This is a genomic window from Azotobacter beijerinckii, assembly GCF_900110885.1.
GTDB lineage: Bacteria > Pseudomonadota > Gammaproteobacteria > Pseudomonadales > Pseudomonadaceae > Azotobacter > Azotobacter beijerinckii.
Genome location: NZ_FOFJ01000024.1, coordinates 1 through 55,091 on the forward strand (window position 1 = coordinate 1; position 55,091 = coordinate 55,091).

At 65.3% G+C, this 55,091-nt stretch carries 56 protein-coding genes and 2 pseudogenes (1 of these 58 running past the window's edge); 32 read left to right on the forward strand and 26 right to left on the reverse strand.

What is annotated here, in order from left to right; translation table 11 throughout:
• The 8 genes and pseudogenes from tnpB to BMY22_RS13140 form a co-directional block, all read right to left on the reverse strand.
• The coding region (tnpB, locus tag BMY22_RS13105) for an IS66 family insertion sequence element accessory protein TnpB (protein ID WP_139204230.1) at positions 1-246 on the reverse strand (246 nt) is incomplete at its 3' end.
• Between the two features lie 85 nt (positions 247-331).
• Positions 332-523: pseudogene (locus tag BMY22_RS13110) on the reverse strand (transposase); the annotation flags it as partial.
• Between the two features lie 277 nt (positions 524-800).
• Positions 801-1,760 (reverse strand): peptide ABC transporter ATP-binding protein, encoded by a 960-nt coding sequence (locus BMY22_RS13115; RefSeq protein ID WP_090622680.1) that lies wholly within the window; start codon positions 1,758-1,760, stop codon positions 801-803.
• A complete protein-coding gene (locus tag BMY22_RS13120; RefSeq protein WP_090622681.1) occupies positions 1,757-2,725 on the reverse strand; it encodes an ABC transporter ATP-binding protein in 969 nt (322 codons plus the stop codon). The genes BMY22_RS13115 and BMY22_RS13120 overlap by 4 nt, the downstream gene beginning before the upstream one ends.
• 10 nt (positions 2,726-2,735) lie before the next feature.
• Entirely contained in the window at positions 2,736-3,638 is a 903-nt protein-coding gene (locus tag BMY22_RS13125; protein ID WP_090622684.1) for an ABC transporter permease subunit, read from the reverse strand.
• 10 nt (positions 3,639-3,648) lie between these two features.
• Positions 3,649-4,659, reverse strand: coding sequence for an ABC transporter permease subunit (locus tag BMY22_RS13130; RefSeq protein WP_090622685.1), 1,011 nt, complete (start codon positions 4,657-4,659; stop codon positions 3,649-3,651).
• Between the two features lie 9 nt (positions 4,660-4,668).
• Positions 4,669-6,279, reverse strand: coding sequence for an ABC transporter substrate-binding protein (locus BMY22_RS13135; protein ID WP_090622688.1), 1,611 nt, complete (start codon positions 6,277-6,279; stop codon positions 4,669-4,671).
• 56 nt (positions 6,280-6,335) lie between these two features.
• Positions 6,336-7,049: an SIMPL domain-containing protein gene (locus BMY22_RS13140; RefSeq protein WP_090622690.1), complete on the reverse strand. Its 714-nt coding sequence runs from the start codon at positions 7,047-7,049 to the stop codon at positions 6,336-6,338.
• Positions 7,050-7,213: 164 nt separating this feature from the next.
• Between BMY22_RS13140 and BMY22_RS13145 the strand changes: the two genes are divergently transcribed.
• The 3 genes from BMY22_RS13145 (at position 7,214) to BMY22_RS13155 (ending at position 10,102) form a co-directional block, all read left to right on the forward strand.
• A complete protein-coding gene (locus BMY22_RS13145) occupies positions 7,214-8,476 on the forward strand; it encodes an ATP-binding protein (protein ID WP_090622692.1) in 1,263 nt (420 codons plus the stop codon).
• Complete coding sequence (locus BMY22_RS13150) at positions 8,469-9,029, forward strand: response regulator transcription factor (protein ID WP_090622694.1); 561 nt, start codon at positions 8,469-8,471, stop codon at positions 9,027-9,029. Before BMY22_RS13145 ends, BMY22_RS13150 begins: the two co-directional genes overlap by 8 nt.
• Before the next feature lie 131 nt (positions 9,030-9,160).
• Complete coding sequence (locus BMY22_RS13155; RefSeq protein ID WP_090622696.1) at positions 9,161-10,102, forward strand: AEC family transporter; 942 nt, start codon at positions 9,161-9,163, stop codon at positions 10,100-10,102.
• A gap of 15 nt (positions 10,103-10,117) precedes the next feature.
• Here BMY22_RS13155 and BMY22_RS13160 read toward each other — a convergent pair.
• From BMY22_RS13160 to gatC, 5 genes and pseudogenes are all read right to left on the reverse strand, one after another.
• Positions 10,118-11,194 (reverse strand): annotated as a pseudogene (locus BMY22_RS13160) (calcium/sodium antiporter); the annotation flags it as partial.
• Positions 11,195-11,213: 19 nt separating this feature from the next.
• Entirely contained in the window at positions 11,214-11,585 is a 372-nt protein-coding gene (locus BMY22_RS13165) for a septal ring lytic transglycosylase RlpA family protein (RefSeq protein WP_090622698.1), read from the reverse strand.
• A gap of 52 nt (positions 11,586-11,637) precedes the next feature.
• Complete coding sequence (gene gatB / locus BMY22_RS13170; protein WP_090622699.1) at positions 11,638-13,086, reverse strand: Asp-tRNA(Asn)/Glu-tRNA(Gln) amidotransferase subunit GatB; 1,449 nt, start codon at positions 13,084-13,086, stop codon at positions 11,638-11,640.
• A gap of 11 nt (positions 13,087-13,097) precedes the next feature.
• Complete coding sequence (gatA, locus tag BMY22_RS13175; RefSeq protein WP_208599281.1) at positions 13,098-14,552, reverse strand: Asp-tRNA(Asn)/Glu-tRNA(Gln) amidotransferase subunit GatA; 1,455 nt, start codon at positions 14,550-14,552, stop codon at positions 13,098-13,100.
• Positions 14,549-14,836: an Asp-tRNA(Asn)/Glu-tRNA(Gln) amidotransferase subunit GatC gene (gene gatC / locus BMY22_RS13180; RefSeq protein WP_090622702.1), complete on the reverse strand. Its 288-nt coding sequence runs from the start codon at positions 14,834-14,836 to the stop codon at positions 14,549-14,551. The genes gatA and gatC overlap by 4 nt, the downstream gene beginning before the upstream one ends.
• Before the next feature lie 206 nt (positions 14,837-15,042).
• Between gatC and BMY22_RS13185 the strand changes: the two genes are divergently transcribed.
• The 8 genes from BMY22_RS13185 (at position 15,043) to tldD (ending at position 26,031) form a co-directional block, all read left to right on the forward strand.
• Complete coding sequence (locus BMY22_RS13185) at positions 15,043-16,080, forward strand: rod shape-determining protein (protein ID WP_090622704.1); 1,038 nt, start codon at positions 15,043-15,045, stop codon at positions 16,078-16,080.
• Positions 16,081-16,228: 148 nt separating this feature from the next.
• Positions 16,229-17,185 carry a rod shape-determining protein MreC gene (gene mreC, locus BMY22_RS13190; RefSeq protein ID WP_244158867.1) on the forward strand — a complete coding sequence of 319 codons (957 nt, stop codon included), beginning with the start codon at positions 16,229-16,231 and terminating at the stop codon, positions 17,183-17,185.
• A complete protein-coding gene (gene mreD / locus BMY22_RS13195; RefSeq protein ID WP_090622708.1) occupies positions 17,185-17,664 on the forward strand; it encodes a rod shape-determining protein MreD in 480 nt (159 codons plus the stop codon). The genes mreC and mreD overlap by 1 nt, the downstream gene beginning before the upstream one ends.
• A gap of 54 nt (positions 17,665-17,718) precedes the next feature.
• On the forward strand, positions 17,719-18,315 hold the full coding sequence (locus BMY22_RS13200; protein WP_090622710.1) for a Maf family protein: 597 nt from the start codon (positions 17,719-17,721) through the stop codon (positions 18,313-18,315).
• Positions 18,316-18,361: 46 nt separating this feature from the next.
• The gene (gene rng, locus BMY22_RS13205; RefSeq protein ID WP_090622713.1) at positions 18,362-19,819 is read left to right on the forward strand and encodes a ribonuclease G; all 1,458 of its coding nucleotides are present in this window, start codon (positions 18,362-18,364) and stop codon (positions 19,817-19,819) included.
• Positions 19,820-19,828: 9 nt separating this feature from the next.
• Complete coding sequence (locus BMY22_RS13210) at positions 19,829-23,665, forward strand: YhdP family protein (protein ID WP_090622714.1); 3,837 nt, start codon at positions 19,829-19,831, stop codon at positions 23,663-23,665.
• Positions 23,666-23,737: 72 nt separating this feature from the next.
• Positions 23,738-24,586 (forward strand): carbon-nitrogen hydrolase family protein, encoded by an 849-nt coding sequence (locus BMY22_RS13215; protein ID WP_090622716.1) that lies wholly within the window; start codon positions 23,738-23,740, stop codon positions 24,584-24,586.
• 2 nt (positions 24,587-24,588) lie between these two features.
• Positions 24,589-26,031: a metalloprotease TldD gene (gene tldD / locus BMY22_RS13220; RefSeq protein WP_090622718.1), complete on the forward strand. Its 1,443-nt coding sequence runs from the start codon at positions 24,589-24,591 to the stop codon at positions 26,029-26,031.
• 55 nt (positions 26,032-26,086) lie between these two features.
• Here the strand turns inward: tldD and yjgA are convergent, their stop codons facing one another.
• The gene (yjgA, locus tag BMY22_RS13225) at positions 26,087-26,605 is read right to left on the reverse strand and encodes a ribosome biogenesis factor YjgA (RefSeq protein ID WP_090622720.1); all 519 of its coding nucleotides are present in this window, start codon (positions 26,603-26,605) and stop codon (positions 26,087-26,089) included.
• A gap of 77 nt (positions 26,606-26,682) precedes the next feature.
• On the opposite strand from yjgA, the gene pmbA reads away from it, so the two are divergent.
• Positions 26,683-28,029 (forward strand): metalloprotease PmbA, encoded by a 1,347-nt coding sequence (gene pmbA / locus BMY22_RS13230; RefSeq protein WP_090622722.1) that lies wholly within the window; start codon positions 26,683-26,685, stop codon positions 28,027-28,029.
• Positions 28,030-28,075: 46 nt separating this feature from the next.
• Here the strand turns inward: pmbA and BMY22_RS13235 are convergent, their stop codons facing one another.
• The 10 genes from BMY22_RS13235 to BMY22_RS13280 form a co-directional block, all read right to left on the reverse strand.
• Positions 28,076-28,348, reverse strand: coding sequence for an HPr family phosphocarrier protein (locus BMY22_RS13235; protein ID WP_090622725.1), 273 nt, complete (start codon positions 28,346-28,348; stop codon positions 28,076-28,078).
• Positions 28,349-28,363: 15 nt separating this feature from the next.
• The gene (rapZ, locus tag BMY22_RS13240) at positions 28,364-29,221 is read right to left on the reverse strand and encodes an RNase adapter RapZ (protein WP_090622727.1); all 858 of its coding nucleotides are present in this window, start codon (positions 29,219-29,221) and stop codon (positions 28,364-28,366) included.
• Between the two features lie 96 nt (positions 29,222-29,317).
• The gene (ptsN, locus tag BMY22_RS13245) at positions 29,318-29,782 is read right to left on the reverse strand and encodes a PTS IIA-like nitrogen regulatory protein PtsN (RefSeq protein ID WP_090622729.1); all 465 of its coding nucleotides are present in this window, start codon (positions 29,780-29,782) and stop codon (positions 29,318-29,320) included.
• 10 nt (positions 29,783-29,792) lie between these two features.
• The gene (gene hpf, locus BMY22_RS13250; RefSeq protein ID WP_090622732.1) at positions 29,793-30,101 is read right to left on the reverse strand and encodes a ribosome hibernation-promoting factor, HPF/YfiA family; all 309 of its coding nucleotides are present in this window, start codon (positions 30,099-30,101) and stop codon (positions 29,793-29,795) included.
• Positions 30,102-30,189: 88 nt separating this feature from the next.
• Positions 30,190-31,698: an RNA polymerase factor sigma-54 gene (locus tag BMY22_RS13255; protein WP_090622735.1), complete on the reverse strand. Its 1,509-nt coding sequence runs from the start codon at positions 31,696-31,698 to the stop codon at positions 30,190-30,192.
• A gap of 130 nt (positions 31,699-31,828) precedes the next feature.
• Positions 31,829-32,554: an LPS export ABC transporter ATP-binding protein gene (lptB, locus tag BMY22_RS13260; protein WP_090622736.1), complete on the reverse strand. Its 726-nt coding sequence runs from the start codon at positions 32,552-32,554 to the stop codon at positions 31,829-31,831.
• Complete coding sequence (gene lptA / locus BMY22_RS13265; protein WP_090622739.1) at positions 32,554-33,111, reverse strand: lipopolysaccharide transport periplasmic protein LptA; 558 nt, start codon at positions 33,109-33,111, stop codon at positions 32,554-32,556. The genes lptB and lptA overlap by 1 nt, the downstream gene beginning before the upstream one ends.
• Positions 33,098-33,670 carry an LPS export ABC transporter periplasmic protein LptC gene (gene lptC / locus BMY22_RS13270; RefSeq protein ID WP_090622800.1) on the reverse strand — a complete coding sequence of 191 codons (573 nt, stop codon included), beginning with the start codon at positions 33,668-33,670 and terminating at the stop codon, positions 33,098-33,100. Before lptC ends, lptA begins: the two co-directional genes overlap by 14 nt.
• A gap of 5 nt (positions 33,671-33,675) precedes the next feature.
• Positions 33,676-34,200, reverse strand: coding sequence for a KdsC family phosphatase (locus BMY22_RS13275; RefSeq protein ID WP_090622741.1), 525 nt, complete (start codon positions 34,198-34,200; stop codon positions 33,676-33,678).
• Position 34,201: 1 nt separating this feature from the next.
• On the reverse strand, positions 34,202-35,176 hold the full coding sequence (locus tag BMY22_RS13280; RefSeq protein ID WP_090622803.1) for a KpsF/GutQ family sugar-phosphate isomerase: 975 nt from the start codon (positions 35,174-35,176) through the stop codon (positions 34,202-34,204).
• A 225-nt stretch (positions 35,177-35,401) separates the two neighbouring features.
• Here BMY22_RS13280 and BMY22_RS13285 point away from each other — a divergent pair, with 225 nt between their 5' ends.
• The 10 genes from BMY22_RS13285 (at position 35,402) to hisC (ending at position 43,447) form a co-directional block, all read left to right on the forward strand.
• Positions 35,402-36,211, forward strand: a complete 810-nt coding sequence (locus tag BMY22_RS13285) for an ATP-binding cassette domain-containing protein (protein WP_090622743.1) — start codon at positions 35,402-35,404, stop codon at positions 36,209-36,211.
• Positions 36,211-37,008 (forward strand): lipid asymmetry maintenance ABC transporter permease subunit MlaE, encoded by a 798-nt coding sequence (mlaE, locus tag BMY22_RS13290; RefSeq protein ID WP_090622745.1) that lies wholly within the window; start codon positions 36,211-36,213, stop codon positions 37,006-37,008. Before BMY22_RS13285 ends, mlaE begins: the two co-directional genes overlap by 1 nt.
• On the forward strand, positions 37,008-37,484 hold the full coding sequence (gene mlaD / locus BMY22_RS13295) for an outer membrane lipid asymmetry maintenance protein MlaD (protein WP_090622747.1): 477 nt from the start codon (positions 37,008-37,010) through the stop codon (positions 37,482-37,484). The genes mlaE and mlaD overlap by 1 nt, the downstream gene beginning before the upstream one ends.
• Before the next feature lie 23 nt (positions 37,485-37,507).
• Positions 37,508-38,155: an MlaC/ttg2D family ABC transporter substrate-binding protein gene (locus tag BMY22_RS13300; RefSeq protein ID WP_090622749.1), complete on the forward strand. Its 648-nt coding sequence runs from the start codon at positions 37,508-37,510 to the stop codon at positions 38,153-38,155.
• Entirely contained in the window at positions 38,152-38,460 is a 309-nt protein-coding gene (locus tag BMY22_RS13305) for an STAS domain-containing protein (RefSeq protein ID WP_090622752.1), read from the forward strand. Before BMY22_RS13300 ends, BMY22_RS13305 begins: the two co-directional genes overlap by 4 nt.
• 176 nt (positions 38,461-38,636) lie before the next feature.
• Positions 38,637-38,876 (forward strand): BolA family protein, encoded by a 240-nt coding sequence (locus BMY22_RS13310; protein ID WP_090622804.1) that lies wholly within the window; start codon positions 38,637-38,639, stop codon positions 38,874-38,876.
• Between the two features lie 20 nt (positions 38,877-38,896).
• The gene (gene murA / locus BMY22_RS13315; protein ID WP_090622754.1) at positions 38,897-40,162 is read left to right on the forward strand and encodes a UDP-N-acetylglucosamine 1-carboxyvinyltransferase; all 1,266 of its coding nucleotides are present in this window, start codon (positions 38,897-38,899) and stop codon (positions 40,160-40,162) included.
• Between the two features lie 65 nt (positions 40,163-40,227).
• The gene (gene hisG, locus BMY22_RS13320) at positions 40,228-40,863 is read left to right on the forward strand and encodes an ATP phosphoribosyltransferase (protein ID WP_090622757.1); all 636 of its coding nucleotides are present in this window, start codon (positions 40,228-40,230) and stop codon (positions 40,861-40,863) included.
• 107 nt (positions 40,864-40,970) lie between these two features.
• Positions 40,971-42,281, forward strand: a complete 1,311-nt coding sequence (gene hisD / locus BMY22_RS13325) for a histidinol dehydrogenase (RefSeq protein ID WP_090622759.1) — start codon at positions 40,971-40,973, stop codon at positions 42,279-42,281.
• 110 nt (positions 42,282-42,391) lie between these two features.
• Positions 42,392-43,447, forward strand: coding sequence for a histidinol-phosphate transaminase (gene hisC / locus BMY22_RS13330; RefSeq protein ID WP_090622761.1), 1,056 nt, complete (start codon positions 42,392-42,394; stop codon positions 43,445-43,447).
• 11 nt (positions 43,448-43,458) lie between these two features.
• Here hisC and algW read toward each other — a convergent pair whose 3' ends face one another.
• Positions 43,459-44,628 carry a Do family serine endopeptidase AlgW gene (gene algW / locus BMY22_RS13335; protein ID WP_090622763.1) on the reverse strand — a complete coding sequence of 390 codons (1,170 nt, stop codon included), beginning with the start codon at positions 44,626-44,628 and terminating at the stop codon, positions 43,459-43,461.
• 114 nt (positions 44,629-44,742) lie between these two features.
• On the opposite strand from algW, the gene BMY22_RS13340 reads away from it, so the two are divergent.
• The 3 genes from BMY22_RS13340 to cysN all read left to right on the forward strand — a co-directional run bounded on the left by BMY22_RS13340 (position 44,743) and on the right by cysN (position 48,478).
• Entirely contained in the window at positions 44,743-45,501 is a 759-nt protein-coding gene (locus tag BMY22_RS13340) for a Nif3-like dinuclear metal center hexameric protein (RefSeq protein WP_090622765.1), read from the forward strand.
• Positions 45,502-45,646: 145 nt separating this feature from the next.
• Positions 45,647-46,564, forward strand: a complete 918-nt coding sequence (gene cysD, locus BMY22_RS13345) for a sulfate adenylyltransferase subunit CysD (protein ID WP_090622767.1) — start codon at positions 45,647-45,649, stop codon at positions 46,562-46,564.
• A gap of 12 nt (positions 46,565-46,576) precedes the next feature.
• Positions 46,577-48,478 (forward strand): sulfate adenylyltransferase subunit CysN, encoded by a 1,902-nt coding sequence (gene cysN / locus BMY22_RS13350; RefSeq protein ID WP_090622770.1) that lies wholly within the window; start codon positions 46,577-46,579, stop codon positions 48,476-48,478.
• 61 nt (positions 48,479-48,539) lie between these two features.
• Here the strand turns inward: cysN and BMY22_RS13355 are convergent, their stop codons facing one another.
• Entirely contained in the window at positions 48,540-48,980 is a 441-nt protein-coding gene (locus tag BMY22_RS13355; RefSeq protein ID WP_090622771.1) for a Z-ring associated ZapG family protein, read from the reverse strand.
• A 245-nt stretch (positions 48,981-49,225) separates the two neighbouring features.
• Here BMY22_RS13355 and BMY22_RS13360 point away from each other — a divergent pair, with 245 nt between their 5' ends.
• The 7 genes from BMY22_RS13360 to petA form a co-directional block, all read left to right on the forward strand.
• Positions 49,226-49,858 carry an alpha/beta hydrolase gene (locus BMY22_RS13360; RefSeq protein WP_090622774.1) on the forward strand — a complete coding sequence of 211 codons (633 nt, stop codon included), beginning with the start codon at positions 49,226-49,228 and terminating at the stop codon, positions 49,856-49,858.
• A 20-nt stretch (positions 49,859-49,878) separates the two neighbouring features.
• Complete coding sequence (locus BMY22_RS13365; RefSeq protein WP_090622776.1) at positions 49,879-51,240, forward strand: tryptophan--tRNA ligase; 1,362 nt, start codon at positions 49,879-49,881, stop codon at positions 51,238-51,240.
• Between the two features lie 162 nt (positions 51,241-51,402).
• Positions 51,403-52,527: a cell division protein ZapE gene (zapE, locus tag BMY22_RS13370; RefSeq protein WP_090622778.1), complete on the forward strand. Its 1,125-nt coding sequence runs from the start codon at positions 51,403-51,405 to the stop codon at positions 52,525-52,527.
• Positions 52,528-52,622: 95 nt separating this feature from the next.
• Positions 52,623-53,330 (forward strand): deoxyribonuclease V, encoded by a 708-nt coding sequence (nfi, locus tag BMY22_RS13375; RefSeq protein WP_090622780.1) that lies wholly within the window; start codon positions 52,623-52,625, stop codon positions 53,328-53,330.
• 312 nt (positions 53,331-53,642) lie between these two features.
• Entirely contained in the window at positions 53,643-54,071 is a 429-nt protein-coding gene (gene rplM, locus BMY22_RS13380) for a 50S ribosomal protein L13 (protein WP_090622783.1), read from the forward strand.
• Positions 54,072-54,086: 15 nt separating this feature from the next.
• Complete coding sequence (rpsI, locus tag BMY22_RS13385; protein WP_090622784.1) at positions 54,087-54,479, forward strand: 30S ribosomal protein S9; 393 nt, start codon at positions 54,087-54,089, stop codon at positions 54,477-54,479.
• Between the two features lie 249 nt (positions 54,480-54,728).
• On the forward strand, positions 54,729-55,091 hold the 5' portion of the coding sequence (petA, locus tag BMY22_RS13390) for a ubiquinol-cytochrome c reductase iron-sulfur subunit (RefSeq protein ID WP_090622787.1). Its footprint extends 231 nt past the window's final position; the window shows 363 of its 594 coding nt (coding positions 1-363); it begins with the start codon at positions 54,729-54,731; the stop codon falls past the right edge of the window.

Below are 55,091 nucleotides of genomic sequence, written 5' to 3' on the forward strand. Positions count from 1 at the left end.
ATCCGGCTTGGTCTTGAACCGCTCGGCCTCCAGGCGCTTGAGCCACAGACAGAAGCCGTTGCGATGCCAGTACAGAATTTTCACTTGGTTGCGTGTGCGATTGAGGAAGACGAACAACACAGGGTCGAACACCGCGACCTTGATATCCAACTCGACCAGGGCTGCCAAGCCATTGATGGATTTACGGAAATCGACCGGCTTGGGGTAGAGGTAAACAGCTTTGACGTTGGGGGCGGGACGCATCATGCGGGGCAAGTTCCAGAAGGAATCGGGAGCTCAGCATCAGATCTCAGGGCGCGGTTTCGAAGGTAGGGTTTATGGAGCGGTTACGCTGCTCCGGCGTCATCGCCTTCGATTTCGGCGTCTTGCCGTCACGTTCGAGCCGGAGCTGTTCGACCCAGCGGCGCATGGCCGTCGGTCCGACACCCATCGCCGTGCAGGCCTCGGTCACGCTGTAGTGGCGATCAAGCACGAGGGCTGCTGCTTCGTGCCTGAACTCAGTGGAGAAAGATCGTTTTGCCATGTTCTGTTACCTCGCTGTGTGGCGGTAGCGATACCGCCCTATCGGGGTGTCCAGAATCATTAGGCCATTACAAGGGAAGTCTGGCCGCGAAGCGGTCAGACCCGGATGTCGGGTGTCCTTCTTCTTTGGTTCCTTTCTTCTTGGGCAAGCAAGAAGAAAGGAACTCGCCGTGCAGGGCGAAACCTGTCGGTCGCGCCGAGGAAAGCGCGACGTCATGACAGCGGAAAAGGGGCCGGCACTCCCGGCATGCCGGCGGGTTACGCTGCGCTAACCCGCCCTACACGAACCGCTCCGCATAATGACAAGCCACCTCCCGCCCATCCACCTCCCGCAGCGCCGGCACTTCCCCCCGGCAGCGCTCCGTCGCATACGGGCAGCGCGGATGGAACACGCAGCCGGCCGGCGGTTCGAGCGGGTTGGGCGGCTCGCCGGCGAGGCGGACGCGCTGGCGGCCCGGCTCGGGATGCAGGCTCGGCGTGGCGGCGAGCAGGGCCTGGGTGTAGGGATGCAGCGGCTTGCGGTAGATCCGCTCGGCGGGGCCGAGCTCCATGGGCCGGCCGAGGTACATCACCAGCAGGCGGTCGGCGACGTGGCGGACTACCGCCAGGTTGTGGGAGATGAACACATAGGCGGTGCCGAATTGCTGCTGCAGTTCCAGGAACAGATTGAGCACCTGGGCCTGTACCGACACGTCGAGCGCCGAGGTCGGTTCGTCGGCGACCAGCAGCTTGGGGCGCAGGATCATCGCTCGGGCGATGGCGATGCGCTGGCGCTGGCCGCCGGAGAACATGTGCGGGTAGCGAGCATAGTGCTCGGCGCGCAGGCCGACCTGTTCGAGCATCGCCAGCACCCGGGCGCGGCGTTCGGCGCCGGAGAGGGCGGTGTTGATGGCCAGCGGCTCGGCCAGCTGGTCGCCGATCCGCCGGCGCGGGTTGAGCGAGGCGTAGGGGTTCTGGAAGACCATCTGCACGTCACGGCGCAGCTGCCGGTGATCGGCGCCGGCGGTGTCCTGCCCGGCGATCTGCAGCGAGCCGGCGGTCGGCGCCTCGATCAGGGTCAGGGCGCGGGCCAGGGTCGACTTGCCGCAGCCGGATTCGCCGACCACCGCCAGGGTCTCGCCGGCCTCAAGCGCGAAGGACAGGCCGTTCAGCGCCTGGACGGTGGCGGCGGGGCGGAACAGGCCGCGGGAGACGCGGTAATGGCGGGTCAGCTCGCGGGCGATCAGTACCGGGCTCATGGGGTTTCCTGGTTGCGCGGGTGGAAGCAGCGCGCCCGGCTCTGCCGTTTGGCGTCCAGCGGCGGGCGGCGGGCGCGGCAGTCGTCCTGCACGTAGGCGCAGCGCGGCGCCAGCAGGCAGCCGGCGGGACGGTCGTGGCGGCCGGGGACGCTGCCCGGCAGGCCACGCAGCGGGCGGCGCGCGGTGCCAGCCTCGGGCAGCGCGGCGAGCAGCGCCTCGGTGTAGGGATGGGCCGGCGCGTCGAACAGGCCGGGCAGGGCGCCGACCTCGACCGCCTGGCCGGCGTACATCACGCAGACCCGGCGGGCGCATTCGGCGACCACGGCGAGGTCGTGGCTGATCAGCAGCAGGGCCATGCCGCGCTCGCGCTGCAGGTTCAGCAGCAGTTCGAGGATCTGCGCCTGGATGGTCACGTCGAGGGCGGTGGTCGGCTCGTCGGCGATCAACAGACGCGGCTCGGCAGCGATTGCCAGGGCGATGGCCACCCGCTGGGCCATGCCGCCGGAGAGCTGGTGCGGGTAGGCGTCCAGACGGCTGGCAGCGGCCGGGATCTCCACCTGTTCGAGCAGGTCAAGGGCGCGCCGGCGGGCGGCGGCGCCGCGCAGGCCGAGGTGCTGGCGCAGCACTTCCTCGAGCTGGAAGCCGACCCGGTAGCTCGGGTCGAGGGCGGCCAGCGGGTCCTGGAAGACCATCGCCAGCTCCTTGCCGAGCAGTCGGCGCCGCTGGCGCTCGCCGAGGGCGAGCAGGTCGTGGCCGGCGAAGTGCAGGCGGTCGGCAGCGACCCGGCCGGGCGGGTCGACCAGACCGAGCAGGGCGAGCATGGCCTGCGACTTGCCGGAGCCGGACTCGCCGACGATCGCCAGCACCTCGCCGGTTTCCAGGCGCAGGTCGAGGCCGTCGACCACCGGCGGGGCGTCGGCGGGCCCGTAGCGCACGCTGAGGTTGTCGATTTCCAGCAGGCTCATGGCGCGTTCCTCAGTCCGGGTTCTTCAGCTTCGGGTCCAGCGCGTCGCGCAGGCCGTCGCCCAGCAGGTTGATCGCCAGCACGCTGCCGAGGATGGCTAGGCCCGGCAGGGTCACCACCCACCAGGCGCGCTCGATGTAGTCGCGCGCCGAGGCCAGCATGCTGCCCCATTCCGGAGTCGGCGGCTGCACGCCGAGGCCGAGAAAACCCAGCGCGGCGGCATCCAGGATGGCCGCGGAAAAGCCCAGGGTGGCCTGGACGATCAGGGGCGCCAGGCAGTTCGGCAACACCGCGACGAACATCAGGCGCAGCCGCCCGGCACCGGCCAGCCGCGCGGCGGTGACGTAGTCGCGGTGGATCTCGCCGAGCACCGCGGCGCGGGTCAGGCGCACATAGGCGGGCAGCGAGACGATGGCAATCGCCAGCACGGTGTTGAGCAGCCCCGGGCCGAGCACGGCGACCACCGCCACCGCCAGCAGCAGGGCGGGCAGCGCCAGCATGACGTCCATCAGGCGCATGATCGACGGACCCAGAAGGCGCGGGAAGAAACCGGCGCAGAGGCCGAGCAGCACGCCGGGCGCGAGCGACAGCGCCACCGAGGCCAGGCCGATCAGCAGTGACAGGCGCGCGCCGTGGATCAGCCGCGAGAGCAGGTCGCGGCCCAGCTCGTCGGTGCCGAGCGGAAAGCGCATCTCGCCGCCCTCCAGCCAGGCCGGCGGGGCGAGCAGGAAGTCGCGGTGCTGGACGGCGGGATCGAAGGGGGCGAGCCAGGGGGCCAGCAGCGCGCAGACGACGAGCAGGGCGAGCAGCAGCAGGGCGGCGAGGGCGCCGCGGTTGCGCGCGAAGGCCCGGCAGAACTCGCGCAAGGGCGAGGGCCAGGCCGGTTCGGCGGCAAGGGGGGCGGGTGTGTTCATCGCTATCTCCTCATTGCCGGTGACGGATGCGCGGATTGGCCAGGCCATAGAGGATGTCCACGACGACGTTGACCAGGACGACCAGCGCGGCGATCAAGAGGATGCCGTTCTGCACCACCGGGTAGTCGCGGGCGCCGATCGCCTCGATCAGCCACTTGCCGATGCCCGGCCAAGAGAACAGGGTTTCGGTGAGCACCGCGCCGGAGAGCAGCGAGCCGACCTGCAGGCCGAATACCGTGAGCACCGGGACTAGGGCGTTGCGCAGGGCGTGCACGAAGACCAGCCGCGCCGGCGACAGGCCGCGGGCGCGGGCGGCGCGCAGGTAGTCCTCGCGCAGCACCTCGAGCATCGCCGAGCGGGTCATCCGGGCGATCACCGCCAGCGGGATGGTGCCGAGCACGATGGCTGGCAGGATCAGGTGGCGCAGGGCGTCGAGGAAGGCACCCCGCTCGTCGCTGAGCAGGGTATCGATGAGCATGAAGCCGGTCACCGGCTCCACGTCGTAGAGCAGGTCGAGGCGCCCGGAGACCGGCGTCCAGCCGAGCTGCACGGAGAAGAACATGATCAGGATCAGCGCCCACCAGAAGATCGGCATCGAGTAGCCGGTCAGCGCCAGGCCCATGGTGCCGTGGTCGAGCGGCGTGCCGCGTTTCAGGGCGGCGACCACCCCGGCGAGCAGGCCGAGGACGCTGGCCAGCAGCAGGGCGGCGCCGGCCAGCTCGACGGTGGCGGGGAACAGGCTGGCGAACTCGCTCCAGACGCTTTCGTGGGTGCGCAGCGACTGGCCGAGGTCGCCCCGCGCCAGTTGGCCGAGGTAGCTCAGGTACTGCTCGTGCAGCGGCCGGTCGAGGCCGAGGCGGTGCATCGCTTCTGCGTGGGCCTGCGGGTCGAGGCGGCGTTCGCCCATCATCACCTCCACCGGGTCGCCGGGAATCAGGCGGATCAGCGCGAAGGTCAGCAGGGTCACGCCGAGGAAGGTGGGAATCAGCAGGCCGAGACGGCGGGCGAGAAAGGACAGCATGCGCGCGGCTCACTCCGGGTCGCTGGCCGGGGTGCGACGCACGCCGGCGAAGTTGTTGGTGCCCAGCGGGCTGATCACGAAGCCCTCGATGTCGCGACGCACGGCGGCGAACTCGCGGGGATGGGCGAGGGGAATCCACGGCGCCTGTTCGTGGAAGATCGCCAGGGCCCGGCGGTAGAGCGCGGCGCGCTGCGCCTGGTCGGTGGCGCGGCGAGCCTCGCGCAGCAGGGCGTCGAATGGCTCGTTGCACCAGCCGGCCTGGTTCTCGCCGGAGGCGGCGGCGACGCAGGACAGGTTGGGGGTGAGGAAGTTGTCCGGGTCGCCGTTGTCGCCGGCCCAGCCCATGAACACCAAGTCGTGTTCGCCGTTCTTCGCCCGCTTGATCAACTCGCCCCATTCCAGCACGCGGATTTCCGCCTGGATGCCGACGGCGGCCAGGTCGGCCTGCAGCAGCTGGGCGCCGATGGCGGGGTTGGGGTTGGTCGGCCCGCCGCCGGCGCGGGTCCAGATGCTCAGCTTCAGGCCCTGGGCGTGCCCGGCCTCGGCCAGCAGGGCGCGGGCCCGCGCCGGATCGTGCGGCCAGCCGGCGAGCGCCGGGTCCGAACCCCACAGGCTCGGCGGGTAGGGCGCCACCGCCGGGCTGGCGCCGCCTTCGCCGAACTGGGCGCGCAGGTAGGCGGCCTTGTCGACGGCGAGGTTGAGCGCCTGGCGCACCCGCACGTCGTCCAGCGGCGGGTGGCGGGTATTGATGCCGATGTAAGCGATCAGCAGCGGCTCGTCCTCCAGCACGGCGATGCGCGGGTCCCGGCGCAGGCCGGGCAGGTCCACCGGGCGCGGGTAGAGGGCGATCTGGCAGTCGCCGGCCTTGAGCTTCTGCACCCGCACGTTGGGCTCGGGGGTGATGGCGAAGATCAGCCGCTCGATGGCCGGCGCGCCGTCCCAGTAGTCCGGGTTGCGCCGAAAGCGCACCTGGGCGTCCTTCTCGTAGCGCTCGAAGACGAAGGGGCCGGTGCCCAGCGGCTGGCTGTTGAGGCGCTCCGGGGTGCCGGTCGCCAGCAGCCGGTCGGCGTATTCGGCGGAGTAGATGGAGGCGAAACCCATCGCCAGGTTGGCCAGGAAGGGCGCCTCGGGATAGCGCAGGACGAAGCGCACGCGATGGTCGTCGAGCCGGTCGATGCGCCGGATCAGCTCGCCGACGGCCATCGACTCGGCATAGGGGAAGCCGCGCGGCGACAGCCGGTGCCAGGGGTGCTGGGGGTCGATCTGGCGCCGGAAGCTCCAGATCACGTCGTCGGCGTTGAATTCCCGGCTCGGGACGAACCAGGAGGTGCGCTGGAAGCGCACGCCGCGGCGCAGCTGGAAAGTGTATTCGAGACCGTCGGCGGACACTTCCCAGCGCTCGGCGAGGGCGGGGAGCAGCTCGGTGCCGCCGGGGGCGAAGCGCAGCAGGCGGTCGAACACCGTCTCCGCCGAGGCGTCGGCGCTGGCCGCGGCGGTGTATTGGACGACGTCGAAGCCTTCCGGGCTGGCTTCGGTGCACACCACCAGGCTGCTCGGCGCAGCCTGGACGGCGCCGGCGAGCAGGCCGGCAAGGAGGAGGGCGGTGGGGCGTCGGGGCATGGGCGATCCGGTCGGCGGGCTCTGGCGCCACTCTACAGCACCGGGCGCCGGTCCATTCAGGGCATCTGCACCTCGATCACGCCGTCGGCGCTGACGCTCACCTGGCTGCTGCCGGCCTCGATTTCCTGCGCCGGCACGCCCGCTTCGCGATCCATGCTCTTCATCGCCATCGCGGCGCGCGGAAACGGCGGCGGGGTGATTCCGGCGCTGTTCAGGTTCAGGCTGACCAGCTTGTAGCCGCTACCGCCGAGCACCCGGGTGGCGAGCTTGGCGCGTTCGCCGAAGGCCTTCACGGCTTCCTGCAGCAGTTCGTCCTCGCCCTTCTGGCGCGTCGCGTCGGCGATGGCAAAGCGCATGTCGCCGATCTTCAGCTCGCCGAGCAGCTCGGCGCTCAGCTGGGAGAGGGCGGCGAAGTCGGCGCTCTCCAGGCGCAGCTCGGCGCGCTCGCGCCAGGCGACGATCCGGCGCCCCTGGTCGTCGTAGACCGGATAACTGTTGCGGCTGCCGAGGCTGACCGTCACCCCCGCCACCTGACGGGCTCGCTCCACCGCGGCGTTCAGGCTGCGGGTGATGTCGCTGGCCAACTGACCCGAGTCCTTGTGCTGGGCTTCGCTGTAGAGGGTCACCCGCATCAGGTCGTGGGCAACCTCCCGGCTCGCTTCGGCCCGCAGGCTGACCTGGTTGTAGCGGGGGGCGTCCTCGGCCAGTGCCGGCAGGCTGGCCAGGACGGCAAAGGCGAGGGGCATGGCGAGGCGGAAAAGGCTGGGCATGGGGAAATCCTTGTGTGGGCCGTGATCGTGTCCGTTGGACGGTTGGAGTCAGACTCTAGCTGCGTAGCCCAGTTTCTGCAGCTTCGCCTGCGTCCCGTTGCCGCATTCGGGCCGGTCGCCGGCGGGCTTTTGGGTATACTGGCCGGGCGCATCCGAGGAATACCATGCTCGCACCCGTTCAAATGCTGTCGGCCAGCCGCCAGAACCTCCGTCGGCTCATCCTGATCCGCGTCCTCGTGCTGGCCGCCCAGGCCGGTTCGGTCGGCCTGGCCTATCTCACCGACCTGATGCCGCTGCCGTGGCTGGCGCTGTCCGGCACCCTCAGCCTGTCCGCCATGCTCTGCCTGGGTGCCGCTCTGCGCCTGCAGATGCAATGGCCGGTGACCGATCTGGAGTATGCCGGGCACCTGGCCTGCGACCTGATCATCCACAGCCTGCTGCTGTATTTCACCGGCGGCCCGACCAACCCCTTCGTCTCCTATTACCTGGTGCCGCTGACCATCGCCGCGGCGACCCTGCCCAAGCTGCATACGGTGATGCTCGCGGGCCTGGCGCTGGTCGCCTACACCCTGCTGGTCGGCTGGTACAACCCGACCGATCTGCCACCGGAGCATCGCGTCACCCTGCTGATCTACGGCATGTGGCTGAGCTTTGCCCTGGCGGCGGCGCTGATCACCTTCTTCGTCGGCCGGATGGCCGGCGAGCTGCGCCGCCAGGAGGAGTTCCAGGCCACGCGCCGCGAGGAGAGCATGCGCGACCAGCAGCTGCTGGCGGTGGCCACCCAGGCGGCCGGCGCGGCCCACGAACTGGGCACGCCGCTGGCGACCATGAGCGTGTTGATCACCGAGCTGCGCCAGGAGCACGACGATCCGCTGCTTCAGGAGGATCTGGCGGTGCTGCAGGAGCAGGTGAAGCTGTGCAAGGACACCCTGCAGCAACTGGTCCGCGCCGCCGAGGCCGACCGCCTGCAGGCGGTCAAGGTGCAGAGCGCGGCAGCCTGGCTGGAGGTCGCGCTCAACCGCTGGCACCTGATGCGCCCGGAGGCGAGCTACCGCTACGAGGTCCTCGGCACGGGCGCCATGCCGCGGCTGGCGCCGGCGCCGGACCTGACCCAGTCGCTGCTCAACCTGCTCAACAACGCCGCCGACGCCTGTCCGGAGGATCTGGATATCTGCCTCGACTGGGACACCGAGGAGCTGTGCATCAGCATCCGCAACCATGGCGAAGGCGTGCCGCTGGCGATCGCCGAGCAGTTGGGCAAGCCTTTCTTTACCACCAAGGGCAAGGGCTTCGGCCTTGGCCTGTTCCTGAGCCAGGCCAGCGTGACCCGCGCCGGCGGCTCGGTGAAACTCTACAACCACGAGGAGGGCGGCACGCTGACCGAACTGCGTCTGCCGCGCCTGGCTCCAGGAGACAACCATGAGTGAGCATCCGATCGAGGGTGAAGAGCAGCAGCCGCATTTGCTGCTGGTGGACGACGATACGACCTTCACCCGGGTGATGGCGCGGGCCATGACCCGCCGCGGCTTTCGCGTGACCTGTGCCAGTTCGGCGGAGGAGGGGCTGGAGATCGCGCTCCAGGATCTTCCGGACTACGCCGTGCTCGACCTCAAGATGGAGGGCGACTCGGGGTTGGTGCTGCTGCCCAAGCTGCTCGAGCTGGACGGCGAGATGCGCGTGCTGATCCTCACCGGCTATTCGAGCATCGCCACCGCAGTGGAGGCGATCAAGCGCGGCGCCTGCAACTACCTGTGCAAGCCGGCCGACGCCGACGACGTGCTCACCGCGCTGCTCTCCGAGCACGTCGACCTGAACAGTCTGGTGCCGGACAACCCGATGTCGGTGGACCGTCTGCAGTGGGAGCACATCCAGCGCGTGCTCGCCGAGAACGACGGCAACATCTCGGCCACCGCCCGCGCCCTGGGCATGCACCGGCGCACCCTGCAGCGCAAGCTGCAGAAGCGCCCGGTCCGTCGCTGAGGCGGCGGACTCCCCAGGCCAGCCCCGTTCCCGGGCTGGCTGCAGCGCGGCGGCATCCCGGCTACCCCTCTTGTCTCCCGGCGAGAGATATGCCGTTATGATAGGGGCCTACCGTTTCCCGGACTCTCCCCATGCTCGCGCTGTTCTCGCAAACCTTGGGCATCACTGCGCCGGTCTTCGCCATGCTGTTTCTCGGCGTCCTGCTGCGGCGCCTGGGCTGGATCGACGTCGCCTTCATCAACACGGCCTCGGAGCTGGTGTTCAAGGGCACCATGCCGACCATGCTGTTCCTCTCGATCCTCCATGCGGATCTGGATGCGGCGCTGCAGCCGGCGTTGCTCGGCTATTTCACCCTGGCTTCCGTCGCCGGTTTCCTGATCGCCTGGGCCTGGTCGCTGTGGCGCTGCCCGCGCGCCGATCGCGGCGTCTATGTCCAGGGGGCGTTTCGCGGCAACAACGGCATCGTCGGCCTGGCCCTGGCCACCAGCATGTACGGCGACTACGGGCTGTCCCTCGGCGGGGTGCTGGCCGGCGCGGTGATCCTGGTCTACAACACGCTCGCCTCGGTAGTGCTGGCGTTCTACAGCCCGCATGCCCGGACCGACGCCTGGAGCATCGCCAAGAGCATCCTCTGCAACCCGCTGATCATCGGTGTGCTGGTGGCGCTTCCGTTCGCCTACTGGCAGGTCGGCCTACCGGCCTGGCTGCTCACTTCCGGCGACTATTTCGCGCAGATGACCCTGCCGTTGGCGCTGATCTGCATCGGCGGGACCATTTCCCTCGCCGCCCTGCGCGAGAGTGGCAGCCTGGCGCTCAGCTCCGGTCTGATGAAGATGGTCTGGTTGCCGCTGCTATCGACCTTCGGTGCCTGGCTGTGCGGTTTCCGCGGTGCCGATCTGGGCGTCCTCTACCTGTATTTCGCCAGCCCGACCGCCGCGGCCAGCTTCGTCATGGCCAGGGCGGTAGGCGGCAACCACCAACTGGCGGGGGGAATCGTGGTGATCACCACGCTGCTCGCGGCGGTGACCACCAACATCGGTATCTTTGTCCTGCAGTGGCTCGGCTGGATCTGAGCGGCGCTTCCCGTCCTGCCGATGCCAGGCGCGGACGGCGATGACCAGCAGGGTCAGGGCGGTCAGCGGCAGGGCGTACCAGACCAGCGCGCTGTGCAGCAGGGCGACGGTCGAGGCGCCGGCGGCGAACAGCGCCTGGTAGGCGCCGTAGGCCAGGTAGTAGCCGAGGAACAGCAGCCCCTCCCAGCGGTCGATGCGATAGCCGGTGAAGAAGATCGGCAGGCAGGCCACGGCCGCCGCGACCATCACCGGGTAGTCGAAGGCCAGGGCGTTGGGCGACACGTCGAGCGGGGCGGGCGCGACCAGTCCGGCCAGGCCGAGGCCGGCGAGCAGGTTGAAGAGATTGCTGCCGACGATGTTGCCCACCGCGATGTCGCGCTCGCCCTTGAGGGCGGCGATCAGCGAGGTGGCCAGCTCCGGCAGCGAGCTGCCGGCGGCGACGACGGTCAGGCCGACCACCAGCTCGGACAGGCCGAGGGTTCGGGCCAGGGTCACCGCCCCGTCGACCAGCAGGTTTGAACCCCAGGCCAGCAGGGCCAGGCCGAGGACGACGAGCGCCAGATGGCCGAACAGGGCCAGGCGTCCCTCGACCCTTTCGCCGTACTCCACCTCGAACTCGTTGCGCTCGCTGTCGGCCCTGGCGCGCAGGCCGCTGCGCACCTGGAGAGCGGTGTAGGCGAGCAGGCCGGTAAGCAGCAGCACGCCGTCCAGCCGGCCGTAGTGCCGGTCCATGGCCAGCAGCCAGGCCAGCAGGCTGGCGCCGATCATGAGCGGTACGTCGAGGCGGATCAGCCGGCGCGACACCTGGAGGGGAATGAGCAGCGCGGACAGGCCGAGGATCATCAGCACGTTGAAGATGTTGCTGCCGACGACGTTGCCCACGGCGAGGTCGCCCTGTCCGCCGCTGGCCGACAGCACGCTGACTGCCATTTCTGGGGTGCTGGTGCCGAAGGCCACCACGGTCAGACCGATTACCAGCGGCGGGACGCGGCAGCGCACGGCCAGTCGGGCGCTGCCGCGGACCAGGGCTTCCGCGCCGGCGAGCAGCAGGGCCAGGCCGGCGATCAGGCCGGCGAGGGTCGTCAGGGGCATCTTCCCGGGCGCCGTCCGTTCAGTCGTCGAGCAGTTCCAGGCGTACCAGGGCCACGCCGGCATGCAGCATTTCCAGCTGCCGGGCGGCCTTGTAGGACAGGTCGATGATCCGTCCGCTGGCACGGGGGCCGCGGTCGTTGATGCGCACCACGACGCTCTGGCGCGTGCGCAGGCTGGTTACCCGCACCCGACTGCCGAGCGGCAGGCTGCGGTGGGCGGCGGTGAGGGTGTTGCGGTCCACGAGTTCGCCGCTGGCAGTGCGTTTGCCGTGATGCTTGGCTGCATAGTGGGAGGCCATCCCCACGGCGCTGTAGCTGCGCGCTTCGAGTCGCGGCGAGGGGTAGCCGGCGAGCAGGACGAGGAGGAGGGCGAGTGGCAGTGTTCGCAGCATGGTCGAGGCTCCGGAAAGTGCAACGCCGGGCCGAGCCGGCGTTGTCGCTGGCTCAGCCTTCGAGCTTCTTCTTCAGCAGTTCGTTCACCTGGCCGGGGTTGGCCTTGCCCTTGGACGCCTTCATCGCCTGTCCGACGAAGAAGCCGAACATCTTGGCGCGCTTGGCTTCGTCGCTGGCGCGGTACTGCTCGACCTGGGCGGCGTTGGCGGCCAGCACCTCGTCGAGCACGGCCTCGATGGCGCCGGAGTCGGTGACCTGCTTGAGGCCCTTGGCCTCGATGACGGCGTCGGCGGAGGCGCCTTCGCCGGCGGCCAGGGCCTCGAAGACCATCTTGGCGATCTTGCCGGAGATGGTGTTGTCCTTGATGCGCAGGATCATCCCGCCCAGCTGAGCGGCGGAGACCGGCGACCGGTCGATCTCCAGGTTGTCCTTGTTGAGCAGGCTGGACAGCTCGCCCATCACCCAGTTGGCCGCCAGCTTGGCGTCGCCGCAGACCTGCTGGACCTGCTCGAAGTAGTCGGCCAGCTCGCGGCTGGCCGACAGCACGTTGGCGTCGTAGGCGGACAGGCCGTGCTCGCGCTCGAAGCGCGCGCGCTTCTCGCCCGGCAGCTCCGGCAGGCCGGCGCGCACCTCGTCGAGGAAGCCCGGCTCGATCACCACCGGCAGCAGGTCGGGGCAGGGGAAGTAGCGGTAGTCGTTGGCTTCTTCCTTGCTGCGCATGGAGCGCGTCTCGTCCTTGTTCGGGTCGTACAGGCGGGTTTCCTGGACGACTTTGCCGCCGTCCTCGATCAGCTCGATCTGCCGCTGCACCTCGTGGTTGATCGCGCGCTCGATGAAGCGGAAGGAGTTGACGTTCTTGATCTCGGCGCGGGTACCGAAGGCTTCCTGGCCCTTGGGCCGCACCGAGACGTTGCAGTCGCAGCGCAGCGAGCCTTCGGCCATGTTGCCGTCGCAGATGCCGAGGTAGCGGACCAGCGCGTGGATCGCCTTGACGTAGGCCACCGCTTCCTTGGCCGAGCGGATGTCCGGCTCGGAGACGATCTCCAGCAGCGGGGTGCCGGCGCGGTTGAGGTCGATGCCGCTCATGCCGTGGAAGTCTTCGTGCAGGCTCTTGCCGGCATCCTCTTCCAGGTGCGCGCGGGTGATGCCGATGCGCTTGACGGTGCCGTCTTCCAGGGTGATGTCAAGAAAGCCCTTGCCGACGATGGGCTTGTCCATCTGGCTGGTCTGGTAGCCCTTGGGCAGGTCCGGGTAGAAGTAGTTCTTGCGGGCGAAGACGTTGGTGTGGCCGATTTCCGCCTCGATGGCCAGGCCGAACTTCACCGCCATGCGCACCGCCTCCTCGTTGAGCACCGGCAGGGTGCCGGGCATGCCGAGGTCGATCAGGCTGGCCTGGGTGTTGGGCTCGGCGCCGAAGGTGGTGGCGCTGCCGGAGAAGATCTTCGAGCGGGTGGCGAGCTGTGCGTGGATTTCCAGCCCGATCACGGTTTCCCATTGCATGTGCGTATTCCTCAGAAGCCTTCCGGTGCCCGTTGGTGCCAGTCGGTCGCCTGCTGGTACTGGTGGGCGACGTTGAGCAGGCGGCCTTCCTGGAAGTAGGGCGCGAGCAGTTGCACGCCCACCGGCAGGCCGTCGACGAAGCCGGCCGGCATGGACAGGCCGGGAATGCCGGCGAGGTTGGCGGTGATGGTGTAGATGTCCTCGAGATAGGCGGCGATCGGGTCGCTGCTCTTCTCGCCGAGCTTCCACGCCGGGTTCGGGGTGGTCGGGCCGAGGATCACGTCGACCTCCTGGAAGGCGCCGATGAAGTCGCTGCGGATCAGCCGGCGGATCTTCTGCGCCTTGAGGTAATAGGCGTCGTAGTAGCCGGCGGAGAGGGCGTAGGTGCCGACCATGATCCGCCGCTTGACCTCGGCGCCGAAGCCTTCGCCGCGCGAGCGCTTGTAGAGGTCTTCGAGGTTGACCGGGCTCTCGCAGCGATAGCCGAAGCGCACGCCGTCGAAGCGCGACAGGTTGGAGGAGGCTTCTGCAGGCGCGATCACGTAGTAGGCGGGGATCGCGTGCTGCATGTTCGGCAGGCCGATTTCCCTGACCGTGGCGCCGAGCTTCTTCAGCACTTCGACGCAGGCCATCACCGCATCGGACAGGCGCGGGTCGAGGCCGGCGCCGAAGTATTCGCGCGGCAGGCCGATGCGCAGACCGTTCAGCGGCCGGTTCAGCGCGGCCAGGTAGTCGTCGACCGGTTGATCCACGCAGGTGGAGTCCTTCGGGTCGAAGCCGGCCATGGCGCCGAGCAGCAGGGCGCAGTCCTCGGCGGTGCGTGCCAGCGGGCCGCCCTGGTCGAGGCTGGAGGCGTAGGCGATCATGCCCCAGCGCGAGACGCGGCCGTAGGTCGGCTTGATCCCGGTGAGGTTGGTCAGCGCCGCCGGCTGGCGGATCGAGCCGCCGGTGTCGCTGCCGGTGGCCGCCGGGATCAGCCGCGCCGCCACCGCCGCGGCCGAGCCGCCGGAGGAGCCGCCGGGCACGCATTCGGTGTTCCAGGGGTTCCTCACCGGGCCGTAGTGGCTGGATTCGTTGGCCGAACCCATGGCGAACTCGTCCATGTTCAGCTTGCCGAGGCTCACGCAGCCGGCGGCGGCGAGCTTTTCCACGACGGTGGCGTCGTAGGGCGAGACGAAGTTGTCGAGGATCTTCGAGGCGCAGCTGGTGCGCACCCCCTGCGTGCAGAACAGGTCCTTGTGGGCGATCGGCGCGCCGAGCAGGGCGCCGTTCTCGCCGGCGGCGCGGCGTGCGTCGGCGGCCTGGGCCTGGGCGCGGGCCTGGTCGGCGGTGACGGTGATGAAGCTGTTGAGCTGCGGGTCGAACTGGCCGATGCGGGCCAGCAGGGCCTCGCTCAGCTCGACGGCGGAGAAGTCCTTGGCGGCCAGGCCGCGGGCGATTTGCGCCAGAGTCAGTCGATGCATCACTCGATCACCTTGGGAACCAGATACAGGCCGTTCTCCACGGCCGGGGCGATGGCCTGGTAGGCGTCGCGGCGGTTGCTCTCGGTGACCTCGTCCGGACGCAGGCGCTGGGTGGCCTCCAGGGGGTGGGCGAGGGGCTCGATGCCGTGGGTGTCGACCGCCTGCATCCGGTCGATCAGGCCGAGGATGTCGTTCAGGGTTTCGGTGGTACGTGGGAGCTCGGCGTCGTCCAGCCCCAGTCGGGCCAGATGGGCGATCTTTTCCACGTCGGAGCGTTCAAGCGCCATCGGGATTCTCCAGGGAAAACGGGCAGCCGGCCGTGGGTGGAAAGCTCGGGAACCGGGTTCCCGGACGGGTGGTCGAAGGCCGCGTTGCTGGCCTTGCGGGCTGCTGAAAACGGGGAATTTAGCACAGTGGGCGCCTTGCCCAAAATCCCTGCCATTGTTAGAGTTTGCGCTCTTTTTACCCATGCTTCGCCTCAGGGTTCCTGTCAATGTTCAAGAAACTCCGTGGCATGTTTTCCAGCGATCTGTCGATCGATCTGGGGACTGCCAACACTCTCATCTATGTGCGCGAGCGCGGCATCGTCCTGAACGAGCCGTCCGTGGTCGCCATCCGCACGCACGGCAACCAGAAGAGCGTCGTGGCGGTTGGGACCGAAGCCAAGCGCATGTTGGGACGAACCCCGGGTAACATCACCGCGATCCGCCCGATGAAGGACGGCGTGATCGCCGACTTCAGCGTCTGCGAGAAGATGCTGCAGTACTTCATCAACAAGGTGCACGAGAGCAGCTTCCTGCAGCCCAGCCCGCGGGTGCTGATCTGCGTGCCCTGCAAGTCGACCCAGGTCGAGCGCCGCGCCATCCGCGAATCGGCCCTGGGCGCCGGCGCCCGCGAAGTGTTCCTGATCGAGGAGCCGATGGCGGCGGCCATCGGCGCCGGCCTGCCGGTGGACGAGCCGCATGGTTCGATGGTGGTGGACATCGGCGGCGGCACCACGGAGATCGCCCTGATCTCCCTGAACGGCGTGGTCTATGCCGAATCGGTGCGGGTCGGCGGCGACCGTTTCGACGAGTCCATCGTCACCTACGTGCGGCGCAACTACGGCAGCCTGATCGGCGAGGCCACCGCCGAGCGCATCAAGCAGGAAATTGGCAGCGCCTGGCCGGGCAGCGAACTGCGCGAGATCGACGTGCGCGGGCGCAACCTGGCCGAGGGTGTGCCGCGTAGCTTCACCCTCAACTCCAGCGAGGTGCTGGACGCGATCCAGGAGTCCCTGGCGAGCATCGTCCAGGCGGTAAAGAGCGCCCTGGAGCAGTCCCCGCCGGAGCTGGCCGCGGACATCGCCGAGCGCGGCCTGGTGCTGACCGGCGGTGGCGCCCTGCTGCGCGACCTGGACAAGCTGCTGGCCCAGGAAACCGGCCTGCCGGTGATCGTCGCCGAGGACCCGCTGACCTGCGTGGCGCGCGGCTGCGGCCGGGCGCTGGAAATGATCGACAGCCACCGCATGGATCTGCTCTCCACCGAGTGAGCCACCGGGGCAGGCTTCGGGCTGTACGCCGAAAGCGACGCCTGGCGCCGTTTTCGGCGCATGGCTGACGGTCGAGGCTTGGAGTCGCGAGGAACCCGCTATCAAACTGCTCTTCAGCAAAGGGCCTTCGCTCGTGGTGCGCCTGTTGGTGCTGGCGGTGCTTGCCGCCACACTGATGGTGGTGGATGCCCGTTTCGAGGTCCTCAAGCCGGTCCGCAGCCAGCTGGGGCTGGTGCTGATGCCCTTCTACGGGTTGGCCGATCTGCCGGTGCGCCTCTGGGACGGTATCAATCAGCAGTTCAGCAGCCGCAGCGAGCTGCTGGCGGAAAACGAGAAGCTCAAGGCCGAGGCCCTGCTGATGCAGCGCCGCCTGCAGAAACTGGCGACGCTGACCGAGCAGAACGTGCGTCTGCGCGAGCTGCTCAACTCCGCGGAGCTGGTGGACGAGAAGGTGCTGGTCGGCGAACTGATCGGCGTCGACCCCAACCCCTTCACCCATCGTATCCTGATCGATAAGGGCGAGCGGGACGGCGTGTTCCTCGGCCAACCGGTGCTCGATGCCCGTGGCCTGATGGGCCAGGTGGTGGAGGTCATGCCCTACACCGCGCGGGTGTTGCTGCTCACCGATACTACCCACAGCATCCCGGTGCAGGTCAACCGCAACGGCCTGCGCGCCATCGCCGTCGGCACCGGCAACCCGGAGCGTCTGGAGCTGCGCCATGTCGCCGATACCGCCGACATCAAAGAGGGCGATCTGCTGGTCAGTTCCGGCATGGGCCAGCGCTTTCCTGCCGGCTATCCGGTGGCCGTGGTGAACGAGGTGATCCACGATTCCGGGCAGCCTTTCTCTATCGTCCGTGCCGTGCCCACGGCGGCTCTGAACCGCACCCGCTACATGTTGCTGGTATTCAGCGATCTGCGCTCGCCGGAGCAGCGCGCCAGCGAGGCGGCCCAGGCCCAGGAGGCGCACGACCGCGAGCTGGCCGAGCAGGCGAAGAGCCCGGCACCGTCATCCGCCGCGGGGACTGCGCCGGGCGCCGCTTCCGCGCCCGCGCCGTCGGCACCGTCGCGGCCGGCCCCGGCGGGCACCGGCGGAGCGCGCTGATGGGCGAACACAACGGCTGGCTGATCTGGGCCAGCTACCTGGCGGGTCTGCTGCTCAGCGTGGCGCCCATGCCGGGCTTCATGGAGGTCGGCCGGCCACTCTGGCTGGCGATGTTCATCACCTACTGGATCCTGGCGGTGCCACAGCGGGTCAGCATGACCGTGATCTGGCTGCTGGGGCTGGCGATGGACGTGCTCTACGGCGTCCTGCTCGGGCAGCATGCGTTGACCCTGACGCTGATCGCTTTCCTGATGCTGACGCTGCAGCAGCGTGTCCGCATGTTTCCGTTGTGGCAGCAGAGCCTGGTCCTGCTGGTAGTCTTCGGTCTGGCCCAACTGGTGCAGCTCTGGCTCAATGCGCTGGCCGGCAACCGCCCGCCGACCCTGGCCTTCCTCTTGCCGGCCCTGGTCAGCGCCTTGCTCTGGCCTTGGGTATTCACCGCTCTGCGCAGCCTCCGACTGCGCTTCAATGTCAATTAACCCCTGCCCCCGTCGAGTACGGTGGGCGGGGGGCTTCAGACAGGGAGAAATTGCATGGTCGCCACGCTCTACCTGGCCTCGGGTTCGCCCCGTCGGCGCGAACTGCTGACGCAGATCGGCGTGCCCTTCGTCCCGCTCGCCCTGGCCGTCGACGAGACCCCCGCGCCGGACGAGGCGCCGGCGGCCTATGTGGAGCGCCTGGCGCGCGACAAGGCGTCAGCCGGCCTAGCCCGCCTCGCCGACGCCGGGCAGGCGGTGGTGCTCGGTGCGGATACCACGGTGGTGCTGGACGGGCGAATTCTCGGCAAGCCGGGAAATCGTGCCGAGGCGCTGGCCATGCTGCAGGCCCTCGGCGGGCGCGAGCACGAGGTGCTGACTGCTGTGGCCCTGGCCGGTGCCGGGCGCTGCATGGCGCGGGTGGTGCGTAGCCGGGTGGCTTTCCGTCCCCTCGATGCCGCCGAGGCCGAGGCCTACTGGGCAACCGGCGAGCCGCTGGATAAAGCCGGCGGCTATGCCATCCAGGGTTTTGCCGCGGTGTTCGTCAGCCATCTGGAGGGCAGCTATTCGGCCGTGGTCGGCCTGCCGCTTTGTGAAACCGCGCAACTGCTGGCCGAGTTCGGCATTTCGTGCTGGCAACCACAATCACAATAACAAGGCGCCTGGGCTGATAAGCCGCGCCCGGCTTCGGGACTATGCGATGAGCGAAGAGATTCTGATCAATATCACGCCGATGGAGTCGCGCGTGGCGGTGGTGGAGAACGGCGTGCTGCAGGAGGTGCACGTCGAGCGCACCCAGCGCCGCGGTATCGTCGGCAACATCTACAAGGGCCGGGTGGTGCGGGTACTGCCGGGCATGCAGGCGGCTTTCGTCGACGTCGGTCTGGAGCGCGCCGCGTTCATCCATGCCGCGGAGATTTCCACCCGCGAGGGCAGTGCGGTGGAGAGCATCGCGGCCCTGGTGCACGAAGGGCAGAGCCTGGTGGTGCAGGTCACCAAGGACCCGATCGGCAGCAAGGGCGCGCGGCTGACCACCCATCTGTCGATTCCCTCCCGCTATCTGGTCTACATGCCGCGCACCCGCCACGTCGGCATCTCCCTGAAAATCGAGGAGGAGAGCGAGCGTGAGCGTCTCAAGAAGGTGGTCGCCGATTGCGTGGCCAGCGAGGGAATCGAGCACGAGGGCGGCTTCATCCTGCGCACCGCCGCCGAAGGCGCCGGCGCCGACGAGATCCTCGCCGACATCCGTTACCTGCGCCGCCTGTGGGACCAGATCGCCGGGCAGATGCAGACCGCCAGCGCACCGACGGTGATCTACGAGGATCTCAGCCTGGCCCTGCGCACCCTGCGCGACCTGGTCAGCCCGCGCATCGAGAAGATCCGCATCGATTCGCGGGAAACCTTCCAGAAGGTCTTGCAGTTCGTCACCGAGCTGATGCCGGAGATCGCCGACCACCTCGAGCACTATCCGGGCGAGCGCCCGATTTTCGACCTGTACGGCGTCGAGGACGAGATCCAGAAGGCCCTGGAGCGCAAGGTGATGCTCAAGTCCGGCGGCTACCTGATCATCGATCCGGCCGAGGCGATGACCACCATCGACGTCAATACCGGCGCTTTCGTCGGTCATCGCACCCTGGAAGAGACGATCTTCAAGACCAACCTCGAGGCGGCCACAGCGATCGCCCGCCAGCTGCGTCTGCGCAACCTGGGCGGGATCATCATCATCGACTTCATCGATATGGAGGACGAGGAGCACCAGCGCCAGGTGCTGCGCACCCTGGAGAAACAGCTGGAGCGCGACCACGCCAAGACCAACATCATCGGCATCACCGTGCTGGGACTGGTGCAGATGACCCGCAAGCGAACCCGCGAAAGCCTCGAGCAGGTGCTCTGCGAGCCCTGCAGCTGCTGCCAGGGGCGTGGCAAGCTGAGGACCGCGGAAACCATCTGCTACGAAATCTTCCGCGAAATCCTCCGGGAGGCCCGCGCCTACCAGGCCGAAGGCTACCTGGTGCTGGCCAACCAGAAGGTGGTCGACCGGCTGCTCGACGAGGAGTCGGGCAACGTCGCCGATCTCGAGGCTTTCATCGGTCGTCCCATCAAGTTTCAGGTGGAGGGTACCTATTCCCAGGAGCAGTACGATGTCGTCCTACTGTAAGCCCTGACCATGTCGCGATTCTCCCGCCTGTTCGAGGCCTGTCTGCGCATCCTCTTCGGGCTCGGTACCCTGAGCCTCATGCTGCTGGCGCTGGGCGTCAGCCTGGGCCGCCAGCTGGCGCCGTTGGTTGCCGACACCCGTCTCGAGGTTCAGGCGCGGGTCCGCGACGTGCTGGGCATGCCGGTGCTCATCCGCGCCCTGGAGGGAGAGTGGACCGCCCTCGTGCCGCGGCTGCTGGCACGCGATGTGACGATCGGCGAGGGTGCCAACGCGTTGCACCTGGAGCGGGTCCAGGTGCGTCTCGATCTGCTGCGCACCCTGATGGCCCGCGAGCTGCGCGTCGCCGCGCTGGAGCTGGAGGGGGTACGTTTCGCCCTGGTGCAGGATGCCGAGGGGCGCTGGACTCTGGAGGGGGCGCCGCAGCGCGGTCGGCCGCGGCCGTTCAATCCGGACGAGTCCCTGCGTGCCCTCGAGCGGATCGACCACCTGTCGTTGCTGGACAGCCAGATCACCTTCGCGCCCCATGGACAGGCGCCCTTCGCTTTCCGGGACGTCGACCTCACGCTGCGCAGCGACGGCTGGCAGCAGCGCCTCGACGGTCGCCTGAGTCTGCCCGACGGGCAGCCACTGCAGTGGCGTCTGCAGGGTAAACTGGCCGACGCGGGCTGGCGGCAGAGCGATGCCGAACTCTACGTCAGCCTGCCGCAGAGCGACTGGGCGGGTTGGGTGCCGCACAGCCTGACCGGCGACTGGCAGATCGAGCGGCTGCGTGCCGGTGGCGAGGTCTGGCTGTCCTGGGCCGAGGGCCGTCTGCAGCGCGCGGCGAGCCGCCTGCAGGTGCCCGAGTTGCGCGTCCGCCGCGCCGGGCAGGCGCCGGCCGGGGTGCGGGATCTGGCGCTGAACGGACATTTCCTGCGCGACGGCGAGGACTTTCGCGCGCTGCTCGACTCCCTTGCGGTCGATTTCGGTCCGTCCCGTTGGACCGGCGTGCAGATCGCCCTCGAACATCGGGCTGCGGCCGACGCGCCAAGCCCCTGGACGCTGACCGCCAACCGCCTCGACCTGACTCCGCTGATGCCGCTGGTGCAGTCCCTGGCGCCGCTGCCGGAAGGGGTCGGGAGCGCCCTGGCGGGATTGCGGCCGCGTGGCATCCTGCGCAACCTGCGGCTGGATTACCGGCCACAGTCAGAGGACGGACGGCGCCTCGCCTATGCGGCCAATCTCGAGGGGGTGGCCTTCGACGCCTGGAGCGCCGTGCCGGCGGCGGACAACGTCGACGGCAGCGTCAGCGGCGACCTGGCCGGCGGCGAGCTGCGTCTCAACGGCGACGACTTCGCGCTGCATCTCGCTCACCTGTTCCCCCGCCCCTGGCGCTACCGGCATGCCGCCGGGCGGCTGCTCTGGCAGGTCGACGAGCAGGGCGTGACCTTGCGCAGTCCCTACATCCAGACGGACGGCGAGGAGGGGCGCACCGCCATCGACTTCCTGATCCGCCTGCGCCGCGACCCCGCGGAAGAGGACTACATGGACCTGCGCGTCGGCCTGCGCGACGGCGATGCCCGTTATACCGAGAAATACCTGCCGACCCTTTCCCCCGGTTTTTCGCCGCCGCTGGCCGAGTGGCTGAAGACCTCGATTCGCGCCGGCCGCCTCGACGAGGGCCAGTTCTTCTTCCAGGGGGCGTTGAACAAAGGGGCCGAGGCGGGGACGCGCAGCCTCGGCCTGTTCTTCAAGGTCCGCGACCTTGAGCTGGCCTACCAGCCGGGCTGGCCGGAGCTGCGCGAGGCCCGGGGCGAGATCTTCGTCGAGGGCGGCGGGGTGCAGGTGAACCTGGATGGGGGGCGAGTGCTGGACAGCCAGCTGACCTCGGCCCGCGCCGAGGTTCCGGCGGCCAAGGGTGGCATACCGATGCTGCACCTGGAAAGCGAACTGGAAAGCAGTGTCGGCGACGGTCTGCGGATTCTCCGGGAAGCGCCGCTGGAGACCGCGAAAACCTTCGCCGGCTGGGCGGGCGAGGGGCCGTTGCAGGGTCGGCTCACGCTGGACATCCCGCTGCGTCGGGACTCGGGGCGGCCGCCCCGGGTGGTGGCAGAGCTGCGTACCGAGGGCGCGCAGTTGCGCACGGCCCAGCCGGATCTACAACTGAACCGCCTGCGGGGAGCTTTCACTTACGACACGGCACGGGGGCTCAGCGCGCCGGATCTTCGCGCCGAGGCGTTCGGCCGGCCGATACGCGGCCGGGTCATCGCCGAGGGGCGCAAAGGCAGGGCGCGAACCCGCATCCAGGTCGATGGGCAGATGCCCTCGGCGTCCTTTGCCGAGTGGCTGCAGGTGAGTCGGCGCCTGCCGCTGTCCGGCGAGCTGCCCTATCGCCTCGAGTTGCTGCTGGATGGCGCGAACAGCCGGCTGCAGGTCGACTCCACGTTGCGCGGTCTGCGCATCGATCTGCCGGAGCCGTTTGGCAAGTCGGCCCAGGAGTCCCGCGATACGCGCTGGTACATGACCCTGGAGGGCGCGGAGCGCCGCTACCGGCTGGACTACGCAGACCGGGCCAGCTTGGCCCTGGCTGCGCCGCCGGGCCGCTTCGGCGAAGGCCGCGGCGAGCTGCTGCTCGGCGGCGGGCAGGCCCAGCTGCCGGCAACGAAGGGGCTGTGGCTGCGCGGCCGGATCGCCACCCTGGACTGGGATGCCTGGCAGGCGCTCTTGGCGCCCCTGGCCGGCCAGGCGGCGTCCTCGGTCGGCCTGCTGCGCGGCGCCGAGCTGGATATCGGCAGTTTTCAGGGCTTTGGCACCACCCTGCGCCCGCTCGGGGTGCTACTGACCTCCAACCGGGCCGGCTGGAACCTGCAGCTGGACGGCCCGCAGATCAAGGGGCGCATCGCCATCCCGGCGACGGCCAAGGCGCCGATCGACATCGATCTATCCCATCTGCAACTGCCGGCCACCGCGCGCGGCGCAGCCGGTGCGCCGGCGGGCGCGACGGCCGGCTCGGACCCGCTGCTGCTGGTCGATCCACGGAAGATTCCCGCGCTGGATGTGCGCATCGCCCGTCTGCAGCAGGGCGCCGAGCTGCTCGGCGCCTGGTCGTTCAAGGCGCAGCCGCTCCCCGACGGGGTGCAGTTCAGCGATCTGGACCTGGACCTCAAGGGCTTGCGGGTGCTCGGCAGCGCCGGCTGGCAGGGAGCGCCCGGCGCCACCCGCAGTTGGTTCCGGGGAAGGCTGCAGGGCGGCGATCTCGCCGACGTGCTGCTGGCCTGGGGCTTCGCGCCGACTGCGACCAGCCGAAAGTTCCGGGTGGACATCGATGGCAGCTGGCCGGGGTCGCCGGCGGCCATGACCCTGCGGCGCTACACGGGCAGCTTCGACATCAGCCTGAGGAAGGGGCAGTTCCGCGAGGTGGACGGCGCGGCCTCGGCCCTGCGGATGTTCGGCGTACTTAATTTCAACTCCATCGGCCGGCGGCTGCGTCTGGACTTCTCCGACCTGTTCGGCAAAGGGCTGAGCTACGACCGGGTCAAGGGGCTGATCGAGGGACGCGACGGGGTTTACCGGACGGAAATCCCGCTGACCCTGAGCGGGCCGTCGAGCAATCTCGAACTGGACGGACGCCTCGACCTGCCGGGCGACACCATCGATGCCAAGTTGCTGGTGACCCTGCCGGTCAGCAACAACCTGCCGCTTGCCGCCCTGATGGTCGGTGCGCCGGCGGTCGGCGGGGCGTTGTTCGTCGTCGACAAGCTGCTCGGCAATCGCGTGGCGCGTTTCGCCAGCGTACAGTACCGCGTCCAGGGTCCTTGGCAGGAGCCTAGAATTACCTTTGAAAAGCCTTTCGAGAAGCCGCGCTAGAAAGAAGGTTGCAGTGGGCGGCGAAGTGCGAGAGCGTGATCGGAAGAAACCGGGAGAAAGCGAGGAAAGCCAATGAGCGTGGCGGTACTGCAGATGGTCAGCCAGGCCGACGTGTCGGCCAACCTTGCGACCGCGCGCCGCCTGCTCGAACAGGCGGCCACCGGGGGAGCGCGCCTCGCCGTCCTGCCGGAGAACTTCGCTGCGATGGGCCGGCGCGACGGTGCCGCCCTGGGCCGCGCGGAGGCGGAAGGCCGCGGTCCCGTGTTGCCCTGCCTGCGCCAGGCGGCCCGCGACTTCGGCCTGTGGATCGTCGCGGGTACCCTGCCGTTGCCGCCGGCCGGCCGGCCGCAGGCCAAGGCCCGTGCCTGTTCGCTGCTGTTCGACGCCCATGGCGAACAGGTGGCGCGCTACGACAAGCTGCACCTGTTCGATGTAGAGGTGGCGGATTCGCGAGGGTGCTATCGCGAGTCGGACGACTACGCCCATGGCGAACGGCTGGTGGTAGCGGATACCCCGGTCGGCCGCCTCGGCCTGACGGTCTGCTACGACCTGCGCTTTCCCGAACTCTATGGCGCCTTGCGCGACGCCGGGGCCGAGTTGATCAGCGCTCCCTCGGCCTTCACCGCGGTGACCGGTGCCGCCCACTGGCATGTGCTGGTGCGTGCGCGCGCGCTGGAAACCCAGTGCTATGTGCTGGCGGCCGGCCAGGGCGGTCGGCATCCCGGCCCCCGGGAAACCTATGGCCATTCGGCCATCGTCGACCCTTGGGGACGGCTGCTGGCCGAACAGGCGCAGGGCGAGGGGGTGCTGCTGGCCAGCCGCGATGCCGAGGAGCAGGCGGCGATCCGTCAGCGTATGCCGATGCACCGCCATCGGCGATTTTCAGTGTCGGCCGTGCCGCGGCCGGTCGAAATGGAGTGAATATGAGCGAGTTGTTGTTACCCGTCAGTCAGCAGCTGCTGAGCCCCGGCGGCCTGGATCTCGATGCCTTGCCGGCCCTGCTCGGCGAGCTGGCCGGTCCCGGCATCGACGCGGCCGACCTGTACTTCCAGAGCCAGGTGTCCGAGTCCTGGGTGCTGGAGGATGGCATCGTCAAGGAGGGCAGCTTCCATCTCGACCAAGGTGTCGGTGTGCGCGCCCAGTCCGGCGAGAAGACCGGCTTTGCCTACAGCAATGCGATCACCGGCGAGGCGCTGCGTCAGGCGGCTCAGGCGGCTCGCTCGATTGCCCGTGCCGGACAGCGGGGCCGTGTGCAGGCCTTCGCCGCTGCCCAGGCGATGCCGCTCTATGCGGCGGACAATCCGCTGGAGGCGATCGATCGGGCGGAGAAAGTCGAGCTGCTCAAGCGCATCGATGCCGCCACCCGGGTGCTGGACCCGCGCATCAAACAGGTCACGGTGAGCCTGGCCGGCGTCTGGGAGCACATCCTGATCGCCGCCAGCGACGGCAGCCTGTGCGCCGACGTGCGTCCGCTGGTGCGCTTCAACGTCAGCGTGATCGTCGAGCAGAACGGCCGCCGCGAGCGTGGCGGGCAGGGCGGCGGCGGACGCACCGACTACCGCTTCTTCCTCGACGAGGATCGCGCCATGGGCTATGCCCGCGAGGCGGTGCGCCAGGCGCTGGTCAACCTCGAGGCGGCCCCGGCGCCGGCCGGCACGCTGCCGGTGGTGCTCGGTCCGGGCTGGTCCGGCGTGCTGCTGCACGAGGCGGTCGGTCATGGCCTGGAGGGCGACTTCAACCGCAAGGGCAGCTCGGCCTACAGCGGGAGGGTCGGTGAGCGGGTGGCTTCCAGCCTCTGCACCATCGTCGACGACGGTACCCTGGCCGGGCGCCGCGGTTCGCTGAGCGTGGACGACGAGGGCACGCCGACCCAGTGCACCACGCTGATCGAGAACGGCGTGCTGCGCGGCTACATGCAGGACAAGCTGAACGCCCGTTTGATGGGCGTGGCACCGACCGGCAACGGCCGTCGCGAGTCCTACTCGCACCTGCCGATGCCGCGCATGACCAATACCTACATGCTGGCCGGGCAGAGCGAGCCCGAGGAGATCATCGCTTCGGTGAAGAGAGGGCTCTACTGTGCCAGCCTGGGCGGCGGCCAAGTGGATATCACCAGCGGCAAGTTCGTCTTTTCCACCAGCGAGGCCTACCTGATCGAGGACGGTCGGATCACCACGCCGGTCAAGGGCGCGACCCTGATCGGCAACGGCCCGGAGGTGATGACCCGGGTTTCCATGGTCGGCAACGACCTGGCGCTGGACAGCGGCGTCGGCACCTGCGGCAAGGATGGCCAGTCGGTTCCGGTGGGCGTCGGCCAGCCGACCCTGAAGATCGATGCGATCACCGTGGGCGGTACCGGCGCCTGAGGCGGGATGGGCGGCGATGGCGGGGTACGTCGTGCGGCCGGCCTGCCCTGTGGTGTCAGCGCAACCCGCGTTTGCTTTCGTCGAGATCGCGGATGTACTTGAAGATCTTGCGGCTGGCGGTCGGTGGCTTGTTCTGCTCCGCTTCGTGGCGGGCCTGGCGGATCAGCCCGCGCAGGTGCTGGCGGTCGGTGTCCGGGTAGTCGCCGACGAAGGCCTCCAGGGTTTCGTCGCCACCCTCGAGCAGCCGGTCGCGCCAGCGCTCGAGGGCGTGGAAGCGTTCGTTGTACTGGCGGCTGGAGGCGTCCAACTGCTCGAAGAGGGCAAGAATGGCGTCGATGTCCTGGTTGCGCATCAGCTTGCCGATGTACTGGATGTGCCGCTTGCGGGCGATGTGCGCGGTATGTTTCGGGGCTTCCAGCAGGGCGCGGCGCAAGGCGTCGCTAAGCGGTAGGCGGTCGAGCTGCTCGGGCTTGAGCGTGCTCAGCCGCTCGCCGAGTTCCTGCAGGGCATGCAGTTCGCGCTTGACCTGGGATTTGCTCTTCTCCTCGGAGAAGTCTTGATGAAGTTCAGACATGGTGGCGGTCCAGAGATAAACGCCGCCATGATAACAGCAGCTCCGGAGCGACTGGCCCGGACCTGACAGGAGTAGTTATGAATCCAGCAGAAATGGTAGGTCCGCAGGCGCTGCCGGAGTTGCGGGCCAAGGTCGAGCGGATACTCGCCGAGAGCGAGCGGCAGGGTGCCACGGCCTGCGAGGTGTCGGTCTCCATCGAGCAGGGGCTGTCCACCACGGTGCGCCAGGGGGACGTGGAAACCGTCGAGTTCAATCGCGACCAAGGTTTCGGTATCACCCTCTATCTCGGCCAGCGCAAGGGTTCGGCGAGCACTTCGGCGACCGGCGAGGCAGCGATCCGGGAAACCGTGGCGGCGGCCCTGGCGATTGCCCGGCATGCCTCCGAGGACGACTGTGCCGGCTTGCCGGATGCCGTGCTGATGGCTGGTGAACTCCCGGAGCTGGATCTCTTCCATCCCTGGGCGATCAGCCCCGAGCAGGCTATCGAGCGGGCGCTGGAATGCGAGGCGGCGGCCTTCGCCGCCGATCCGCGGATTCGCAACGCCGACGGTACCTCGCTCAACTCGCACCAGGGTTGCCGCGTCTACGGCAACAGCCATGGTTTCATCGGCGGCTATGCCAGCACCCGGCACAGCCTCAGTTGCGTGATGATCGCCGAGGGCGAAGGGCTGATGCAGCGCGACTACTGGTATGACGTCAACCGGCGCGGCGAGGCGCTGGCCGATTCGCAGACGATCGGGCGGCGGGCGGCGGAGCGGGCGGCGCGACGTCTCGGCGCACGGCCGGTGCCGACGTGCGAGGTGCCGGTGCTGTTCTCCGCCGAGCTGGCCACCGGGCTGTTCGGCCATTTCATCGGCGCCATCACTGGCGGCAACCTCTACCGGCACGCCTCCTTCCTCGAGGGGGCGCTGGGCGAGCAACTGTTCCCCGAATGGCTGAGCCTCGACGAGCGTCCGCATATTCCCCGCGCGTTGGGCAGCGCCGCCTTCGACGCCGATGGACTGCCGACTCGCGCCAAGCATTTCGTCGAGCACGGCCGGCTGGCCAGTTACGCCCTGGGCACCTATTCGGGGCGCAAGCTAGGGATGCCGAGCACGGCCAATGCCGGCGGGGTGCACAACCTGTTCGTCAGCCACGGCGAGGAGGACCAAGCCGCACTGATTCGCCGAATGGGGCGCGGGCTGCTGCTGACCGAGCTGATGGGGCAGGGGCTCAATCTGGTGACCGGCGACTATTCCCGCGGCGCCGGCGGTTTCTGGGTGGAGAACGGCGAGATCCAGTACCCAGTACAGGAGGTGACCATCGCCGGCAATCTGCGCGACATGTTCCGGCAGATCGTCGCGGTGGGTAACGACCTGGAGCATCGCAGCAACGTGTGCACCGGTTCGGTGCTCGTCGAGCGGATGACCCTGGCGGGAAGTTGAGCCGTGGCGCCGGGCCAAGCCGGCGCCAGGATTCGCCCGACGTTGCTTATTCGTCTTCGTCGAAGCGGTTGTTGATCAGCTCGACCAAGGCTTCCAGCGCCTCGCAGTCCTGCTCGCCTTCGGTATGCAGGTGAACAGGCGTTCCCTTGCCGGCGGCCAGCATCATGACTGCCATGATGCTCTTGCCGTCGACCAGGGTCTCCGGGGCTCGGCCGATGCGCACCGTGCAGGAGTAGCGCCCGGCGATGCCGACGAACTTGGCGGCCGCCCGGGCATGCAGCCCGAGCTTGTTGACGATGGTGACTTCGCAGGTGGGCATCGCGTTATCCATCCTTCAGCAGAGGTCGCGGTGGCGAACCTGAACGTTCTTGAGTGACTGCTTCAATGCCTGGCCGAGCCGGTCGGCCAGGTAGACCGAGCGGTGATGGCCGCCGGTGCAGCCGATCGCGATGGTGACATAGGCGCGGTTATTGGCGGCGAAGCGGGGCAGCCATTTCTGCAGATAGGCCAGGGTGTCCTGGTACATCTCCTCGACGTCCGGCTGGGCGGCGAGGTAATCGGCGACCGGTCGATCCAGTCCGGAAAAGTCGCGCAGATCCGGCTTCCAGTACGGATTGGGCAGACAGCGCACATCGAACACCAGATCGGCATCCACCGGCATCCCCCGCTTGAAGCCGAAGGATTCGATCAGGAAGGCTGTTCCCGGTTCCGGCTTGTTCAGCAGGCGCAGCTCAAGGGTATCGCGCAACTGGTAGAGATTGAGGTGAGTGGTGTCGATCTTGAGGTCGGCCAGGTCCTCGATCGTTGCAAGCAGCCGGCTTTCGTCGCGGATCGCTTCGGCCAGCGAACGGTTCTCGTTGGTCAGCGGATGGCGGCGACGGGTCTCCGAGAAACGCTTGAGCAGGGTCTCGTCGTCGGCATTCAGATAGAGCAGGTCGCAGAGGATGTAGCGGGTGCGCACCTCCGCCAGCAGCTCGGGGAAGCGCTTCAGCTGGCTGGGCAGGTTGCGTGCGTCGATGGATACCGCGACCTGGGGCTGGAGCAGTTCGGTATGCAGCAACGCCCGTTCGGCCAGTTCGGGAAGCAGAACGGCTGGCAGGTTGTCGATGCAGAAAAAACCGTTGTCTTCCAGTACATCGAGGGCGGTGCTTTTGCCCGAACCGGAGCGGCCACTGACGATGATCACGCGCATGATAGGAGTTTTCCGCCACCAGGAGAGATTGCTGAAAGCCGGGCTGCCAATTGCTCGTTCACAGTCGACGGACCTCTTGCCCTCCTGGTCGGAACCTTACAGGCCTTTCTGGGTGTCCGCCACAACCTGATAAAGGGCCTCGCTGCTCCCGACCTGACGCAGGCGCTCGCGCACTTCGCCGCGATCAAGCATGCTGGCGATCTGGCGAAGCAGCTGCAAATGCTCGTCGGTGGCGGCCTCCGGCACCAAGAGGACGAACAGCAGGTCGACCGGTGCGCCATCGATGGCATCGAAGTCGATCGGAGCATCCAGTCGCAGCAGGACGCTGATCGGGGCAGGGCAGCCGGGCAGGCGGCAATGGGGGATGGCGATGCCGTTGCCGAAACCGGTCGAGCCCAGTTTTTCACGGGCAATCAGGCTCTCGAAAATGCTCTGCTGATCCAGATCGGGCATTTCGCGGGCGACCAGATTGGCGATGTATTCGAGAGCGCGCTTCTTGCTGCCCCCCGGCACGTTCACTAAAGAACGGCCGGGAGTCAGGATTTCTTCGAGTCTGATCATGGATGATGGATCAGCGAGCGGTAGCGCCCTGCTGGCGTTCGATTTGCTTTTCCTTGTGCTTGATCAGTTGGCGGTCGAGCTTGTCGACCAGCAGGTCGATGGCGGCGTACATGTCTTCATGCTCGGCGTTGGCGACCACTTCGGCGCCTGCGACATGCAGGGTCGTCTCGATCTTCTGCTTGAGCTTCTCGACGGTCATGATCACTTGCACATTGGTGATGCGGTCGAAATGCCGTTCGAGGCGGCTGAGCTTCTCCTCGACATAGTCGCGCAGGGCGTCGGTCACATCCAGTTGATGTCCACTGATGTTGACTTGCATACCGCTTTCTCCTTGTTTCTGTTTTGATGCAGGTTGACGGCCCTGCTACCGGTATACCTTGCCGCGCCGGCTGGGGCCGGCGATGCCGCTACATGAGCCGCTTGCGCTCGCTGGAGGGCGCGATACTGAGCGATTCACGGTACTTGGCGACTGTGCGGCGAGCCACCTGTATGCCCTGTTCTTCCAGTAAACCAGCGATCTTGCTGTCGCTCAATGGCTTTTTCGGATTTTCCGCGGCGACCAGTTTCTTGATGATGGCGCGGATGGCGGTGGACGAGCACTCGCCGCCCTCGGCAGTGCTGACATGGCTGGAGAAGAAATACTTCAGCTCGTAGATGCCCCGTGGGGTGTGCATGTACTTCTGGGTGGTTACCCGCGAAATGGTCGACTCGTGCATGCCGACGGCTTCGGCGATGTCGTGCAGCACCAGAGGTTTCATCGCTTCCTCGCCATACTCGAGGAAGCCGCGCTGGTGCTCGACGATCTGCGTGGCGACCTTCATCAGCGTCTCGTTGCGGCTCTGCAGGCTCTTGATGAACCAGCGCGCTTCCTGCAGCTGGTTGCGCATGAAGGTGTTGTCGGCACTGGCATCGGCGCGTCTGATGAAGCCGGCGTAATGGGGGTTGATGCGCAGGCGTGGCATGGCTTCCTGATTGAGTTCCACCAGCCAGCGATCATTGTGCTTGCGCACGATGACGTCGGGTACCACGTATTCGGGCTCGCTGGCTTCGATCTGCGCACCGGGGCGCGGATTGAGGCTCTGGATCAGTTCGATCACCGGGCGCAGCTCCTCCTCCTTGAGCTTCATGCGTCGCATCAGTTGGGCGAAGTCGCGGTTGCCGAGCAGGTCGAGATAGTCCCGGGCCAGCCGTTTCGCCTCTTCCAGCCAAGGGGTGTCGATCGGCAGCTGGCGCAGTTGCAGCAGCAGCGATTCGCTGAGGTCGCGGGCGGCAATCCCGGCCGGTTCGAACTGCTGGATACGCCGCAGCACCATTTCCACTTCGTCGAGTTCGATGTCCAGCTCCGGATCCAGGGAGGTGAGGATTTCCTCCAGCGAAGCTTCCAGATAACCGTCGCTGCTGATGCTGTCGATCAGGGTGACGGCGATCAGGCGGTCGGTGTCCGACATCGGTGCCAGGTTGAGCTGCCAGAGCAGGTGGCTCTGCAGGCTTTCGCCCGTCGAAGTGCGGGTGGTGAAATCCCACTCATCGTCGTCGTTGCTCGGCAGGCTGCTGGCACTGGTCTGGTAGATGTCTTCCCAGGCGGTATCCACCGGCAGCTCACTGGGGATGCGCTCATGCCAGTCACCTTCCTCTAGGCCGCCGCGGTCCTCGTTGCCGGATGCGTTCTCGTAGCTCTCCTGATAGGAGCCCTGCGCGGCATCGATAGTGGACTGGTTGCCATGTTCGGCCAACGTATCCGGGCTGTCGTAGTCCTCGGCCTCTTCCTGACGTTCCAGCATGGGGTTGGAGTCGAGTGCCTCCTGGATTTCTTGCTGAAGATCCAGGGTCGACAGTTGGAGCAGACGGATGGCTTGTTGCAGCTGCGGTGTCATCGTCAGCTGCTGACCCATCTTAAGGACTAGCGATGGTTTCATATTGTAGGAAGCACCATATTTGCCGAAGCATTCGCGTCAATCACTACGAGGCGACGATGCGCCTTCTAAAGCAAATTATATGCCTGATTATAACGGAATTTGACTGGCCTATCCCATTTCATAGGGTGTCTCATAGCCGGAATTCGTGGCCGAGATAAACCTCCTGCACCAGTTTGTTGGTGAGGACGGCCTCGGCATCGCCTTCGGCAATCAGTTGCCCGTCGTTGACAATGTAGGCGGTTTCGCAGATATCCAGCGTCTCGCGTACGTTGTGGTCGGTGATCAGGACGCCGATGCCCTTGTTTTTCAGATGATGGATGATCTGCTTGATGTCGTTCACCGAGATCGGGTCGACGCCGGCAAAGGGTTCGTCGAGCAGGATGAACTTCGGCGTGCTGGCCAGGGCTCGGGCGATCTCGACCCGGCGCCGCTCGCCGCCCGAGAGGCTCATGCCGAGGCTGTTGCGGATATGGTTGATGTGGAATTCCTGCAACAGGGCTTCCAAAGCTTGGTGGCGGCCGTCTCTGTCGAGCTCCTTGCGGGTTTCGAGGATTGCCATGATGTTGTCGGCCACCGTGAGCTTGCGGAAGATCGAGGCTTCCTGGGGCAGGTAGCCGACGCCAACCCGGGCACGGCCGTGCATGGGCAGGTGGGTGACGTCGTCCTGATCGATCAGGATGCGCCCTTGGTCGGCTCGGACCAGGCCGACGATCATATAGAAACAGGTGGTTTTGCCGGCGCCGTTGGGGCCGAGCAGGCCGACGATCTGGCCGCTCTCGATGGAGAGACTGACGTCACGGACGACTTGGCGGCCCTTGTAGCTCTTGGCCAGGTGCTGGGCTTTGAGGATGGCCATTACTGTGTCTGTCCCGGCTGCTGTTTCTTTTTCGGTTGGATGACCATGTCGATCCGCGGTTTCGGGCTGGATATCTTGGTCCCGGTGGCGCGTCCGGCATTGACGATCTGGCGCTGGGTGTCGTAGACGATCTTCTCGCCCTCGAAGGTGTTACCGTCTTGGATCACCCGGGCCTTATCGATCAGCACGATGCGTTCGTTGTCGGCGAAGTACTGGATGGTCTGGCCGTAGGCCTTGACGACGCTTTTGTCGGGCGCCGGTTTCTGCTCGTAGTAGGCGGGATTGCCGACCGAAGTGAAGACCTTGATCTCGCCTTTGTCGTCCTGGGTGATGGTGACCTTGTTGCCAGTGATCTTCAACGTACCCTGGGTGATGACCACGTCACCGGTGTAGACGGCAACACCTTGTTTGTCGTCGAGCTCGGCGCTGTCGGCCTGGACGCGAATCGGCTGATCGCGATCGGAAGGAAGGGCCCAAGCGCTCGCAGCGTCCAGCCCGGAGCACAGGCTGAGCAGAAGAGGGAGAGCCCGGTGGGAGAAACGGTTAGCGAACCTCATGCTGGCCTCTTACACTGGACAGCAGGTGCATCCTGCTGTCATCCAAATACGCTTTCATCCCGACGGCCGTGGTCACTCCGTTGGCTGCCTCGATCTTAACGGGTTGTCGAGTCTCCGCATATTCCCTCTCCGGGAACACGCTCAGGCGGCTGGTAGTGAGAATGGTCGGACGTCCCTGCGTGTCGGTGCGCTCGACCCGTACCGCATTGATCAGTTCGACGTGATCGCCTTGCGGGCTGACCTCGCCGTGTTCGCTGCGCACATGCCAAGGGATGGGCGTGCCGCGGAACATCAGCAGGTCGGGCTGGGTCAGTAGGGTGACCTCGCTGGCCTTGAGGTGCTCTACCTTGTCGGCGGTCATCTCGTAGTGCAGTTTGCCTTCGATCTGGTATTGCAGCGTATGGGCGTTGGTCACATAGAAGTCGATGGCACTGTCGTCGAGGGGGGCGGCAGGCTTGTCCATGAAGCTTGCCGGCTGGATGTTCCAGTAGCCCGCTGCTGCCAGCAGGGTGGTCAAAGCGGCCAGGATCAGGGGGAAACGGAGTTTACGCAGCATGATCGCCTCTACAGGTAAGCAGCCTGGGCCGCTTCGAGGTTGCCCTGGGCCTGCAGGATTAGCTCGCAGAATTCGCGAGCCGCGCCTTCGCCGCCGCGTGCCTGGGTGACGCCGTGGGCGTGACATCGAACGAAGCTGTCGGCGCTGGCCACGGCCATGCCCAGGCCGACGCGACGGATGACCGGCAGGTCGGGAAGGTCGTCGCCGAGGTAGGCAACCTGCTCGTAGTCGAGACTCAGCTCGGCGAGCAGTTCGTCCAGTACGGCGAGCTTGTCCTCGCGTCCCTGGTAAAGATGCTGGATGCCCAGGTTTCGGGCGCGGCGCTCGACCACCGGTGTGGTGCGGCCGCTAATGATGGCGGTGTGCACGCCGGAGTTGATCAGCATCTTGATGCCGAGACCGTCGAGGGTGTTGAAGGTCTTGAATTCGCTGCCGTCGGCCAGAAAGTACAGGCGACCGTCGGTGAGAACGCCATCGACATCGAAAATCGCCAGGCGGATAGCTTTGGCCCGCAGCAGTAGTTCGTCGTTCATTCTATAGAACTCCTGCGCGCAGCAGGTCGTGCATGTTCAGTGCGCCGACAGGTCGGTTGGTATCGTCGACCACCACCAAGGCGTTGATCTTGTGGTCTTCCATGATCTTCAGGGCCTGGGCGGCAAGCATCTCGGCGCGGGCAGTCTTGCCGTGCGGGGTCATCACCTCGTCGATGGTGGCCTGACGTACGTCGATGTTGCGGTCCAGAGTGCGACGCAGGTCGCCATCGGTGAAGATACCGGCCAGACGTCCGTCGGCCTCGAGCACCACGGTCATGCCAAGGCCCTTGCGGGTCATTTCCAGCAATGCATCGCGTAGCGTGGTGCCGCGCTGCACGCAGGGCAGGCTGTCGCCGGTATGCATGATGTTTTTCACCTTAAGCAACAGGCGTCGGCCAAGGGCGCCGCCGGGATGGGAGAAGGCGAAGTCCTCGGCGGTGAAGCCGCGTGCCTCGAGCAGGGCGATGGCCAGAGCATCGCCGAGCACCAGGGTGGTGGTTGTGGATGAGGTGGGCGCCAGGTTGAGTGGGCAGGCTTCCTGGCTGACGCCGGCGTCGAGATTGATGGCTGCTGCCTCTGCCAGTGGCGAACCGGGGTTGCCGGTCATGCTGATCAGGGTGATGCCGAGGCGCTGGATCAGTGGCAGCAAGGTGACGATTTCCGCAGTGGAGCCGGAATTGGACAGGGCCAGGATCAGGTCGTCGCGAGTGATCATGCCCATATCGCCATGGCTGGCCTCGCCGGGGTGAACGAAGAATGCCGGCGTGCCAGTACTCGCCAGGGTAGCGGCGATCTTGCGCCCGATAAGGCCGGATTTGCCCATGCCGACGACCACGACCCGCCCCTTACAGTCGAGGATTAGCTTGCAGGCTTTAGCGAAATCGTCGCCTATGCGTGCAAAAAGTGCCTCGATAGCCTCGATTTCCAGACGTATGGTCCGCTGGGCAGACTGGATCGGGTTGCTCGAGTGAGGCATGGTGGGCAGCTCGTCGCTTAAAAAGGCGCCGATTATAGCGGCAAAGGCCATATTGCTCACGCTTCCACTGCCGCGATTGCGACCAAGGCCCCCAGTGGCGGCTGTATGCTTGGGACGCAAGTGTTCGCAGTGTTATAGTGCCTCCCAGTTCGGTCAAGCGGTACGGCGTCCCCTTGTCCTAGGGGTAGCGACGTTTAGCCGAGGGGGTATTCACAAGGAGTCTAGATGAGCGACTCAAACGACTGCGCGGTCATGCTGAAGAAGGTTTCCTTCAAGCGAGGCTCGCGCAGTATCTTCAATAATGTAGACATCCGCATTCCGCGCGGTAAAGTCACCGGCATCATGGGGCCCTCTGGGTGTGGCAAGACCACCCTGTTGCGCCTGATAGCCGCCCAGCTCAAGCCGGAAAGCGGCGAAGTTTGGGTCAATGGACACAACCTCCCGCATCTCTCGCGCAGCGAGCTGTTCGAAATGCGCAAGGAGATGGGGGTGCTCTTCCAGAGTGGCGCACTGTTCACCGATCTGGATGTGTTCGAGAATGTTGCCTTTCCGTTGCGGGTTCATACCAAGCTGCCAGACGAAATGATCCGCGACATCGTGTTGATGAAGCTGCAGGCGGTCGGGTTGCGCGGTGCCATCGATCTGATGCCCGACGAGCTTTCCGGTGGCATGAAACGTCGTGTGGCGTTGGCCCGGGCCATTGCTCTCGATCCGCAGATTCTCATGTATGACGAACCCTTCGTCGGCCAGGACCCAATCGCCATGGGCGTACTGGTGCGGCTGATCCGCCTGCTCAACGATGCTCTCGGCATTACCAGTATAGTGGTCTCCCACGATTTGGCCGAAACGGCCAGTATCGCCGACTATCTCTATGTGGTGGGCGATGGCGAGGTGTTGGGGGAGGGGACTCCCCAGGATCTGATGAACTCTAAGAATCCGCGCGTCACCCAGTTCATGAAGGGGTTGCCGGATGGCCCTGTGCCTTTCCATTTTCCGGCGCCGGATTACCACGACGACCTTCTGGGGAGGCGCTGATGCACAAGAGATCCCTCCTTGAACAGATCGGTCTGCTCGGACGCTCCGCCATCGACGTAGTCGAGGCGATGGGGCGTTCCACGCTGTTCCTGTTGCATGCCGTGTTCGGTCGTGGTGGTGCCGGCAGCAGCTTTCAGTTGCTGGTCAAGCAGATCCATGCGATTGGTGTGCTGTCTCTGCCGATCATCATCGTGTCCGGCCTCTTCATTGGCATGGTGCTGGCGCTGCAAGGCTATAACATCTTGGTCAGCTATGGTTCGGAGGAGGCAGTCGGGCAGATGGTCGCTCTGACCTTGTTGCGCGAACTGGGGCCGGTCGTCACCGGCTTGTTGTTCGCCGGGCGTGCCGGTTCGGCGCTTACCGCGGAAATCGGCAACATGAAGTCCACCGAGCAGCTTTCCAGTCTGGAGATGATCGGCGTGGACCCGCTTAAGTACATCATTGCGCCACGCCTGTGGGCCGGTTTCATTTCCATGCCGCTGTTGGCCGCGATCTTCAACGTGGTTGGCGTCTGGGGTAGTGCCATGGTCGCGGTGGACTGGCTGGGGGTCTACGAGGGGTCGTTCTGGGCCAGCATGCAGAATAGCGTGGATCTGTACGAGGACGTGGTCAATGGTGCGATCAAGAGCATTGTCTTTGCCTTCGTGGCGACCTGGATCGCCGTGTTCCAGGGGTATGATTGCGAGCCAACTTCGGAAGGGATCGGTCGCGCTACTACAAGAACAGTGGTCTATGCCTCTCTGGCCGTACTGGGATTGGACTTCATTCTGACAGCCTTGATGTTTGGAGATAACTGATGCAAACCCGCACCCTGGAAACCGGTGTCGGCCTGTTCATCCTGGCAGGTATGCTGGCCCTCCTGCTGCTGGCACTGCGTGTCAGCGGTCTGACGGTCAGCACCACTGGTGATACCTACAAGCTCTATGCATATTTCGACAACATCTCTGGCCTCTCGGTCAGGGCTAAGGTGGCCATGGCTGGTGTCGCCATCGGCAAGGTCACAGCCATCGACCTGGATCGCAACAGCTATACCGGCCGTGTGACCATGGAGCTGGAGAAGCGCGTCGACAACCTGCCGATCGACTCCACGGCCTCTATCCTGACGTCGGGCCTGTTGGGGGAGAAGTATATCGGCCTCAGTGTCGGGGGCGAGGAGAAGTTGTTGAAGGATGGCGACTCCATTCGGGATACTCAGTCGGCGCTGGTGCTTGAGGATTTGATCGGCAAGTTCATGATGAACACCGTCAATAAAGATAAAAGCAAAGAAGAATAGTTTAGTTTATAGAGGATATCTCCATGCTTACTGTTTTGCGTCGTGGTTTTCTGGTGTTACTGACACTCCTGCCGCTGTTTGCAGCTGCATCGAGCACTCCCCATCAAGTGGTACAGCAGACCACCGATACGCTGCTCAGCGATCTCAAGAAGAATAAGGCTGCCTATAAGAGCAATCCACAAGCCTTTTATGATGCTCTGGATCGAATCCTCGGGCCGGTGGTGGATGCCGAGGGAATTTCTCGCAGCATCATGACCGTCAAGTATGCGAACCAGGCGACTCCCGGGCAGATGACTCGCTTTCAGGAAAATTTCAAGCGTAGCCTGATGCAGTTCTACGGCAATGCCCTGCTTGAGTACACCAATCAGGATATCCGCGTACTGCCCTCGTCCGTGCCGGTCGAAGGTGATCGTGCCAGCGTTGGTATGGAGGTTCGCGATAGTTACGGTACCGTCTATCCGGTTTCCTACACGATGGTGAAGAAGGATGGGCAGTGGGTGATGCGCAATGTCGTCCTCAATGGCATCAACATTGGCAAGCTGTTCCGCGACCAGTTCGCCGATAGCATGAAGCGCAACGGTCAGAATCTGGACAAGACCATCGATGGCTGGGCTGATGTGGTAGCCAAGGCCAAGGACAGCGAGGAAGGCCAGAAGGCTGTGGGGCAATGAGCGATGCCTCGATTCGCCAGGTCGAGCCCGGTGTGCTCGTCCTCGCCGGCGTAATCGACTACAGCACCGGCCCGGCTCTGCGGCAGCAGGGCCGGGTGCTGATCAGTGCCGCCAAAGCGGCGGAGCTGGTGCTCGACTGCGCGGAGGTGGAAAAGTCCAGCAGTGTCGGCCCATCCCTGCTGCTAGCTTATTTGCGTGATGCCAAGGCCGTTGGCAAGCGCCTGCGGATGCGCGCATTGCCCCAGGACATGCGCGAAATCGCACAAGTCTGCGGTTTGCTCGAACTACTGCCGTTGGAAGCTTGACGGGGTCACGTAGGGTTCTCCGTCGGAGCCGATATCGGCAGGGTTCGCAGTTGGTAGGCTTTTTTGTAAGATGGCCGGCTTCCCGGGGCGTGCAGGAAGCTGGTCGTCTCACGGCCCCGTTTGCTTTGCGCCGACATCCACCGCAGGAGTAATTCATGACAGCTTCCGAGGTATGCATGCAGCCCACTGAAGTCAAAAGCTTTCTGGAGAGTAGACTGGCCGGCACTCAAGTCGAGGTGCAGGGGCAGGGTTGCGACTTTCAGCTCAATCTGATCAGCGATGACTTGGCCGGCATGAGCCCGGTGAAGCGTCAGCAACTGGTCTATGCCCAGTTGAACGACTGGATCGTCGATGGCCGCATCCATGCCATCACTATGAAGTTCTTCAGTCGCGCCGCTTGGGCCGAGCGTTCCTGAGCCTGCCTGCGCGAGAAAACATGGACAAATTGATTATTACCGGCGGTCAGCGCCTCGATGGCGAGATCCGCATTTCCGGGGCGAAGAACGCGGCGCTGCCGATCCTCGCTGCGACCCTGCTGGCCGATACGCCGGTCACCGTCTGTAACCTGCCGCACCTGCACGACATCACCACGATGATCGAGCTTTTCGGGCGCATGGGTGTGCAGCCGGTGATCGACGAAAAGCTCAGCGTGGAGGTGGATGCCAGCGCTATCAGGACGCTGGTAGCACCTTACGAACTGGTCAAGACCATGCGTGCCTCGATCTTGGTGCTCGGCCCGATGGTCGCTCGTTTTGGCGAGGCTGAGGTGGCTCTGCCGGGCGGTTGCGCCATCGGCTCGCGGCCGGTCGACCTGCATATCCGCGGCCTCGAGGCGCTGGGTGCGCAGATCGAGATGGAGGGCGGTTACATCAAGGCCAAGGCGCCGGCCGGCGGTCTGCGTGGCGGGCATTTCTTTTTCGACATCGTCAGCGTGACCGGCACCGAAAACATCATGATGGCCGCAGCGCTGGCCAGTGGGCGTACCGTATTGGAGAACGCCGCCCGCGAGCCGGAGGTGGTCGATCTGGCCAACTTCCTGAACAGTATGGGTGCGCAGATCAAGGGTGCCGGTACCGACACCATCGTCATCGAGGGCGTCAAGCGCTTGGGTGGCGGCCGTTACAGTGTGATGCCCGACCGCATCGAGACCGGTACTTATCTGGTGGCTGCAGCGGTTACTGGGGGGAGAGTCAAACTCAAGGATACCGATCCGACTATTCTCGAGGCTGTGCTGCTCAAGCTGGAAGAGGCGGGTGCGCAGATCGATACCGGTAACAACTGGATCTCGCTGGATATGAAGGGTAACCGGCCCAGGGCCGTGAGCGTGCGCACTGCACCGTACCCGGCGTTCCCCACCGATATGCAGGCACAGTTCATTTCCCTGAATGCCGTCGCCGAAGGCACGGGAGCGGTCATCGAGACCGTGTTCGAGAACCGCTTCATGCATGTCTACGAAATGCACCGTATGGGTGCGCAGATTCTGGTGGAGGGCAATACGGCCATCGTCACCGGTGTGCCGCACCTAAAAGGGGCTCCGGTGATGGCTACCGACCTGCGCGCCTCCGCCAGCCTGGTGATTGCCGGCTTGGTAGCCGAGGGCGATACCCTGATCGACCGCATTTACCACATTGATCGTGGCTACGAATGCATCGAGGAAAAGTTGCAGCTGCTCGGCGCCAAGATCCGCCGCATCCCGGGCTAGGCCTGGCGCTGTCGCGGCGCCGACCTTGGCCCCGAGGGGGTCAATATCCAAGGACATCCGTTTTCATGCTCACCATTGCTCTGTCCAAAGGCCGTATTCTCGACGATACCCTGCCATTGCTCGCCGAAGCCGGTATCGTACCGACCGAGAATCCGGACAAGAGTCGCAAGCTCATCATTCCGACCACTCAGGAGGACGTGCGCCTGCTGATCGTCCGTGCCACCGACGTGCCGACCTATGTCGAGAACGGTGCCGCCGATTTGGGCGTGGCCGGCAAGGATGTACTGATGGAGTATGGCGGTCAGGGGCTGTACGAGCCGCTTGATCTGAATATCGCCAACTGCAAGCTGATGACTGCCGGCAAGGTCGGTGCACCCGAGCCCAAGGGGCGCCTGCGGGTGGCCACCAAATTCGTCAGTGTGGCCAAGCGCTACTATGCCGAGCAGGGCCGCCAAGTAGACATCATCAAGCTGTACGGCTCCATGGAGTTGGCACCGCTGGTGGGGCTGGCCGACAAGATTATCGACGTGGTCGACACCGGTAACACCCTGCGCGCCAACGGTCTGGAGCCTCAGGAACTGATTGCCACCATCAGTTCGCGGCTGATCGTCAACAAGGCCTCGATGAAGATGCAGCATGCGCGCATCCAGTCGTTGATCGACACCTTGCGCAAGGCTGTCGAGTCGCGACACCGGAGCTGACCCGGACCTGTCTACGCCTTCCGTGTCATAGCGAAATTCTCGGGTGCCCGCGCGGAAGGCTTGCTAGTCTAGCGGCGCCCGAGTTTCTGCCAATCACGAGGCCTGTTATGACCGCACCCATCGCCATTCGCCGACTCGACGCCGCCGATCCGCAGTTTGCCCACCACCTGGATCATCTGCTGAGCTGGGAAAGCGTCTCCGATGATGCGGTCAACCAGCGCGTGCTGGATATCATCCAGGCCGTGCGTACGCGCGGCGATGACGCGGTCGTGGAGTTCACCCAGCGCTTCGATGGCGTCGCAGCCAGCTCCATGGCCGAGCTGATCCTGCCTCGCGAGCGTCTGGAGCTGGCCCTGACCCGGATCAGCGGTGAGCAGCGTGGGGCGCTGGAAAAGGCCGCCGAGCGCGTGCGCCTGTACCACGAGCGGCAGAAGCAGGACTCCTGGACCTACACCGAGGCTGACGGCACCGTGCTTGGTCAGCAGGTCACCCCGTTGGATCGCGCTGGCCTTTATGTGCCCGGTGGCAAGGCCGCCTACCCCTCCTCGGTGCTGATGAACGCCATCCCGGCCAAAGTCGCCGGCGTCGCCGAGGTGGTGATGGTGGTGCCGACGCCTCGTGGCGAACTCAACGAGCTAGTGCTGGCTGCCGCCTGCGTGGCCGGCGTCGACCGTGTGTTTACCATCGGCGGCGCCCAGGCGGTTGCGGCGCTGGCTTACGGCACCGAGAGCGTGCCGCAGGTGGACAAGATCGTCGGCCCGGGCAACATCTATGTGGCCACCGCCAAGCGCCATGTGTTCGGCCAGGTCGGCATCGACATGATCGCCGGTCCTTCGGAAATCCTGGTTGTCTGCGATGGCCAGACCGATCCTGACTGGATCGCCATGGACCTTTTTTCCCAGGCCGAGCACGACGAGGATGCCCAGTCGATCCTGGTCAGCCCGGACGGCGCCTTTCTTGACCGTGTGGCCGAAAGCATCGCCCGCCTGCTGCCGGCCATGGAGCGCGCCGAGATCATCCGTACCTCGCTGGAGGGCCGTGGTGCGCTGATCCAGGTCGTCGACATGGAGCAGGCCATCGCCGTAGCCAACCGTATCGCCCCCGAGCATCTCGAGCTGTCGGTAGCCGAGCCTCAGCAGTGGCTGCCGAGGATTCGCCACGCCGGTGCGATCTTCATGGGGCGTTACACGGCAGAAGCCCTGGGTGATTACTGTGCCGGGCCGAACCATGTGCTACCGACTTCCGGAACCGCGCGCTTCTCCTCGCCGCTGGGCGTCTACGACTTCCAGAAACGCTCGTCGATCATCTTCTGTTCGGCCGACGGCGCCTCCGAACTGGGCAAGACCGCCTCGGTGCTGGCGCGCGGCGAGTCGCTGACCGCCCACGCACGCAGCGCCGAGTACCGCATCAAGGGCTGAAGCCGGCACGAACCCTGTAGGAGCTCGCTTGTTGGCGATTGGCCGCAAAGGCATCGCCGGCTAGCTGGCTCCCACACAAGCAAATCAACCGAATTCGAGGAGGGAAGGGCGTGAGCAAATTCTGGAGCCCCTTCGTCAAGAACCTGGTGCCCTACGTGCCGGGTGAGCAGCCGAAGCTGAGCAGGCTGGTCAAGCTCAATACCAACGAAAATCCCTACGGGCCGTCGCCCAAGGCGATCGCCGCCATGCAGGCCGAACTGAACGACAGTCTGCGCCTCTATCCGGACCCCAACGGCGAGCGCCTGAAGCAGGCGATTGCCGACTACTATGGAGTGCAGAGCCGTCAGGTATTCGTCGGCAATGGCTCTGACGAAGTGCTGGCGCACATCTTCCATGGGCTGTTCCAGCATGGCCGGCCGCTGCTGTTTCCCGATGTGACCTACAGTTTCTACCCGGTCTACTGCGGCCTGTATGGAATTCCTTTCGAGGTCGTGGCGCTGGACGAGCAGTTCCGTATTCGCGTCGAGGATTATCAGCGGCCCAATGGCGGGATCATTTTTCCCAACCCCAATGCGCCGACCGGCTGCTTGCTGCCGCTAGAGGCCATTGAGCGGCTGCTCAAGGCCAATCCGGACTCGGTAGTGGTGGTGGACGAGGCCTATGTGGACTTCGGCGGTGCGACGGCGATCACTCTCGTCGATCGCTATCCCAACCTGCTGGTCACCCAGACCCTCTCCAAGTCGCGTTCGCTGGCCGGTATGCGCGTCGGTCTGGCGGTCGGGCACCCGGAGTTGATCGAGGCTCTGGAGCGGATCAAGAACAGCTTCAACTCCTATCCGCTGGATCGCATGGCCATCGTCGGGGCGGCGGCGGCCTTCGAGGATCGTGCCTACTTCGAGCAGACCTGCCGCCAGGTGATCGCCAGCCGCGAGCAACTAGTCAGCGAGCTGCAGCGGCTGGGGTTCGAGGTGCTGCCGTCGGCGGCCAACTTCGTCTTCGCCCGCCATCCTGGGCGCGATGCCGAGGGGTTGGCGGCGGGGCTGCGCGAGCAGGGGGTGATCGTCCGTCATTTCAAGCAGGAGCGGATTCGCCAGTTCCTGCGCATCACCATCGGTACCCTGGAGCAGAATCAGGCGCTGATCGACGTGCTAGCGCCCCTCTGCTGAACCACTGACGTCTACTCCGGTTGGGCGGGCGCTTGCGGCTGTACTGCCGTGGGTGGCGGGCGTAGGCCGATTTCGGCGGTCAGGGTCAGTGTCTGGCCATTGCGCAGGACCGCGATGTCGATGGTTTCTCCCGGTTGGGCCTGGGCGACCTGGTTCATTGCATGGCGCCCGTCAGTGGCCGGTTGGCCATCGAGGCTGACGATCAGGTCGCCCGGCTGCAGGCCGGCCCGCTGGGCGGGGCCGTCCCGGTAGATGCCGGCGACGACGATGCCCGGCCGGCCTTCCAGGCCGAAGGATTCGGCCAGCTCCTTGGTCAGTGGTTGTACCTCGAGGCCGAGCCAACCGCGGATCACTTGGCCGTGCTCGATGATTTCCTCCATCACCTCCATGGCCAGCTTCGCCGGAATCGCGAAACCGATGCCCTGGGAGCCGCCTGACCGGGAGAAGATGGCGGTGTTGATACCGATCAGGTTGCCGTTGGCGTCGATCAGCGCCCCGCCCGAGTTGCCCGGATTGATCGCTGCGTCGGTCTGGATGAAGTCCTCGTAGGTGTTCAGGCCCAGCTGGTTGCGCCCGGTCGCGCTGATGATGCCCATGGTTACGGTCTGGCCGACGCCGAAGGGGTTGCCGATGGCCAGGGCCACATCGCCGATGCGAATGCTGTCGGAGCGCCCCAGGTGCATGACCGGCAGGTCGTCGAGATCGATCTTGAGCACGGCCAGGTCGGTTTCCGAATCGTTGCCGATCACTCGGGCGAGGACTTCCCGGCCATCCTTCAGGGCGACGACGATCTGGTCGGCGCCGGTGGTGACATGGTTGTTGGTCAGCAGATAGCCATCCTGGCTCATGATCACCGCGGAGCCCAGGCTGGATTCCAGGCGCCGCTGGCTGGGCAGGGAGTTGCCGAAGTACTGCTGCAGTAGCGGGTCGTCGAACAGCGGCTGGGCCGGCTTCTTGACCACCTTGGTGGTGTACAGGTTGGCTACTGCCGGTGCCGCGCTGCTGACTGCACTGGCATAGGACGCGGGGCTTTGCGGTGAAAGGATGGCGAAGGGAGGCTGCTGTTCGTTGCCGTCACGCTGTGGCAGGCCGACCCACTCCGGATAGCGCTGGATGATCAGCAGGGCCAGCAGCACTCCGACTACCAGGGGCCAGCCGAGAAAACGCAGGGCCTTTAGCATGGATCGAAAATCCTTGGGGTTGCGAGGGGCAAGAGGTGGCCGTATGGTGCGCCATTATACGAAGGTGCCGCGGGCTGGCCAGCGGCACGCAATCGCTTTATCTGGGAGGCCGCGATGCCCGTCGCTCTGTCCGTATTGGTGGAGGCAGCCGATCGTTATCTGGCGGCTGCCGGGATGCCCGATTATTGCCCGAACGGCTTGCAGGTCGAGGGGCGTGCGCAGGTTGGCAGGATCGTCACCGGGGTGACTGCCAGCCAGGCGCTGCTGGACGCCGCGGTCGAGTTTCAGGCCGATCTGGTGCTCGTGCACCACGGCTATTTCTGGAAGAGCGAGAATCCCTGCGTCGTCGGTATGAAGCAGCGCCGCCTGAAGACCCTGCTGGTCAACGACATCAGTCTGGTCGCCTATCACCTGCCGTTGGATGTGCACCCCGAAGTGGGTAATAACGTGCAGCTGTCCCGCCGCCTCGGCCTCGCGGTGGAGGGGCCGTTGGAGCCGGAAAATCCGCGCTCGGTGGGACTGGTCGGCAGTCTGGCGCAGGCGCTGGCGCCGCGCGAGTTCGCTGCACTGGTGGCGCAGGTGCTGGGGCGCGAGCCCTTGCTGATCGAGGCGGATCGACCGATACGCCGCATCGCCTGGTGCACCGGCGCTGCGCAGGGCTACATCGAGCAGGCGATTGCCGCCGGCGTGGATGCCTACATGACCGGCGAGGTGTCCGAATCCACCGTGCACAGCGCACGGGAGAACGGCATTAGTTTCCTTGCCGCCGGCCATCACGCCACCGAGCGCTACGGGGTGCAGGCGCTGGGCGAGTGGCTGGCGCAGCGTTTCTGCCTCGAGCACTGTTTCGTCGATTGTGACAATCCGGTGTAAGTGCCGGGTTGCCCGACGTGGCAGCGCTTGGGCATATTTGTAGAATGATTGGATCTATGCTGCATCCTTATTATAAGGATGTGTGCATGGTATCGTGCGCCAACGTCCGCGGCCCGCAGGCCGCTTTTGTTTTTTGTGAGTAGCCATGGTCGACAAACTGACGCATCTGAAGCAGCTGGAGGCGGAAAGCATCCACATCATCCGCGAGGTAGCCGCCGAGTTCGACAACCCGGTGATGCTGTACTCCATCGGCAAGGATTCTGCCGTCATGCTGCATCTGGCCCGCAAGGCCTTCTTCCCCGGCAAGCTGCCGTTCCCGGTGATGCACGTCGACACCCAGTGGAAGTTTCAGGAGATGTACAGCTTCCGCGACAAGATGGTCGCGGAGATGGGCCTGGACCTGATCACCTACGTCAACCCGGAAGGCGTGGCGCAGGGCATCAACCCCTTCACCCACGGCAGCGCCAAGCACACCGACATCATGAAGACCGAGGGCCTCAAGCAGGCCCTGGACAAGTACGGCTTCGACGCCGCCTTCGGCGGTGCGCGCCGCGACGAGGAGAAGTCGCGGGCCAAGGAGCGCGTCTATTCGTTCCGCGACAGCAAGCACCGCTGGGACCCGAAGAACCAGCGTCCCGAGCTGTGGAGCGTCTACAACGGCAAGGTGAAGAAGGGCGAGTCGATCCGCGTGTTCCCGCTGTCCAACTGGACCGAGCTGGACATCTGGCAGTACATCTATCTGGAAGGTATCCCGATCGTGCCGCTGTACTTCGCCGCCGAGCGCGAAGTGATCGAGAAGAACGGCACCCTGATCATGATCGACGATGCGCGCATCCTCGACCATCTTTCCGATGAAGAGAAGGCGCGCATCCAGAAGAAGATGGTGCGCTTCCGTACCCTCGGCTGCTACCCGCTGACCGGCGCGGTGGAGTCCACTGCCGCCAGCCTGCCCGAGATCATCCAGGAAATGCTCCTGACCCGCACTTCCGAGCGCCAGGGCCGCGTCATCGACCACGATGGCGCCGGTTCCATGGAAGAAAAGAAACGTCAGGGCTACTTCTAAGGTTTCCGCATCATGTCGCACCAATCCGAACTGATCAGCGAGGACATCCTCGCCTACCTGGCCCAGCACGAACGCAAGGAACTGCTGCGCTTTCTCACCTGCGGCAACGTCGACGACGGCAAGAGCACCCTGATCGGGCGCCTGCTGCACGACTCCAAGATGATCTACGAGGATCACCTTGAAGCGATCACCCGCGACTCGAAGAAGGTCGGCACCACCGGCGAGGACGTCGATCTGGCGCTGCTGGTCGACGGCCTGCAGGCCGAGCGCGAGCAGGGCATCACCATCGACGTGGCCTACCGCTACTTCTCGACCGCCAAGCGCAAGTTCATCATCGCCGACACCCCCGGCCATGAGCAGTACACCCGCAACATGGCCACCGGCGCCTCGACCTGCGACCTGGCGATCATCCTGATCGACGCCCGCTACGGCGTGCAGACCCAGACCCGCCGGCACAGCTTCATCGCCTCCTTGCTGGGCATCAAGCACATCGTGGTCGCCATCAACAAGATGGACCTGATGGGCTTCGATCAGGGCGTGTTCGACAGCATCAGCGCCGACTACCTGCAGTTCGCCGAGCGTATCGGCCTCAAGCCCAGCTCGCTGCACTTCGTGCCGATGTCGGCGCTCAAGGGCGACAACGTGGTCAACAAGAGCGAGCGCGCGCCCTGGTACCAGGGACCGTCGCTGATGGAGATCCTCGAGACCGTCGAGATCGCCGCCGACCGCAACGTCACCGACATGCGCTTCCCGGTGCAGTACGTCAACCGGCCGAACCTGAACTTCCGCGGCTTCGCCGGCACCCTGGCCAGCGGCATCGTGCACAAGGGCGACGAGATCGCCGTGCTGCCGTCGGGAAAGACCAGCAAGGTGCGCTCCATCGTCACCTTCGACGGCGAGCTGGAACAGGCAATTCCCGGCCAGGCCGTGACCCTGACCCTGGAAGACGAGATCGACGTGTCGCGCGGCGACATGCTGGTGCATGCCGACAACCGTCCGCAGGTCACCGACAGATTCGACGCCATGCTGGTGTGGATGGCCGAGGAGCCGATGCTGCCGGGCAAGAAGTACGACATCAAGCGCGCCACCAGCTACGTGCCGGGCAACATCGTCGGCATCGCGCACCGCGTCGACGTCAACAGCCTCGAGCAGCTGGCAGCCAGCGAGCTCAAGCTCAACGAGATCGGCAAGGTGCGCGTCAGCCTGGATGCGCCCATCGCCCTCGACGGCTACGCGCACAACCGCACCACCGGCGCCTTCATCGTCATCGACCGGCTGACCAACGGCACCGTCGGTGCCGGCATGATCATCGCCGACCCGCTGGCCGGGCAGAACACCGTCGGTCACCACGGCCAGCTGGCCCACGTGGCCGCCGAGGAACGCGCCGCGCGCTTCGGTCAGCAGCCGGCCACCGTGCTGTTCAGCGGCCTGTCCGGCGCCGGCAAGAGCACCCTGGCCTATGCCGTGGAGCGCAAGCTGTTCGACAGCGGTCGCGCGGTCTACGTGCTCGATGGGCAGAACCTGCGCCACGACCTCAACAAGGGCCTGCCGCTGGATCGCGCCGGCCGTGCCGAGAACTGGCGGCGCGCCGCCCAGGTGGCCAGGCAGTTCAACGAGGCCGGCCTGCTGACCCTGGCCGCCTTCGTCGCCCCGGATGCCGAGGGCCGCGAGCAGGCCAGGGCACTGATCGGCGCCGAGCGCCTGATCACCGTCTACGTCCAGGCTTCGCCGCAGGCCTGCCGTGAGCGCGATCCGCAGGGGCTGTACGCGGCAGGCGAGGGCAACATCCCCGGCGAGTCTTTCCCCTACGACGTGCCGCTGAATGCCGATCTGGTGATCGATACCCAGTCCACTTCGGTGGAGGAGGGCGTGCGCCAAGTGCTGGCGCTGCTGCGCAGCCGCAGGGTGATCTGATACCTGAGTAGATGGAACGAGCCTCGGCAAGGCCGAGGCTCGTTCTGCTTTGCAGTAAGGTTTAGTGCTTGCCCTTCAGGCCGAACTGCTCGTCCAGCATGCCGGGGGCGTTGGCGATCTTGGGGGCATAATCTTTGGGCGCCTCGGGGGCCGTCGAGTTGGGCAGATGCTCATGGTCGCCGAGGATTTCTTCGCTCTGCAGCGTGGCCAGCAGTCGCTGGCGCGTCAGCTCGTCGAGCGCGAGGCGGCTGGCACCCTCGGATAGGTGTTCCTGAATCTCCGCGTAACTCTGGGTGAGCTTCTTCACCAGGTTCGCGGTGGTGTTGAAGTGGGTGATTACTTCGCTCTGATAGGCGTCGAAGCGCTCTTGCAGTTCGTCCAGCTGACGCTGCGTCCGGCTGGGTACCGCATTGGGCAATAGACGAGCGGCAACGAAGCCGATGGTGATGCCGACAAGCAGGGTAAGGGCTGGTAGCAACCAGGCCATGAGCGTCTGTTCCACGATCCTTCCTCTATGGGCTGCTTTGTTTTACGTTAGCGGCTCCAGTGTGCCCTGTATAGCCGGCCTAGACGCATGCAGCGATCCGTGCCGGCCAAGCCTTCGGCAGTGGGCCGCCTTCCAGCCTGATCATGCTTTGGCATAGGCTGCCGCAGCGATCCCCGGGCCGGTCGGTCCTTTACATCGGCCAGCACTGCGGCCCAACCATCAAGACGAGCCTGCTCCAAGCGGGCTCATGGAGATACAGTTTGTCGAGTCGTGAAAATTCCCTGTTCATCGATGGGCCCTGTGGCCCGCTCGAAGCGCTCTACCTCGAACTGCCCGAGGCTCGTGGTCTGGCTCTGCTCTGTCATCCCAATCCGGTGAAGGGCGGGACCATGCAGAACAAGGTCGTTTCCACCCTGCAGCGTACCGCCCGGGATGCCGGTTACAGCACTCTGCGCTTCAACTATCGTGGCGTCGGCGCCAGTGTTGGCAGTCATGATATGGGTAGCGGCGAGGTAGATGATGCCGAGGCTGTCGTCCGGTGGGTGCATGAACGGCTGCCGCAGCTTCCCCTTAGCCTGTTCGGCTTCTCCTTCGGTGGCTATGTCGCACTCAACCTAGCGGAGCGTCTGGCTGCGCAGGGTCTGGTGCCGGAGCGGATGTTCCTGGTCGCGCCGGCGGTGATGCGTCTGGAGAGCGAGGCGACCGTGTCGTCGCAGGGCAGTAGCCTGACGGTCATCCAGCCGGAGCAGGACGAGGTGGTCAACCCGCAACTGGTCTACGACTGGTCGGCATCTCTGCAGCGCCCCCACGAGTTGTTGAAAGTGGCAGAATGCGGACATTTCTTCCATGGCAGGCTGGGCGAGTTGAAGGACTTGGTCAGTTCACGCCTCTGAATCATAGACAAGCGCACAATATGACCACTCGAATCCTCACCGGCATCACTACCACCGGTACTCCTCATCTGGGTAACTATGCCGGTGCCATTCGCCCAGCGATCGTCGCCGGTCGCGACCCGCATGCCGATTCGTTCTATTTTCTGGCCGACTACCACGCGCTGATCAAGTGCGACGACCCGGAGCGCATCCAGAGTTCGCGTCTGGAAATCGCCGCCACCTGGCTGGCCTGCGGGCTGGATACGGAAAGAACGACTTTCTACCGGCAGTCGGACATCCCCGAGATCACCGAGCTGACCTGGCTGCTGACCTGCGTGACGGCCAAGGGATTGCTCAACCGCGCGCATGCCTACAAGGCCTCGGTGGACAAGAATCTGGAGGCCGGCGAGGATCCGGACGCCGGGGTGAGCATGGGGTTGTTCAGCTATCCGGTACTGATGGCGGCTGACATTCTGATGTTCAATGCGAACAAGGTGCCGGTCGGTCGCGACCAGATCCAGCACGTGGAAATGGCCCGCGACATCGGCCAGCGCTTCAATCACCTATTTGGCCGGGGCCGAGAACTCTTCACCCTGCCGGAGGCGGTGATCGAGGAGGAGGTAGCCACGCTGCCTGGGCTGGACGGCCGCAAGATGTCGAAGAGTTACGACAACACCATTCCGCTGTTCGGCTCGGCCCGCCAGTTGAAGGACTCGATCGCTCGCATCGTCACCGATTCGCGGGAGCCGGGCGAGCCGAAGGACCCGGATGGCTCGCATCTGTTTACCCTCTACCAGGCGTTTGCCACGCCGGAGCGGCTCGCCGAGTTCCGTGCCGATCTGTTGGCTGGTTTGGCTTGGGGGGAGGCCAAGCAACGCCTGTTCCAGCTGCTCGACAGCGAACTGGGCGAGGCCCGCGAGCGCTACCAAACGCTGATTGCGAGGCCGCTTGACTTGGAGGACATTCTTCAGGCTGGTGCGGCCAAAGCGCGCAGGATTTCCACCCCTTTTCTTGGCGAGCTACGCGAGGCGGTTGGGCTGCGCTCGTTCCGCAGTGATGTGCGGAGCCAGGCTGCCAGCGGCAAGAAAAAAGCGGCGAAAACCGCGCGTTTCGTCAGTTTTCGCGAGTCTGACGGAGGATTCCGTTTCCGTTTTCTGGCTGCCGATGGCGAGGAGTTGCTGCTGTCGCGGCCGTTTGATGATCCCAAGGCAGCAGGGAGGATCGGCCAGCGGTTGATTGCCCTGGGGCCGGATGCACTCGAGTTGCGCGCCGATGAAGGCGCCCAGTTTACCCTCTGGCTGGATGGCGAATGCATGGCCGACAGCCCGGTGTACGCCGACCCGGATGCCTTGGAGGCAGCCATGCTGCGCCTGCGGGAAGCGGTTGCAGGGCTTGCCGACTGAACGCCGTGCGACCGTTGTGCTGGATCTGTAGACTCCTGCTTCGACGGTCGCGAACCTTTGAACTCTTGATGAGGGTGGCCCGTTTTGAATGATTTGACGAAACTCCCCACAGTCGAGGGCGCCGCCAAGGCGGCCTCCCCACGACTCTACCCCGACTCCGCCATGACTCCCCTTGAGCGCTATCAAGCCGACCTGAAACGTCCCGATTTCTTCCATGATGCCGCCCAGGAAAACGCAGTGCGCCACCTGCAGCGACTCTATGACGACCTGGTCAGCGCCAGCCTGCAAGGCCAGGCTGTAGGTGGCAAGCCCAGTCTGTTCGACAGGCTGCTTGGCAAGAAATCGCAGGGCCTGCCGAGGGGGCCTGTCAAGGGCATCTATTTCTGGGGGGGAGTGGGACGCGGCAAGACCTATCTGGTCGACACCTTCTACGATGCTCTGCCGTTCGAGCAGAAGATGCGCACTCACTTCCACCGCTTCATGAAGCGGGTGCATGAGGAAATGAAGACGCTCAAGGGGGAGAAGAACCCGCTGACCATCATCGGCAAGCGCTTTGCCAGCGAGGCCCGGGTGATCTGCTTCGATGAGTTTTTCGTTTCCGACATCACCGATGCGATGATCCTCGCCACCCTGCTGGATGAGTTGTTCAAGAACGGCGTAAGCTTGGTAGCCACTTCCAACATCGTGCCGGACGGTCTCTACAAGGACGGCTTGCAACGTGCGCGCTTCTTGCCGGCGATTGCTCTGCTCAAGGAGCACACCGAAATCGTCAACGTCGATAGCGGAATCGACTACCGCCTGCGCGCCCTGGAACAAGCCGAGTTGTACCACTGGCCGCTGGATGCCGAGGCGGAGGAAAGCCTGGAGCGCAGTTTCCGCAGTCTTCTCACCGAACACTGTGCGGTGAAGGACAACGATGTGCTGCTGATCGAGAGTCGCGAGATCCGTGCCCGCAAGACCGCTAACGACGTAGCCTGGTTCGAGTTCCGCGAGTTGTGCGACGGCCCGCGCAGCCAGAACGACTACATCGAGCTGGGCAAGATCTTCGAGGCAGTGCTGCTCTCCAACGTCGAGCAGATGAGCGTCTCCAAGGACGACATGGCGCGGCGCTTCATCAACTTGGTCGACGAGTTCTACGATCGCAATGTCAAGCTGATCATCTCTGCCGAGGTAGAGCTGAAGGACCTGTATACCGGCGGCCGCCTGGAGTTCGAGTTCCAGCGTACCCTGAGCCGTCTGCTGGAGATGCAGTCCCACGAGTTCCTCGCGCGGCCACACAAGCCGTGAGCGATGGGGCCGCTTGTGGGCGGCCCTTGTCGTTTTTGGGGGAGCGTCTGGCTCTTTCCGCTTCTCGATGAAGCTGTGCCGGAGGTCCTCAAGGTATGCCTGCACCCTTCGTTGCACCCGACTCGCCCTTCGGCGACTGGGACGGCACGCCTGCCGGAGCCCGCCTTCTGCAGCGGGAACTGGCCAGGCAAGTATTGCTGCAGGACGATTTTCCCGTCTTGCGCCTGGTCGCCGGTGTGGACGTCGGTTTCGAGGAGGCTGGGCACGTCACCCGGGCAGCAGCGGTATTACTCGATGTCGAGACTCTGGAGCCGCTTGCTGAGCGCTTGGTGCGTATGCCGACCAGCATGCCCTATGTCCCGGGTCTGCTGTCCTTCCGCGAGCTGCCGGCTGTCTTGCATGCCCTGGCAGAGCTGCCCCAGGTACCGGATCTGGTCTTCTGCGATGGGCAGGGGATTGCCCATCCGCGAAGGTTGGGTATCGCGGCCCACTTGGGCGTGGTCAGTGGCCTGCCGACTATCGGTGTGGCCAAAAAAATTCTTGTCGGCACCCATGCCGAATTGGGGCCTCGGCGAGGCAATCAAGTCGATCTTGTCTATCAGGGTGATGTGGTGGGTACGGTGCTGCGCAGCAAGGACGGGGTGCGCCCGCTGATCGTTTCGCCGGGCCATCGGGTCAGCCTGGCCAGTGCGCCGCGGCTGGTCATGGCTTGTGTCACCCGCTACCGCTTGCCCGAGCCGACGCGGCTGGCCGACCGGCTCGCCTCGCGAAGGGCGGGACGGGGTGGCCCTCAGCCGGGCTGAGAGCGAATTGGTCTTGGCTGGCTTCAGGGTAAGCCGCTTGCTGCGCAAATTGAGATCTGCTTTGAGCGAGAGCCGGCAGGCGGTTGCTATTTTTTCTGCAGTCGGTATGATTTCAAAGATTTTCCAGCGGGGATGCCTAGCTCGCTGGGAATGAGGTAGGGGATGCCTAGCCTACCGAGCCCCGCCGTAGCGGACGCGCTGACCCGAGCCCCCGACAGCGTCTGTTTCCGGCCGCCTTGACCTTGTCAATGCAAGCACCGTTCAGTAAGATCTGCCGCCTTGTTTTTAGGGTGGCCTCTGAGGCTATAACGAATGAAAACTTTTACTGCGAAACCGGAAACTGTTAAGCGCGACTGGTATGTCGTCGACGCTGCCGGCCAGACTCTGGGTCGTCTGGCTACTGAAATCGCCAGCCGCCTGCGCGGCAAGCACAAGCCTGAGTATACCCCGCACGTCGATACCGGCGACTACATCGTCGTGATCAATGCTGAGCAGGTGCGTGTCACCGGTGCCAAGAGTAGCGACAAAATGTACTACTCCCACTCCGGTTTCCCGGGCGGCATCAAGTCCATCAGTTTCGAGAAGCTGATCGTCAGGGCTCCCGAGCGTGTGATCGAGACTGCGGTCAAGGGTATGCTGCCGAAGAACCCCCTGGGTCGCGACATGTACCGCAAGCTGAAGGTGTACAAGGGTGCTGTTCATCCGCACACCGCTCAGCAGCCTCAAGAACTTAAGATTTAAGGGGGATAGCTCATCATGTCGGCGACTCAAAACTACGGCACTGGCCGTCGTAAGACTGCTACCGCTCGCGTCTTCCTGCGTCCGGGCACTGGCAAAATTTCCATCAATGATCGCTCCCTGGACCAGTTCTTCGGTCGCGAAACCGCTCGCATGGTCGTGCGTCAGCCGCTCGAGCTGACCGAGACCGTGGAGAAGTTCGATGTATACGTCACCGTCGCTGGCGGCGGTGTCAGTGGTCAGGCGGGTGCCATTCGCCATGGCATCACTCGCGCACTGATCGAGTATGACGAGACTTTCCGCAGTCCGCTGCGTCGGGCCGGCTATGTGACTCGCGATGCTCGCGAAGTCGAGCGTAAGAAAGTCGGTCTGCGCAAGGCGCGCAAGCGCCCGCAGTACTCCAAGCGCTAATTTCAGCGTTTGCAAAGAGCGCCCGGCATCCGCAAGGATTCCGGGCGTTTTTTTGTTTCCGAAAAGGCCGCACGGCTTATGTGCTACAAGTTTGGTAGCGTGTTTCTCAAGTGTGTCAGTATTTTTGTATCTGGCTATTACCTTGTCAGGTCTGAGGGTTTTCTTTAACATTTTGCCGATTTTTCGCGCGCCTCGTTTTTTTATTACAGGTCCGGATAACGGGCCGCAAAGTTGATGGGAGACAACGGAATGAGTAATGACGGCGTGAATGTAGGCCGGCGTCGCTTTCTGGTTGCGGCCACCTCTGTGGTGGGTGCGGCAGGAGCGGTGGGGGCTGCGGTCCCGTTTGTGGGATCCTGGTTCCCAAGTGCCAAGGCCAAGGCCGCTGGTGCACCGGTGAAGGTGAATATCGGCAAGATTGGGCCGGGGCAACAAATAGTGGCTGAATGGCGTGGCCAGCCGGTGTTTATCGTCCGCCGTACCGAGGAAATCCTTGCCAACCTGAAAAAAGTCGAATCCGAGGTGGCAGACCCCGAGTCGGCCGCTTCGGTTCAGCCAGTGTATGTTGACCGGAAGCTGCGCTCGATCAGGCCGGAAATTCTGGTTTTGGTT

Excerpts from the sequence above, each read along its gene's own strand:
- BMY22_RS13280 (WP_090622803.1), bottom strand. The coding sequence starts at position 35,176 with ATGCCTCACTCGAGCAACCCGATCCAGTCTGCCCAGCGGACCATACGT.
- cysN (WP_090622770.1), top strand. The coding sequence starts at position 46,577 with ATGTCGCACCAATCCGAACTGATCAGCGAGGACATCCTCGCCTACCTG.
- hisD (WP_090622759.1), top strand. The coding sequence starts at position 40,971 with ATGACCGCACCCATCGCCATTCGCCGACTCGACGCCGCCGATCCGCAG.
- BMY22_RS13275 (WP_090622741.1), bottom strand. The coding sequence starts at position 34,200 with ATGAACGACGAACTACTGCTGCGGGCCAAAGCTATCCGCCTGGCGATT.
- BMY22_RS13235 (WP_090622725.1), bottom strand. The coding sequence starts at position 28,348 with ATGCCCACCTGCGAAGTCACCATCGTCAACAAGCTCGGGCTGCATGCC.
- BMY22_RS13145 (WP_090622692.1), top strand. The coding sequence starts at position 7,214 with ATGCTCGCACCCGTTCAAATGCTGTCGGCCAGCCGCCAGAACCTCCGT.
- lptA (WP_090622739.1), bottom strand. The coding sequence starts at position 33,111 with ATGAGGTTCGCTAACCGTTTCTCCCACCGGGCTCTCCCTCTTCTGCTC.
- BMY22_RS13155 (WP_090622696.1), top strand. The coding sequence starts at position 9,161 with ATGCTCGCGCTGTTCTCGCAAACCTTGGGCATCACTGCGCCGGTCTTC.
- mlaE (WP_090622745.1), top strand. The coding sequence starts at position 36,211 with ATGCACAAGAGATCCCTCCTTGAACAGATCGGTCTGCTCGGACGCTCC.
- BMY22_RS13150 (WP_090622694.1), top strand. The coding sequence starts at position 8,469 with ATGAGTGAGCATCCGATCGAGGGTGAAGAGCAGCAGCCGCATTTGCTG.
- BMY22_RS13140 (WP_090622690.1), bottom strand. The coding sequence starts at position 7,049 with ATGCCCAGCCTTTTCCGCCTCGCCATGCCCCTCGCCTTTGCCGTCCTG.
- gatC (WP_090622702.1), bottom strand. The coding sequence starts at position 14,836 with ATGGCGCTTGAACGCTCCGACGTGGAAAAGATCGCCCATCTGGCCCGA.
- BMY22_RS13255 (WP_090622735.1), bottom strand. The coding sequence starts at position 31,698 with ATGAAACCATCGCTAGTCCTTAAGATGGGTCAGCAGCTGACGATGACA.
- BMY22_RS13305 (WP_090622752.1), top strand. The coding sequence starts at position 38,152 with ATGAGCGATGCCTCGATTCGCCAGGTCGAGCCCGGTGTGCTCGTCCTC.
- rplM (WP_090622783.1), top strand. The coding sequence starts at position 53,643 with ATGAAAACTTTTACTGCGAAACCGGAAACTGTTAAGCGCGACTGGTAT.
- zapE (WP_090622778.1), top strand. The coding sequence starts at position 51,403 with ATGACTCCCCTTGAGCGCTATCAAGCCGACCTGAAACGTCCCGATTTC.
- nfi (WP_090622780.1), top strand. The coding sequence starts at position 52,623 with ATGCCTGCACCCTTCGTTGCACCCGACTCGCCCTTCGGCGACTGGGAC.
- algW (WP_090622763.1), bottom strand. The coding sequence starts at position 44,628 with ATGCTAAAGGCCCTGCGTTTTCTCGGCTGGCCCCTGGTAGTCGGAGTG.
- hisG (WP_090622757.1), top strand. The coding sequence starts at position 40,228 with ATGCTCACCATTGCTCTGTCCAAAGGCCGTATTCTCGACGATACCCTG.
- BMY22_RS13210 (WP_090622714.1), top strand. The coding sequence starts at position 19,829 with ATGTCGCGATTCTCCCGCCTGTTCGAGGCCTGTCTGCGCATCCTCTTC.
- gatB (WP_090622699.1), bottom strand. The coding sequence starts at position 13,086 with ATGCAATGGGAAACCGTGATCGGGCTGGAAATCCACGCACAGCTCGCC.
- pmbA (WP_090622722.1), top strand. The coding sequence starts at position 26,683 with ATGAATCCAGCAGAAATGGTAGGTCCGCAGGCGCTGCCGGAGTTGCGG.
- rpsI (WP_090622784.1), top strand. The coding sequence starts at position 54,087 with ATGTCGGCGACTCAAAACTACGGCACTGGCCGTCGTAAGACTGCTACC.
- BMY22_RS13365 (WP_090622776.1), top strand. The coding sequence starts at position 49,879 with ATGACCACTCGAATCCTCACCGGCATCACTACCACCGGTACTCCTCAT.
- BMY22_RS13135 (WP_090622688.1), bottom strand. The coding sequence starts at position 6,279 with ATGCCCCGACGCCCCACCGCCCTCCTCCTTGCCGGCCTGCTCGCCGGC.
- rng (WP_090622713.1), top strand. The coding sequence starts at position 18,362 with ATGAGCGAAGAGATTCTGATCAATATCACGCCGATGGAGTCGCGCGTG.
- murA (WP_090622754.1), top strand. The coding sequence starts at position 38,897 with ATGGACAAATTGATTATTACCGGCGGTCAGCGCCTCGATGGCGAGATC.
- BMY22_RS13215 (WP_090622716.1), top strand. The coding sequence starts at position 23,738 with ATGAGCGTGGCGGTACTGCAGATGGTCAGCCAGGCCGACGTGTCGGCC.
- BMY22_RS13185 (WP_090622704.1), top strand. The coding sequence starts at position 15,043 with ATGTTCAAGAAACTCCGTGGCATGTTTTCCAGCGATCTGTCGATCGAT.
- mreD (WP_090622708.1), top strand. The coding sequence starts at position 17,185 with ATGGGCGAACACAACGGCTGGCTGATCTGGGCCAGCTACCTGGCGGGT.
- yjgA (WP_090622720.1), bottom strand. The coding sequence starts at position 26,605 with ATGTCTGAACTTCATCAAGACTTCTCCGAGGAGAAGAGCAAATCCCAG.
- BMY22_RS13300 (WP_090622749.1), top strand. The coding sequence starts at position 37,508 with ATGCTTACTGTTTTGCGTCGTGGTTTTCTGGTGTTACTGACACTCCTG.
- rapZ (WP_090622727.1), bottom strand. The coding sequence starts at position 29,221 with ATGCGCGTGATCATCGTCAGTGGCCGCTCCGGTTCGGGCAAAAGCACC.
- ptsN (WP_090622729.1), bottom strand. The coding sequence starts at position 29,782 with ATGATCAGACTCGAAGAAATCCTGACTCCCGGCCGTTCTTTAGTGAAC.
- BMY22_RS13165 (WP_090622698.1), bottom strand. The coding sequence starts at position 11,585 with ATGCTGCGAACACTGCCACTCGCCCTCCTCCTCGTCCTGCTCGCCGGC.
- cysD (WP_090622767.1), top strand. The coding sequence starts at position 45,647 with ATGGTCGACAAACTGACGCATCTGAAGCAGCTGGAGGCGGAAAGCATC.
- hpf (WP_090622732.1), bottom strand. The coding sequence starts at position 30,101 with ATGCAAGTCAACATCAGTGGACATCAACTGGATGTGACCGACGCCCTG.
- BMY22_RS13285 (WP_090622743.1), top strand. The coding sequence starts at position 35,402 with ATGAGCGACTCAAACGACTGCGCGGTCATGCTGAAGAAGGTTTCCTTC.
- lptB (WP_090622736.1), bottom strand. The coding sequence starts at position 32,554 with ATGGCCATCCTCAAAGCCCAGCACCTGGCCAAGAGCTACAAGGGCCGC.
- BMY22_RS13120 (WP_090622681.1), bottom strand. The coding sequence starts at position 2,725 with ATGAGCCTGCTGGAAATCGACAACCTCAGCGTGCGCTACGGGCCCGCC.
- BMY22_RS13340 (WP_090622765.1), top strand. The coding sequence starts at position 44,743 with ATGCCCGTCGCTCTGTCCGTATTGGTGGAGGCAGCCGATCGTTATCTG.
- BMY22_RS13200 (WP_090622710.1), top strand. The coding sequence starts at position 17,719 with ATGGTCGCCACGCTCTACCTGGCCTCGGGTTCGCCCCGTCGGCGCGAA.
- BMY22_RS13125 (WP_090622684.1), bottom strand. The coding sequence starts at position 3,638 with ATGAACACACCCGCCCCCCTTGCCGCCGAACCGGCCTGGCCCTCGCCC.
- BMY22_RS13310 (WP_090622804.1), top strand. The coding sequence starts at position 38,637 with ATGCAGCCCACTGAAGTCAAAAGCTTTCTGGAGAGTAGACTGGCCGGC.
- mlaD (WP_090622747.1), top strand. The coding sequence starts at position 37,008 with ATGCAAACCCGCACCCTGGAAACCGGTGTCGGCCTGTTCATCCTGGCA.
- tldD (WP_090622718.1), top strand. The coding sequence starts at position 24,589 with ATGAGCGAGTTGTTGTTACCCGTCAGTCAGCAGCTGCTGAGCCCCGGC.
- BMY22_RS13115 (WP_090622680.1), bottom strand. The coding sequence starts at position 1,760 with ATGAGCCCGGTACTGATCGCCCGCGAGCTGACCCGCCATTACCGCGTC.
- BMY22_RS13130 (WP_090622685.1), bottom strand. The coding sequence starts at position 4,659 with ATGCTGTCCTTTCTCGCCCGCCGTCTCGGCCTGCTGATTCCCACCTTC.